Origin of the sequence: Streptomyces tatrensis (assembly GCF_049310065.1) — a bacterium.
GTDB lineage: Bacteria > Actinomycetota > Actinomycetes > Streptomycetales > Streptomycetaceae > Streptomyces.
This window is the reverse complement of record NZ_JBMDLB010000011.1, coordinates 3255821-3313269: the sequence shown is the minus strand read 5'-3', so window position 1 is coordinate 3313269 and position 57449 is coordinate 3255821. Positions and strand designations below refer to the sequence as shown.

At 71.5% G+C, this 57449-nt stretch carries 49 protein-coding genes (2 of these 49 running past the window's edge); 29 read left to right on the top strand and 20 right to left on the bottom strand.

The window, feature by feature from the left end:
- Positions 1–590, top strand: the 3' portion of a protein-coding gene (locus ACODT5_RS30845) for a TetR/AcrR family transcriptional regulator (protein ID WP_422522423.1). Its footprint begins 25 nt before the window's first position; the window shows 590 of its 615 coding nt (coding positions 26–615); its start codon lies beyond the left edge, outside the window; it ends in the stop codon at positions 588–590.
- A 1339-nt stretch (positions 591–1929) separates the two neighbouring features.
- On the opposite strand, the gene rpsT is transcribed toward ACODT5_RS30845, so the two are convergent.
- Positions 1930–2196 (bottom strand): 30S ribosomal protein S20, encoded by a 267-nt coding sequence (gene rpsT / locus ACODT5_RS30840; RefSeq protein ID WP_243334768.1) that lies wholly within the window; start codon positions 2194–2196, stop codon positions 1930–1932.
- Between the two features lie 234 nt (positions 2197–2430).
- On the opposite strand from rpsT, the gene lepA reads away from it, so the two are divergent.
- The 5 genes from lepA (at position 2431) to ACODT5_RS30815 (ending at position 14220) form a co-directional block, all read left to right on the top strand.
- The gene (gene lepA / locus ACODT5_RS30835) at positions 2431–4296 is read left to right on the top strand and encodes a translation elongation factor 4 (protein WP_422522422.1); all 1866 of its coding nucleotides are present in this window, start codon (positions 2431–2433) and stop codon (positions 4294–4296) included.
- 328 nt (positions 4297–4624) lie between these two features.
- Positions 4625–6517 carry an AMP-dependent synthetase/ligase gene (locus ACODT5_RS30830; protein ID WP_422522421.1) on the top strand — a complete coding sequence of 631 codons (1893 nt, stop codon included), beginning with the start codon at positions 4625–4627 and terminating at the stop codon, positions 6515–6517.
- A 96-nt stretch (positions 6518–6613) separates the two neighbouring features.
- Entirely contained in the window at positions 6614–12256 is a 5643-nt protein-coding gene (locus ACODT5_RS30825) for an AAA domain-containing protein (protein WP_422522420.1), read from the top strand.
- A gap of 40 nt (positions 12257–12296) precedes the next feature.
- A complete protein-coding gene (gene hemW / locus ACODT5_RS30820; RefSeq protein ID WP_422522419.1) occupies positions 12297–13529 on the top strand; it encodes a radical SAM family heme chaperone HemW in 1233 nt (410 codons plus the stop codon).
- Between the two features lie 103 nt (positions 13530–13632).
- Complete coding sequence (locus tag ACODT5_RS30815; RefSeq protein WP_422522418.1) at positions 13633–14220, top strand: Uma2 family endonuclease; 588 nt, start codon at positions 13633–13635, stop codon at positions 14218–14220.
- Here ACODT5_RS30815 and ACODT5_RS30810 read toward each other — a convergent pair.
- Positions 14198–15007 (bottom strand): DUF3097 domain-containing protein, encoded by an 810-nt coding sequence (locus ACODT5_RS30810; RefSeq protein WP_422522417.1) that lies wholly within the window; start codon positions 15005–15007, stop codon positions 14198–14200. The two genes, ACODT5_RS30815 and ACODT5_RS30810, sit on opposite strands and share 23 nt — an antisense overlap.
- 28 nt (positions 15008–15035) lie before the next feature.
- Positions 15036–15761 carry an MBL fold metallo-hydrolase gene (locus tag ACODT5_RS30805; protein ID WP_422522416.1) on the bottom strand — a complete coding sequence of 242 codons (726 nt, stop codon included), beginning with the start codon at positions 15759–15761 and terminating at the stop codon, positions 15036–15038.
- Positions 15762–15912: 151 nt separating this feature from the next.
- On the opposite strand from ACODT5_RS30805, the gene hrcA reads away from it, so the two are divergent.
- The 6 genes from hrcA to ACODT5_RS30775 all read left to right on the top strand — a co-directional run bounded on the left by hrcA (position 15913) and on the right by ACODT5_RS30775 (position 21497).
- Positions 15913–16929 carry a heat-inducible transcriptional repressor HrcA gene (gene hrcA, locus ACODT5_RS30800; RefSeq protein WP_422522415.1) on the top strand — a complete coding sequence of 339 codons (1017 nt, stop codon included), beginning with the start codon at positions 15913–15915 and terminating at the stop codon, positions 16927–16929.
- The gene (dnaJ, locus tag ACODT5_RS30795; RefSeq protein WP_388500559.1) at positions 16930–18066 is read left to right on the top strand and encodes a molecular chaperone DnaJ; all 1137 of its coding nucleotides are present in this window, start codon (positions 16930–16932) and stop codon (positions 18064–18066) included.
- A gap of 191 nt (positions 18067–18257) precedes the next feature.
- Positions 18258–19349, top strand: a complete 1092-nt coding sequence (locus ACODT5_RS30790) for a nitronate monooxygenase (RefSeq protein ID WP_422522414.1) — start codon at positions 18258–18260, stop codon at positions 19347–19349.
- Positions 19346–20092, top strand: a complete 747-nt coding sequence (locus tag ACODT5_RS30785) for a 16S rRNA (uracil(1498)-N(3))-methyltransferase (RefSeq protein ID WP_422522413.1) — start codon at positions 19346–19348, stop codon at positions 20090–20092. The genes ACODT5_RS30790 and ACODT5_RS30785 overlap by 4 nt, the downstream gene beginning before the upstream one ends.
- Before the next feature lie 133 nt (positions 20093–20225).
- Complete coding sequence (locus tag ACODT5_RS30780; protein ID WP_422522412.1) at positions 20226–20585, top strand: histidine triad nucleotide-binding protein; 360 nt, start codon at positions 20226–20228, stop codon at positions 20583–20585.
- A gap of 3 nt (positions 20586–20588) precedes the next feature.
- Positions 20589–21497 (top strand): ribonuclease Z, encoded by a 909-nt coding sequence (locus ACODT5_RS30775; protein WP_422522411.1) that lies wholly within the window; start codon positions 20589–20591, stop codon positions 21495–21497.
- 530 nt (positions 21498–22027) lie between these two features.
- On the opposite strand, the gene ACODT5_RS30770 is transcribed toward ACODT5_RS30775, so the two are convergent.
- Positions 22028–23413 (bottom strand): MFS transporter, encoded by a 1386-nt coding sequence (locus ACODT5_RS30770; protein WP_422522410.1) that lies wholly within the window; start codon positions 23411–23413, stop codon positions 22028–22030.
- A gap of 258 nt (positions 23414–23671) precedes the next feature.
- Between ACODT5_RS30770 and ACODT5_RS30765 the strand changes: the two genes are divergently transcribed.
- From ACODT5_RS30765 to ACODT5_RS30740, 6 genes are all read left to right on the top strand, one after another.
- The gene (locus ACODT5_RS30765; RefSeq protein ID WP_422525093.1) at positions 23672–24772 is read left to right on the top strand and encodes a carbohydrate kinase family protein; all 1101 of its coding nucleotides are present in this window, start codon (positions 23672–23674) and stop codon (positions 24770–24772) included.
- Between the two features lie 456 nt (positions 24773–25228).
- The gene (locus ACODT5_RS30760; RefSeq protein ID WP_422522409.1) at positions 25229–27346 is read left to right on the top strand and encodes a PhoH family protein; all 2118 of its coding nucleotides are present in this window, start codon (positions 25229–25231) and stop codon (positions 27344–27346) included.
- Positions 27347–27359: 13 nt separating this feature from the next.
- Complete coding sequence (gene ybeY, locus ACODT5_RS30755; RefSeq protein WP_243334740.1) at positions 27360–27857, top strand: rRNA maturation RNase YbeY; 498 nt, start codon at positions 27360–27362, stop codon at positions 27855–27857.
- Entirely contained in the window at positions 27854–29161 is a 1308-nt protein-coding gene (locus tag ACODT5_RS30750) for a hemolysin family protein (RefSeq protein WP_422522408.1), read from the top strand. The genes ybeY and ACODT5_RS30750 overlap by 4 nt, the downstream gene beginning before the upstream one ends.
- Positions 29158–29520: an MmcQ/YjbR family DNA-binding protein gene (locus tag ACODT5_RS30745; protein WP_422522407.1), complete on the top strand. Its 363-nt coding sequence runs from the start codon at positions 29158–29160 to the stop codon at positions 29518–29520. The genes ACODT5_RS30750 and ACODT5_RS30745 overlap by 4 nt, the downstream gene beginning before the upstream one ends.
- A 195-nt stretch (positions 29521–29715) precedes the next feature.
- Positions 29716–30072 (top strand): cytidine deaminase, encoded by a 357-nt coding sequence (locus ACODT5_RS30740; RefSeq protein ID WP_243334727.1) that lies wholly within the window; start codon positions 29716–29718, stop codon positions 30070–30072.
- Here the strand turns inward: ACODT5_RS30740 and ACODT5_RS30735 are convergent.
- Together ACODT5_RS30735 and ACODT5_RS30730 are read right to left on the bottom strand one after the other, a co-directional pair.
- A complete protein-coding gene (locus ACODT5_RS30735; RefSeq protein WP_422522406.1) occupies positions 30069–30596 on the bottom strand; it encodes an ankyrin repeat domain-containing protein in 528 nt (175 codons plus the stop codon). The genes ACODT5_RS30740 and ACODT5_RS30735 overlap by 4 nt on opposite strands.
- A 34-nt stretch (positions 30597–30630) precedes the next feature.
- Positions 30631–31998 carry an MFS transporter gene (locus tag ACODT5_RS30730; protein ID WP_422522405.1) on the bottom strand — a complete coding sequence of 456 codons (1368 nt, stop codon included), beginning with the start codon at positions 31996–31998 and terminating at the stop codon, positions 30631–30633.
- A 71-nt stretch (positions 31999–32069) separates the two neighbouring features.
- Here ACODT5_RS30730 and ACODT5_RS30725 point away from each other — a divergent pair, with 71 nt between their 5' ends.
- The 3 genes from ACODT5_RS30725 to era all read left to right on the top strand — a co-directional run bounded on the left by ACODT5_RS30725 (position 32070) and on the right by era (position 36988).
- The gene (locus ACODT5_RS30725; RefSeq protein ID WP_422522404.1) at positions 32070–33113 is read left to right on the top strand and encodes a GlxA family transcriptional regulator; all 1044 of its coding nucleotides are present in this window, start codon (positions 32070–32072) and stop codon (positions 33111–33113) included.
- A gap of 168 nt (positions 33114–33281) precedes the next feature.
- Positions 33282–34721, top strand: a complete 1440-nt coding sequence (locus tag ACODT5_RS30720) for a WxL domain-containing protein (protein ID WP_422522403.1) — start codon at positions 33282–33284, stop codon at positions 34719–34721.
- A 1316-nt stretch (positions 34722–36037) separates the two neighbouring features.
- Positions 36038–36988 carry a GTPase Era gene (gene era, locus ACODT5_RS30710; RefSeq protein WP_374213701.1) on the top strand — a complete coding sequence of 317 codons (951 nt, stop codon included), beginning with the start codon at positions 36038–36040 and terminating at the stop codon, positions 36986–36988.
- A gap of 108 nt (positions 36989–37096) precedes the next feature.
- Here era and ACODT5_RS30705 read toward each other — a convergent pair whose 3' ends face one another.
- From ACODT5_RS30705 to ACODT5_RS30680, 6 genes are all read right to left on the bottom strand, one after another.
- Entirely contained in the window at positions 37097–37786 is a 690-nt protein-coding gene (locus ACODT5_RS30705) for a class I SAM-dependent methyltransferase (RefSeq protein WP_422522402.1), read from the bottom strand.
- Between the two features lie 107 nt (positions 37787–37893).
- Complete coding sequence (locus ACODT5_RS30700) at positions 37894–38019, bottom strand: hypothetical protein (protein WP_422522401.1); 126 nt, start codon at positions 38017–38019, stop codon at positions 37894–37896.
- 134 nt (positions 38020–38153) lie between these two features.
- Entirely contained in the window at positions 38154–38993 is an 840-nt protein-coding gene (locus tag ACODT5_RS30695) for a GNAT family N-acetyltransferase (RefSeq protein ID WP_422522400.1), read from the bottom strand.
- Between the two features lie 42 nt (positions 38994–39035).
- Positions 39036–39305 (bottom strand): protealysin inhibitor emfourin, encoded by a 270-nt coding sequence (locus ACODT5_RS30690; RefSeq protein ID WP_422522399.1) that lies wholly within the window; start codon positions 39303–39305, stop codon positions 39036–39038.
- 52 nt (positions 39306–39357) lie between these two features.
- Positions 39358–40413, bottom strand: a complete 1056-nt coding sequence (locus ACODT5_RS30685) for a M4 family metallopeptidase (protein ID WP_422522398.1) — start codon at positions 40411–40413, stop codon at positions 39358–39360.
- Between the two features lie 65 nt (positions 40414–40478).
- On the bottom strand, positions 40479–41561 hold the full coding sequence (locus tag ACODT5_RS30680) for an RNA-guided endonuclease InsQ/TnpB family protein (protein WP_422522397.1): 1083 nt from the start codon (positions 41559–41561) through the stop codon (positions 40479–40481).
- Between the two features lie 317 nt (positions 41562–41878).
- Here ACODT5_RS30680 and leuA point away from each other — a divergent pair, with 317 nt between their 5' ends.
- A complete protein-coding gene (gene leuA, locus ACODT5_RS30675; RefSeq protein ID WP_422522396.1) occupies positions 41879–43642 on the top strand; it encodes a 2-isopropylmalate synthase in 1764 nt (587 codons plus the stop codon).
- Between the two features lie 399 nt (positions 43643–44041).
- Positions 44042–44737, top strand: coding sequence for a TerB family tellurite resistance protein (locus ACODT5_RS30670; RefSeq protein ID WP_422522395.1), 696 nt, complete (start codon positions 44042–44044; stop codon positions 44735–44737).
- Between the two features lie 58 nt (positions 44738–44795).
- On the opposite strand, the gene ACODT5_RS30665 is transcribed toward ACODT5_RS30670, so the two are convergent.
- Positions 44796–45710 carry an alpha/beta fold hydrolase gene (locus tag ACODT5_RS30665; protein ID WP_422522394.1) on the bottom strand — a complete coding sequence of 305 codons (915 nt, stop codon included), beginning with the start codon at positions 45708–45710 and terminating at the stop codon, positions 44796–44798.
- A gap of 57 nt (positions 45711–45767) precedes the next feature.
- On the opposite strand from ACODT5_RS30665, the gene ACODT5_RS30660 reads away from it, so the two are divergent.
- The 5 genes from ACODT5_RS30660 (at position 45768) to ACODT5_RS30640 (ending at position 50675) form a co-directional block, all read left to right on the top strand.
- Positions 45768–46400: a TetR/AcrR family transcriptional regulator gene (locus ACODT5_RS30660; RefSeq protein ID WP_422522393.1), complete on the top strand. Its 633-nt coding sequence runs from the start codon at positions 45768–45770 to the stop codon at positions 46398–46400.
- A gap of 502 nt (positions 46401–46902) precedes the next feature.
- The gene (locus ACODT5_RS30655; protein ID WP_422522392.1) at positions 46903–48399 is read left to right on the top strand and encodes a nucleobase:cation symporter-2 family protein; all 1497 of its coding nucleotides are present in this window, start codon (positions 46903–46905) and stop codon (positions 48397–48399) included.
- Between the two features lie 134 nt (positions 48400–48533).
- The gene (gene recO / locus ACODT5_RS30650; RefSeq protein ID WP_250754311.1) at positions 48534–49280 is read left to right on the top strand and encodes a DNA repair protein RecO; all 747 of its coding nucleotides are present in this window, start codon (positions 48534–48536) and stop codon (positions 49278–49280) included.
- Between the two features lie 11 nt (positions 49281–49291).
- Entirely contained in the window at positions 49292–50116 is an 825-nt protein-coding gene (locus tag ACODT5_RS30645; RefSeq protein ID WP_356515452.1) for an isoprenyl transferase, read from the top strand.
- 22 nt (positions 50117–50138) lie between these two features.
- Positions 50139–50675 (top strand): YcxB family protein, encoded by a 537-nt coding sequence (locus ACODT5_RS30640; RefSeq protein WP_422522391.1) that lies wholly within the window; start codon positions 50139–50141, stop codon positions 50673–50675.
- 6 nt (positions 50676–50681) lie between these two features.
- On the opposite strand, the gene ACODT5_RS30635 is transcribed toward ACODT5_RS30640, so the two are convergent.
- The 4 genes from ACODT5_RS30635 to ACODT5_RS30620 are packed head-to-tail and all read right to left on the bottom strand — an operon-like array spanning position 50682 to position 53879.
- Complete coding sequence (locus tag ACODT5_RS30635) at positions 50682–51113, bottom strand: Fur family transcriptional regulator (RefSeq protein ID WP_327252681.1); 432 nt, start codon at positions 51111–51113, stop codon at positions 50682–50684.
- Between the two features lie 59 nt (positions 51114–51172).
- Positions 51173–52036, bottom strand: coding sequence for a metal ABC transporter permease (locus ACODT5_RS30630; RefSeq protein ID WP_422522390.1), 864 nt, complete (start codon positions 52034–52036; stop codon positions 51173–51175).
- The gene (locus ACODT5_RS30625) at positions 52036–52827 is read right to left on the bottom strand and encodes a metal ABC transporter ATP-binding protein (RefSeq protein WP_422522389.1); all 792 of its coding nucleotides are present in this window, start codon (positions 52825–52827) and stop codon (positions 52036–52038) included. Before ACODT5_RS30625 ends, ACODT5_RS30630 begins: the two co-directional genes overlap by 1 nt.
- A gap of 35 nt (positions 52828–52862) precedes the next feature.
- Positions 52863–53879, bottom strand: coding sequence for a metal ABC transporter substrate-binding protein (locus tag ACODT5_RS30620; protein WP_422522388.1), 1017 nt, complete (start codon positions 53877–53879; stop codon positions 52863–52865).
- 156 nt (positions 53880–54035) lie between these two features.
- Between ACODT5_RS30620 and ACODT5_RS30615 the strand changes: the two genes are divergently transcribed.
- Complete coding sequence (locus ACODT5_RS30615; protein ID WP_422522387.1) at positions 54036–55418, top strand: glycine--tRNA ligase; 1383 nt, start codon at positions 54036–54038, stop codon at positions 55416–55418.
- 68 nt (positions 55419–55486) lie between these two features.
- Here the strand turns inward: ACODT5_RS30615 and ACODT5_RS30610 are convergent, their stop codons facing one another.
- The 3 genes in view from ACODT5_RS30610 to ACODT5_RS30600 are tightly spaced (at most 27 nt apart) and all read right to left on the bottom strand, a layout consistent with a single transcriptional unit that may run on beyond the window.
- The gene (locus tag ACODT5_RS30610; RefSeq protein WP_422525092.1) at positions 55487–55957 is read right to left on the bottom strand and encodes a VC0807 family protein; all 471 of its coding nucleotides are present in this window, start codon (positions 55955–55957) and stop codon (positions 55487–55489) included.
- Between the two features lie 27 nt (positions 55958–55984).
- Positions 55985–56578 carry a TetR/AcrR family transcriptional regulator gene (locus ACODT5_RS30605; RefSeq protein ID WP_422522386.1) on the bottom strand — a complete coding sequence of 198 codons (594 nt, stop codon included), beginning with the start codon at positions 56576–56578 and terminating at the stop codon, positions 55985–55987.
- A 21-nt stretch (positions 56579–56599) separates the two neighbouring features.
- On the bottom strand, positions 56600–57449 hold the 3' portion of the coding sequence (locus ACODT5_RS30600; protein WP_422522385.1) for an aldo/keto reductase. It continues 191 nt past the right edge of the window; the window shows 850 of its 1041 coding nt (coding positions 192–1041); its start codon lies beyond the right edge, outside the window; it ends in the stop codon at positions 56600–56602.

Below are 57449 nucleotides of genomic sequence, written 5' to 3'. Positions count from 1 at the left end.
GCCGCGCAGACGCCGAGCGGAACTCCGCCGCGATCGTCGACGCGGGCCTGGACTGTTTCCTCGCCGACCCGCAGGCGAGCATGGCCGCCGTCGCCCGCGCCGCCGGAGTCAGCCGCGTCACGCTCTACTCGCACTTCCCGACCCGGGAAGCCCTCCTCGACGCCGCCCTCGACCGGGCCGTCGACGAGGCCGCGGCCGCGCTGGAGGCGCTCGACGGTGAGGAGGGGAGTGCCGAGGAAGCCCTCGGGCTGCTCATCCGCAGCTCGTGGCGGCTCCTCGACCGGCACTCCGCGGTGTTCGCGGCCGTCTCCGCGGCGTTGCCGCCCGAGCGGCTGCGCGAGCGCCATGACCGGATCCTTGCTCCCGTTCGCCGGCTGATCGGCCGCGGCCGGGCGAGCGGCGAGCTGCGTGCCGACCTGTCCGCGGACTGGCTGGTCACGGTCGTCTACAGCCTGGTCCACGCGGCCGCCGCCGAGGTCCAGGCCGGGCGGATGGCGCCTGCCGAGGCGCCGGAGATCCTCACGGCCACCGTCCTCGCCGCCGTCACGGCCCACCCCGCCGCACCCGAAAGGCCCCCGGCGCAGACCTGAGGCGGCCCGCCCCAAGCGGGTTCGGAGCTCCCGTACGCCGCGGGCTCCGTACGGTCGGCAGACCTGGGGAAGTTGAGTGAACCGGACCTCCGAGTCGGGCAGGAACCCCGTGCGGGCCGACTCGGAAGGGGCCGCCCCCGGAGCATCGTGCGGCGGCCCGGAACCCTCACGCCCCCGAGTCCCCGTGCGGCCGGCAGGCCTGGGGCCTGGTTGGTTCGGGGTCTTCTCTGGGCCCTGGGCGGCCGGGGCTGCGAGTGGGCTGGGCCCTGGGCGGGCCGGGCTCCGAGTCCCGTGCGGAGCGGAGCTCCTGTGGGATCCGGCGCTCCGGTCGGCTGGTAGGCCTGGAATCGTGACGACCCGGGGTATTGCCGGGGCTGTTGAGCGGGCCGGAGCCTCGTGCGGGCCGCGTCGTCTGTCCCGTGTGGCCCGGAGTTCTCGTACGGCCCGAGGCTGTGGTCGGCCGGTAGGCCGGGGGCCTTGGTGGTGCCCTGATCGGGTCGGGGCTGCGTGTGGGCCGGGACCCTGGGTGGGGCGCGCCCTGAGGCCTGTGGACCTCGGGGCTCCGGGCGGCCGGTGGGTCGGGGACCTTGACGCTTTGGGGCTTCCCGGAGCCGGCTGAGTGGGACCGGGGCTGCGAACGGGCCGGATGCCTGGGCGGGGCGTCCCTGAGTCCCGTGCGGACCGGGTCTCGCGTGCTGCCCGGCGCTCGGTGCGGCCGGTAAGGCTGGAGTCCTGAGCGGGCCGGGGCTCGGAGCGGGGCGGTCCCGGGGTGGCCCCGGGAGGAGCTCGGTCCCGCAGTGGGCTCGGCCCCGAGCGGGGCGGAGGCCCGTACGGCTCGAGGGTCCCGTATGGCTGGGGCTGGAGGCACATACGGCTCGAGGTCCCGTACGGCTCGAGGTCCCATACGGCCGTGCGGCCCGTGCGGCTCGGGGTTCCGGTACGGCTCGGGGCCCGTGCGGCCTGGGGTTCCCGTGTGTGCCCGAGGGGTGCGCGGGTCAGGGTGCCCGCGTACCCCAGGGCGCCGCGTGTGCCCGGCCCCGGAAGACCACCCGCGTACCCCGGGGCGCCGCGCGTGCCCGGTCCCGGGAGGCCCGGGGGTGCGTGCGGGGCAGGGTGCCCGCGTACCCCGGGGTGCCGATCGCGTCCGGCGGAAGGCCCGGAGGGCCGCATGTCGAAGGCCCCGGCCGCTGCCCTGGGGAAGGGAGGCGGCCGGGGCCTTCGGTTACTTCTGGGGTTGCACCGCACCCGCGTGGCGAACGCTTCGTGTGCGGCGCGGAGTGCCGGTCGGGAGCGGGAGAGAGGGCCCGCTGGTTCCCGGCCCGGCGATCACATCAGGAGCTCAGCCCTGGAGGGAGGCAACCTTGATCGCCAGCGCCGACTTCTTGTTGGCGGCGGCGTTCTTGTGGATGACACCCTTCGAGACGGCCTTGTCGAGCGCGCGGGAAGCGGCGCGGGAAGCCACGGTGGCCTTCTCGACGTCACCGGCGACGACGGCCTCACGGGCCTTGCGGATGGCGGTCTTGAGCGAGGACTTGACGGCCTTGTTGCGAAGGCGAGCCTTCTCGTTCGTCTTGTTGCGCTTGACCTGGGACTTGATGTTCGCCACGAAAGAGCCTTTGCAGGTTCAGAGATTTGATCTTCGGATTGCGTCCCGTAGAGCTAGAGGGCACACGAGACACAGCTGCTCAGGCTACCAGCTGCCGTCCGACCGGCCCAAACCGAGCGCACTCCCCGGTTCATGGGACCATGGGAGTCTGCGTATAGAGCCGAGCAGATCCGACTTCGCGCAGACCGACGCCCACACTTCGTTCCGACTGCGACCCGAGAATCAGGACACTGCGTGCCCGCGATCCCCAGCCACGTGCCCGAGCCGAGCCGTACCGACCCGGCGCTGATCCGCAATTTCTGCATCATCGCGCACATCGACCACGGCAAGTCGACCCTTGCCGACCGGATGCTCCAGCTCACCGGTGTGGTGGACTCGCGGCAGATGCGCGCCCAGTACCTCGACCGCATGGACATCGAGCGTGAGCGCGGCATCACGATCAAGTCCCAGGCGGTCCGGCTGCCCTGGGCGCCGAACACGGGCGAGGACCAGGGCAAGACCCACATCCTCAACATGATCGACACCCCCGGGCACGTCGACTTCACCTATGAGGTCTCGCGCTCCCTGGCGGCGTGCGAGGGCACGGTCCTCCTGGTGGACGCGGCCCAGGGCATCGAGGCGCAGACCCTCGCCAACCTGTACCTGGCGATGGAGAAGGACCTGGCGATCGTCCCGGTCCTGAACAAGATCGACCTGCCGGCCGCCCAGCCGGAGAAGTTCGCCGAGGAGCTCGCGAACCTGGTCGGCTGCCAGCCGGAGGACGTCCTGCGCGTCTCGGCGAAGACCGGTCTCGGCGTGGACGTGCTGCTCGACAAGATCGTCGCCACGGTCCCGGCCCCGGTCGGTCCCAAGGACGCCCCGGCCCGCGCGATGATCTTCGACTCCGTCTACGACTCGTACCGCGGTGTCGTGACGTACGTCCGTGTCATCGACGGCCAGCTCAACAAGCGCGAGCGCATCCGGATGATGTCGACCGGCGCCACGCACGAGCTGCTGGAGATCGGCGTCTCCTCCCCGGAGATGACCCCGGCCGACGGCATCGGCGTCGGCGAGGTGGGCTACATCATCACCGGCGTGAAGGACGTCCGTCAGTCCAAGGTCGGTGACACCATCACCAGCCTGCACAACGGCGCGACCGAGGCCCTCGGCGGCTACAAGGACCCGCGTCCGATGGTCTTCTCGGGCCTGTACCCGCTCGACGGCTCGGACTACCCCGACCTGCGCGAGGCCCTGGACAAGCTCCAGCTCAACGATGCCGCGCTGGTCTACGAGCCGGAGACCTCGGCGGCGCTCGGCTTCGGCTTCCGCGTCGGCTTCCTCGGCCTGCTCCACCTGGACGTGGTGCGCGAGCGCCTGGAGCGCGAGTTCGGGCTCGACCTGATCGCCACCGCGCCGAACGTGGTCTACCGCGTCGTCATGGAGGACGGCAAGGAAGTCTCCGTCACCAACCCGAGCGAGTTCCCCGAGGGCAAGATCTCGGACGTGTTCGAGCCGGTCGTACGGGCCACCCTGCTCGCGCCCTCCGAGTTCATCGGCGCGATCATGGAGCTCTGCCAGCAGCGCCGCGGCACCCTTCTCGGGATGGACTACCTCTCCGAGGACCGGGTCGAGATCCGCTACACGCTGCCGCTCGCGGAGATCGTCTTCGACTTCTTCGACCAGCTGAAGTCGAAGACGCGCGGCTACGCCTCCCTCGACTACGAGCCCACCGGCGAGCAGTCCGGCAGCCTGGTCAAGGTCGACATCCTGCTGCACGGCGACAAGGTCGACGCCTTCTCCGCCGTCTGCCACAAGGACGCCGCCTACGCCTACGGCGTGCGCCTGGTCGCCAAGCTGCGCGAGCTCATCCCGCGGCAGGCCTTCGAGATCCCGATCCAGGCGGCCGTCGGCTCCCGCGTCATCGCCCGCGAGACCATCCGCGCCATCCGCAAGGACGTCCTCGCCAAGTGCTACGGCGGTGACATCTCCCGCAAGCGGAAGCTGCTGGAGAAGCAGAAGGAAGGCAAGAAGCGCATGAAGATGGTCGGCTCCGTGGAGGTCCCGCAGGAGGCCTTCATCGCCGTCCTCTCCAGCGACGAGTCCGGCGGCAAGAAGAAGTAGAAGCAGTAGAAACAGTAGAAGAAGTAGTAGTCGCAGTGTGATGAGAACGCGATGAAGAGGCAGGCCCCCGTGCTCCGGCGCGGGGGCCTGCTCCGTCCCCGTGCGCGGGCACCGTGGAGCGCGGGCTCCGCTTCGTTATGAATCGGCGCCCCAAGGGCTCTTACGCGCCAGGCGGAGGGCCCCTAGTCTGATCACTGCTCGTTGGTTACTCGCCAGTTTTCTTGGTCGGATGCGGCCAAGCCCTGACTCAGCCACCCACCCCGACTCGTCACCCCGTCAGTCCCGCCTTGTGACGAGACAGGCCTGCCGCGTGGTCCGGAGGATGTCCGTGAGCGACACACAGACCTTGATCGAGAACCGCCCGCCCACTGTGGCGACCCTCTTCCTGGAGCGTGTCGCCGCCACGCCCAACGGCGAGGCCTACCGCTATCCCGTACCCGCCGCGGACGGGCAGGGCGGCCCCGACGACTGGAAGTCGCTCAGCTGGGGCCAGGCCGCCGAGCGGGTCTTCGCCATCGCGGCCGGGATCATCGACCTCGGGATCCAGTCGGAGCAGCGCGTCGCGCTCGCCTCCAACACCCGGGTGGAGTGGATCCTCGCGGACCTCGGCGTGATGTGCGCCGGCGGCGCCGTGACCACCATCTACCCGAGCACGAACGCCGAGGAGTCGGCGTTCATCCTGTCCGACTCCGAGAGCCGGATACTGATCGCCGAGGACGCAACCCAGCTGGCCAAGGCCCGCGAGCGGCGCGCCGACCTGCCCCACCTCGCCCACGTGGTGGTCCTCGAGGCCGCCGACGCGGTCGCCGTCGACGGCGACCCCGAGGGCTGGGTGCTGTCCCTCGCCGACCTGGAGGCGCGCGGCCGCGAGTACCTGGCCAAGCACCCCGAGGCGGTCAAGGAGCGGATCGCGGCCATCACCGCGGACCAGCTCGCCACGCTCATCTACACCTCCGGCACCACCGGGCGTCCCAAGGGCGTGCGGCTGCCGCACGACAACTGGTCGTACATGGCCAAGGCCACCGTCGCCACCGGCCTGATCACCAAGGACGACGTCCAGTACCTCTGGCTGCCGCTCGCGCACGTCTTCGGCAAGGTGCTCACCTCCGGCCAGATCGAGGTCGGTCACGTCACCGCCGTCGACGGCCGGATCGACAAGATCATCGAGAACCTGCCGATCGTGCAGCCGACCTACATGGCGGCCGTCCCGCGCATCTTCGAGAAGGTCTACAACGGCGTGGCCGCCAAGGCCCGGGCCGCCGGCGGAGCCAAGTACAAGATCTTCCAGTGGTCGGTCGGCGTGGCCCGCGAGTACGCCAAGGTCACCCAGGACAACTTCCGCCGCACCGGCAACGCCACCGCCCCGCTCGGCCTCTCCACCAAGCACAAGATCGCCGACGCGCTCGTCTACTCCAAGCTCCGCGAGGCCTTCGGCGGCAACCTGCGCGCCGCCGTCTCCGGCGCCTCCGCCCTCGCCCCCGACATCGGCTACTTCTTCTCCGGCGCGGGCATCCACATCCTGGAGGGCTACGGGCTCACCGAGTCCAGCGCCGCCTCCTTCGTCAACCCCGGCGAGGCCTACCGCACCGGCACCGTCGGCAAGCCGCTCCCCGGCACCGAGGTCCGCATCGCCGACGACGGCGAGGTGCTGCTGCGCGGCCCCGGCATCATGCAGGGCTACCACGGGCAGCCCGAGAAGACCGCCGAGGTGCTGGAGGCCGACGGCTGGCTGCACACGGGCGACATCGGCGAACTCTCCGCCGACGGCTACCTGCGCATCACCGACCGCAAGAAGGACCTGATCAAGACCTCGGGCGGCAAGTACGTCGCCCCGGCGGAGATCGAGGGCCGGTTCAAGGCGCTCTGCCCCTACGTCTCCAGCATCGTCGTCCACGGGGCCGACCGGAACTTCTGCTCCGCCCTCATCGCCCTCGACGAGCCCTCCATCCTGGTCTGGGCCGCCGAGAACGGCCTGGAGGGCAAGACGTACTCCCAGGTCCTGGCCGCCCCCGAGACGAACCGGCTCATCGAGACGTACGTCCAGACCCTCAACGAGGGCCTCCAGCGCTGGCAGACGGTCAAGAAGTTCCGCCTCCTGCCGCGCGACCTCGACGTGGAGCACGGGGACCTCACCCCGAGCCTCAAGCTGAAGCGGCCGGTCGTCGAGCGCGAGTTCAAGCACCTCATCGAGGAGATGTACGAGGGCTCGCGCGAGGCGTGAGCGTCCGGGGGGCGGACATATCTGATCCACGATCACGGCAGGCGCGTAGGATTCGCCCACTCTTTCCGCGACTGCCGTGTGATCAGCGAGGTACCTGTGTCCGTCCCCGCCGGTGTCCCTGAGGACATGGCCCGCGTAAGGCAGATTTTCCGCTATCTCGCGGAGGTGGGTGAGAGCCGGACCAAGCCGGTGCGCCATCACGACGGCGCCCGTCATCTTCTTTGGTTCAGCGATCTACCCCAGCAGTTCGCCTCGTTCCTGGTGGAAGCGGTGCCGGGAGGCACGCCTCTGTGGCTCGCGGCCCAGCGCCCGGTTCGGCCGGACGCACCTGCTCCGTCGAGCCTCCTCGCCCCCTGGCTGAACCCTGCCGAGGTGCGGGACTCGGACCGGACCACTGCTCCCGCCCTGCGCGAGCAGGCGGATCTCAGGGTCGTGACGGTCCCCGTCGGCGGCGACGCACAGTCCGACCGCACGCCTGTCGCTCTTGATGCCTTCCATAGGCGGGACGAGTTGCTTCCCGAACACCGGGCCTGGACGGCTCGCTGGCTGCGCTGGGCGGAACACGACCGTGCGGTAAAGCCGGCCGCGCGAGTGTACGACCGGCTCTACCGCATTCACGAGGACGTCACCGATCTCGGAGAGAGCTACGAACTCGTTGTCGGGATCGGCTACCTGACCTGGAGCTCCAGTGGGGAGGCCGTCCGGCGTCATCTGATCACCTGCCGCGCGGTGATCGCCCTCGACCCCGAGACGGGCACCATCTCGGTCGGCCCTGACCCGGAGCACGGCGCGCCCACGCTCGAGGAATCCATGCTCGACGCCGAGCAGAAGGCTCGCGCCCAGACCAGGGAAAGCATCCGCGAGGACTTGGAGGCGGTGGACACCACCGATCCGGATCAACAGGAGGTCCTGCACCAGGCACTCAGGACCTGGGTCATCGCCGCCCACGAGGCGGGACGGTACGAGAGCGGCGCGGCCCAGCACAGTGCGGCAGGCGGCAGGTCGGTGCCCGTGGTCAGCTTCGCGCCGGCGCTCGTCCTCCGTGAACGCACCCGCCGCAGCATGCTCGAAGCGCTTCAGGGCGTGGCGACCCGCATCGAGCAGGGGGCCGAACCGACCCGGCTGCTACGGGCCATCGCGGGATCTGGGGCTTCGGCACCGTTCGAGGCGGGCCACGACGCAGGGCCGGGCCCCGGCGCTGACAGAGCCGGGCCGCAAGAGCTCTACTTCGCTCTGCCCTCCAACGACGAACAGCGGACGATCGCCGAACGGATGCGCGACAGGGACCTGGTGGTCGTGCAGGGGCCTCCCGGTACTGGCAAGACCCACACGATTGCCAATCTCGTCACCGATCTACTCGCGCACGGCCAGCGCGTGCTGATTACCAGCCACACGGCAAGGGCGTTGAAGGTACTCAAGGACAAACTGCCGGAATCGGTACGCGAACTCTGCGTCAGCCGCACGGACGATCTCACCGCCCAGCAGGAACTCGAGCAGTCGATCAGGGCGATCCTGCACCGGCAAGGCGAGTTCTCCGCACACACGTACACGCGCGCGATCCAGAACCACGAGGCGAAACTCCACTCTGCCCGATCGAGCCAGGCATCCGCGCTGAAGAACCTCCGCGCCCTGCGGGAGCGGGAGACCTACCAGCACAGTGCTGATATCGGCGACTACCAGGGCACCCTGGCTCGCATTGCCCAGCGACTCAACGAGGAACGGCCGCGCTTCGAGTGGATCGGAGCTGTCCCTGGCACCGAACCGCTCGTCGATGGTCCGTTGCTGACGGATCTACGCAGGGCGTCCCTCGCGTTCACCGCGCACCACCGGCGTCTCGCGGCCTCCGTGACCGCCCGGCTGCCCGAACCGGCGATGCTGCTCTCCGGGGCGGAATTCGCGGCTGCGGTCGAGTCGGTGCGGGCGGCCGAGGCCGATCTGGGGCTCTTGCGGCAAGACCCGCTCTCCGCCCGCCTCGACGACGCGATCTCGGGGCTCACTCTGGCCGCACAGGAGCGACTGGCTACTGCATTGGAAGCTTTCGCGGCTGCGGTGGCTACCACGGCCGACGAGCCGACACCGTGGCTCGCCGCCCTGCGTGACGAGGTACTGGCAGGCCGCGACCTGCAGCTGAGGGACCGGCTCGAACGGGAGGCCGCAGCGCTGGACGAGGCGCAGGCTTCGGCCTCCGCGCTGGGCTCCGTACTCGTCAGTGGGCTGGAGGAGTACGACGTACCCGGCGCTCTCGGCCTGGCCACGGTCCTGCGGGACTCCTTTGCCGCGGGCGAGAAGCTCCGGGGACCGCTGGGGATGAAGACCAGGCTCCGCAAGGCGGTGGGGGACTTCCCCGAGACGGCGCGGGTCGACGGCCAGCCCCTGCAGACGGCGGCCGCCGCCGAGATCGTGCTCCATCGGATCCGGTTGGAGCGGAACCTGCAGGACACCGAGAACGAAAGCGGTGCACCCGACTCCGCATGGCAGCCGCACGCCCGGCGTCTTACCCTGCTGCGCCAGAATGTTGTCACGCTCACCCGTTTCGGCGACCTGGCCGACCGCCGCAGCGAGGTGGTCCAGGCTGCAGTTGCAGCGCCCGGACTGGCCGGGATGGCCTGGCAGGACGGGATGCGCCTCGGCACGGCCAGGAGCCTCCTGAGGGCCCACTCGACACGGCGAGCAGCACAGGTCCCGCGCGAAAGGCTTGCGGACACCCTCGCGGCCTTGCGTGACGCGGCACATCGCAGAGGTGCGGCGGCCGCGCTGGACCGGGCCCGCGAGGCTGCCGAAGCCCGCGACACCAAGGCGTACGCCGAGGCGATCGACGAGGTCGACGAGCTGCGCAACGCCCTGGCGCGCAAGCGTGACTGCGACGACGCCTACTCGGCCGTCGCGGAACACTTGCCGGAACTCGCCGACAGGATCGAGTCAGATGCCGAGTCCGCCCACTGGGACACCAGGCTGCCGGACTACGAGGCGGCGTGGGCCTGGGCGGCGTGGGACGCCCGGATGCGCGAACTCACCGACCCGGCGGCAGAGGCGAAGGAACTCGCCCTGCTTGCCCAGGCCGATGCCGACATCCGTATCAGCCTCGAGCGACTCGCCGCGGACAAGGCCTGGTACAGCTGCCTGTCCCGTCTTACCGATGACCAGGCTGTCGCCCTCACCTCCTACCAGCAGAGCGTCAAAAGGCTGGGCAAGGGCACCGGCAAATACGCGCCCCGATACCGTCGGCAGGCCCGGGAGAGCTTGCAGGCCAGTCAGTCGGCGGTCCCTGCCTGGATCATGCCGCTCCATCAGGTGACCGACACCGTTCCGATGGACCGGGCCGGGCGCTTCGACGTCGTCATCATCGACGAGGCGAGCCAGTCGGGGCCGGAGGCCCTGTTGCTGGCCTGGCTCGGCGCAAAGATCATCGTGGTGGGCGATGACAAACAGGTCAGCCCCGCCAATGTCGGTATCGACCACGAAGAGTTGTTCCTGCTGCAGAGCAGGCTGCTCAGCGGACTGCCGGATTTCCGCCGGAACCTGTTCACACCGACCGCCAGTTTCTTTGACATCGCCTCCGGCCTTGCGGGCGGCCGTGGCCGCCTGATGCTGCGCGAGCACTTCCGCTGCATGCCGGAGATCATCGGCTTCTCCAACGAGCTCTGCTACGGAGGACGGCTGCAGCCGTTGCGTCAGTACGGCGCCGAGAGGCTGACACCCCTGCGAGCCGTCCACGTGGCCGAGGGATATGTGGAAGGCAGCGGCCAGAAGCAGATCAACCGGGCAGAGGCGGAGCAGCTGGTCGAGACGGTGTTCCGGTGCGTCGGGGATCCGGCGTACGAGGGGCGCACGATGGGCGTCATCACGCTGCTCGGCGCCGCGCAGAAATTCCTGATCGAGGATCTGCTGAGCGACCTCCCGCTGGACGAGCGTCAGCGGCGTCGGCTGCGCGTGGGCAATGCCGAGGAGTTCCAGGGCGACGAGCGGGATGTCGTCTTCATCAGCGCAGTGACTTCACTGACCGGCCCGGAAGGGCCCCGCCGCGTCGGCCCGTACAGCAACACACTGGCACAGCAGCACATCAATGTGGCGGCCTCCCGCGCCCGTGACCAGGTGTGGCTCTTTCACAGCTTCGGGCTCTCCGAGCTCGGGGAATCCGATCTGCGGCGGGCCTACCTGGACTGGTTCTCGCGGCCTGCCGAGGTTCAGGACGGTGCGGGTCTCGGAGAGGTGTCGCCCGACCAGCCGCATGACGCGTTCGACAGCCTCTTCGAGCAGCGTGTGTTCCTCGCGCTGCGGGCCAGGGGTTACCGGGTCCGGCCGCAGTATCCGGCCGGCCGTTACCGGATCGACCTGGTGGTGGAGGGCGGCACCCGCCGAATGGCGGTGGAGTGCGACGGCGACGCGTTCCACACGGAAGAGAACGCAGACGCCGATGCCGCACGGCAGCGCGAGTTGGAGCGGGTCGGCTGGACCTTCGTACGGATCAGAGGCAGCCGGTTCTTCCTCGACCCGGAAAAGGCGCTCGAGCCCCTGTGGGCGGAGCTGGACCGGCTCGGCATTGAGACTGCGGCCCGGAGCGACGCACGTGTGCCGACGGACTCTGCAGCCGCGCGAGTCGTCGTACCGGCGCCGTCCGTAGCTCCTTCCCGGCAGGAAGCCGTACGGGCTCCGGAGCGTGTCCGCACCGCTGCGTCGGCGAACGCCGAGGCTGATGGACCCGTACCCGCCGGGCGGGGGACGGCCGCAGCGGGTGCCCGGACTGGGCAGCCCCGGGAAGCGGCCGGGCAGGAGACTGGTGCACCGGTCGCCTGGACGCTGGATCCACATGGCTTCCGGACGGTGGCCTGGCTCCAGCGCTCCGAGGTCAACACCGCTCAGCACGCACTCAGCATGCGCCGTACCGTCCCCAACACCGAGGAGCCGACCGGCAGGGCCCGATTCCTCGGGGACACGGGACCTGAAGGCGAGGATGCCGTGGAGGTGATCCGGGACCGCGTGTCCCTCATCCGTCTCACCCGGCACGAGGTGCAGGCCGCAGTCAGGGCCAGCATCGCGAGGACTGACATTCCCGTACTGGTGTCCGGCCGGCAGACGGCCATCATCCGATATCACAACGGTCGATCGGCCGAGGGGTTCCGCCAGGGAGCCCCGATAGAGCTCTTGCGCCCCGCGCATTCTGAAGCCGGGCCGGCCGAGCGCACGATGAAGACTGTCCCGCCGCAACCGCGGAGCACACAACGCCCGGCCGCGCAGGCCGCGCCCGCCGTTTCTCCCGTGCCGGCCGTGAGCCGAGACCGGCGGATCAAGGCCCACGGGATCTCCCTGGCCGCCTATCGCCGGGTCCAGAAGGAGCTCGACAGGATCCGGGACGAGCTTGAGAAGCCGCCGCCGGAGGTCGTAGCTGTCGACAGCTCGTCATGGCACGCTCAACAAGGAGCCCGGGAGAAGCGCGAGAGCCTGCTGGAGGACCGCAAGGACTTCCTCCGTACCGTTCTGGACCAGGCAGAGGTCGACACGGCGGCCGACGAGGGCGGCCTCGTCACCCCAGGCTGCCTCGTGGGTCTGGAGGACACGGACCAAGAAGACGGCATTACGATCTATGAGATTGCCCTCAACCCGAGCGGCGAAGTCGAGCGGCTGAGTCCGTACTCGGCCCTCGGCCTGGCGCTGATGTGGCGAGAGGTCGGTGACACCGTTGAATGCGTCACCGAAGAAGGAGTACGGCTGAGAGTGATCATCCGTTTCGTCGACGGGTGACGTGACCGGGCCGCCTCGTGCGGTGCGGGATGATGGCGGTATGCCTTCCGCACTGCCCGACGGTGAACCCATGCCCGAAGACGGCTCGCTGCCGCTCCACGCCCTTGCGGGAGCCGGGGAGCGGCCGCTCGGGTTCTACCTGCACGTTCCGTACTGCGCCACGCGCTGCGGGTACTGCGACTTCAACACCTACACGGCCACCGAGCTGCGGGGCACCGGCGGTGTGCTCGCCTCCCGGGAGAACTACGCCGACACCCTGATCGACGAGGTCAGGCTGGCGCGCAAGGTCCTCGGGGACGACCCCAGGGCCGTACGGACCGTCTTCGTGGGCGGCGGCACGCCCACGCTGCTGCCCGCCGGCGACCTCGTACGGATGCTCGCGGCGATCCGCGAGGAATTCGGGCTGGCCGAGGACGCCGAGGTCACCACCGAGGCCAATCCGGAGTCGGTGAACCCGGAGTACCTGGCGGAGCTGCGCGCGGGCGGTTTCAACCGGATCTCCTTCGGCATGCAGAGCGCCAAGCAGCACGTCCTGAAGGTGCTCGACCGTACGCACACCCCCGGGCGGCCCGAGGCCTGCGTCGCGGAGGCGCGGGCGGCGGGCTTCGAGCACGTGAACCTGGACCTGATCTACGGGACGCCGGGGGAATCGGACGAGGACTGGCGCGCGTCGCTGTCGGCGGCGCTCGGCGCCGGGCCCGATCACATCAGCGCCTACGCGCTGATCGTGGAGGAGGGCACCCAGCTCGCGCGGCGGATCCGGCGGGGCGAGGTCCCGATGACGGACGACGACGTCCACGCGGACCGGTACCTGATCCTGGACTCGGTGATGGCCGACGCGGGGTACTCCTGGTACGAGGTCTCGAACTGGGCCACCTCCGAGGCCGGGCGCTGCCTGCACAACGAGCTGTACTGGCGCGGGGCCGACTGGTGGGGGGCCGGGCCCGGAGCGCACTCGCACGTGGGCGGGGTGCGGTGGTGGAACGTGAAGCACCCCGGTGCGTATGCCGCCGCGCTGGCGGAGGGGCGCTCGCCCGGGGCGGGGCGTGAGCTCCTCTCGGAGGAGGACCGGCGGGTGGAGCGGATCCTGCTGGAGCTCCGGCTCGTGGACGGCGTCCCGCTGTCCCTGCTGGCCCCGGCGGGCCTCGCGGCGGCCGGGCGGGCCCTGGGGGACGGGCTGCTGGAGCCGGACCCGTACGAGGCCGGACGGGCCGTCCTGACCCTGCGGGGGCGGCTGCTGGCCGACGCCGTCGTCCGCGACCTCGTGGACTGACCACTCGGGGGAGTGAATCCGGGCGGAATCGGGACGCGCCTGCCTATCCTGTTCCTAGGCTGCCACCGTAAGCGACGGCGGCAGGATGCGGAGGACCACGGAGATGACCGCTGTGGATGACCGGCTGATCACGGATGCCGCGCAAGTCTTCGAGGACTTCGAGGTCCCGGAGGGCTTCAAGGCCGAACTCCTCAGGGGGGACATCGTGATGATGGCCGGGCCGGACCGGGTCCACAACAGGATCGTGCTGTCCGTGCTGTACCAGATTCCGCGCGACCGGTGGGAGTCGCTCCAGACCCAGGACATCGCGATCCCCGGCGAAACCAGCGAACCCCAGCCGGACCTCGTGGTGCTGGAGAACGGCAGTGAGCCGGGTCCCGGGCGCCTCATCCCCGCCCCGGCCGTGGCGATGCTGGTCGAGGTCGTGTCCAAGAACAGCGGGGTTGCCGACTACGGCATCAAGCGCTCGATGTACGCGGCCGGTCGGGTCCCCGCCTACCTGATCATCGATCCCTTCGAGGCGGAATGCCTGCTCCTCACGGAGCCGGCCGGGACCGGTGAGGAAGCGGACTACAAGGTCGAGCGAAGGGTGGGGTTCGGAGACCCCGTCCCCCTGGAGATCCTGGACGTCAAGCTGGACACCAGTGAGTTCGGCACCCTCCCGAAGTTCAAGCGGTACCACCGGCAGTAACGAAGTCGATCAGCTCCTCGACGCGGCCCAGCAGGGTGGGCTCCAGGTCCTTGTACGAGGTCACGCGGGACAGGATGTGCTGCCAGGCGGCTCCGGTGTTCTCCGGCCAGCCCAGGGCCCGGCAGATGCCCGTCTTCCAGTCCTGGCCGGGCGGGATCACCGGCCAGGCGCGGATGCCGAGGGCCGAGGGCTTCACCGCCTGCCAGACGTCCACGTACGGGTGTCCCACGATCAGGACGTGCGGGGAGGTCACGGAGGCGGCGATGCGGGACTCCTTGGAGCCCGGGACCAGGTGGTCCACCAGGATGCCCAGGCGGGCGTCGGCCGCGGGGGCGAAGTCGGCGACCACGGACGGGAGGTCGTCGATGCCTTCCAGGTACTCCACCACGACGCCCTCGATCCGCAGGTCGTCGCCCCAGACCCGTTCGACCAGTTCGGCGTCGTGGCGGCCCTCCACGTAGATCCGGCCCGCCCTGGCCACCCGCGCGCGGGCACCTGGGACGGCGAGGGAGCCCGAGGCCGTACGGGCCGGGGCGGCCGGCCCCCGGGCCGGGCGGGTCAGGGTCACCACCGCGCCGTCCAGGAGGAAGGCGCGGGGTTCGAGGGGGAAGACGCGCCGCTTGCCGAAGCGGTCCTCCAGGGTGACCGTGCCCGCCTCGCAGGCCACCACCGCGCCGCAGAAGTCCGTACCCGCCACCTCGACCACCAGATCGGGATCGGCCGGCACCTCCGGTACGGGCTTGGCGCGCTTCCACTGCGGGGTCAGGTCGGGGGAGTACTCACGCATCCGGCCGAGGGTAGGAGAGCGGGCCGCCTCAGGTGTCCGACACGCCGAAACGGGCGGCCAGTGTGTCGCGTTGGGCACGTACGAAGGCCGCGTCGACCACCGCTCCGTGACCCGGTACGTACAGAGCGTCGTCCCCGCCCAGGGAGAGGAGCCGGTCCAGGGCCGCCGGCCACTGCCCGGTCACCGCGTCCGGACCGGCCTGCGGCTCGCCCGATTCCTCGACCAGGTCGCCGCAGAAGACCACCTCGCGGGCACCGGGCACGAAGACGGCCAGATCGTGCCCGGAGTGCCCGGGCCCCACGTTCGCCAGCAGTACCTGCAGCCCGCCGAGGTCGAGGGTCCACTCGCCCGACACCAGGTGCCGGGGGACCACCAGCAGGTCCGCCGCCTCGGCCGCCTCGGCCTCCGGCAGGCCTTGGCGGACCGCGTCCTCGCGCAGCTCCTCCCGGCCCGTCGAGAGCACGGCGTCCAGCCCGACCGCGCCGTAGACCTCCGCCCCCGCGAAGGCCGCGCCGCCCAGTACGTGGTCGAAATGTCCGTGTGTGAATGCGAGATGGGTCACGCGCCGCCCCGCCAGCCCCTCCGCCTCGGCCCGCACCAGCGAGCCCTCCCGCAGGGAGGACCCGGGGTCGATCAGGAGGGCGGAATCCTCGCCCAGCACCAGTCCCACGGTGCAGTCCCACACCGGCAGCCGCTTGCGGCCGGTCCGTTCTGTGAGCTGTTCCCAGCCCGCCTCTTCCCAACGCACGTCCATGCCGCGACGCTACCTTGGCGGGCCGCCCTTGCTACGGGTGTACCAGCCCGCCGTACACTGACCGGGGGATCTCTGGCACTCGAACGCTCAGAGTGCCAGCAGGCAGAGCCTGCCGAAGCCGCGAACGACGGAAACGATGGAGGTGTGCGCGATGCTCAGCGAACGCAGACTCGAAGTGCTGCGCGCCATCGTCCAGGACTACGTCGGGACGGAGGAGCCGGTCGGCTCCAAGGCGCTCACCGAGCGGCACCGGCTCGGCGTCTCGCCCGCCACCGTGCGCAACGACATGGCCGTGCTGGAGGACGAGGGCTACATCGCCCAGCCCCACACCAGCGCCGGCCGGATCCCCACCGACAAGGGCTACCGCCTCTTCGTCGACAAGCTGGCGGGGGTCAAACCGCTGTCGACGCCCGAGCGCCGGGCCATCCAGAACTTCCTCGACGGGGCCGTGGACCTCGACGACGTCGTCGGCCGCACGGTACGGCTGCTCGCGCAGCTCACCCGGCAGGTCGCCGTCGTCCAGTACCCGTCGCTGACCCGCTCCACCGTCCGGCACGTCGAGCTGCTCGCGCTGGCCCCGGCCCGCCTGATGCTCGTCCTGATCACGGACACCGGACGGGTCGAGCAGCGGCTCGTCGACTGCCAGACCCCCTTCGGGGAGGCCTCGCTCGCGGACCTGCGGGCCCGCCTCAACAGCCGTGTCGTCGGCCGCCGGTTCACCGACGTGCCGCCGCTGGTGCAGGACCTTCCGGAATCCTTCGAGAGCGAGGACCGGGTGACGGTGAAGGCCGTCCTCGACACCCTCCTCGAAACGCTGGTCGAGGAGGCGGAGGAGCGGCTGATGATCGGCGGCACCGCCAACCTCACCCGCTTCGGACACGATTTTCCCCTGACGATCAGGCCGGTGCTCGAAGCGCTGGAGGAGCAGGTCGTGCTCCTCAAGCTGCTGGGCGAGGCCAGTGAGTCGGGAATGGCCGTAAAGATCGGGCATGAGAACGCCTACGAGGGACTGAACTCCACGTCCGTCGTCTCGGTCGGCTACGGTTCGGGCGGCGAAGCAGTCGCCAAACTCGGCGTGGTCGGACCGACCCGCATGGACTACCCCGGAACGATGGGAGCGGTACGCGCAGTGGCACGTTACGTCGGACAGATCCTGGCGGAGTCGTAAGTGGCCACGGACTACTACGCCGTTCTCGGCGTGCGCCGCGACGCATCGCAGGACGAGATCAAGAAGGCATTCCGGCGGCTCGCGCGCGAGCTGCACCCGGATGTGAATCCCGATCCCAAGACGCAAGAGCGTTTCAAGGAGATCAACGCCGCCTACGAGGTCCTCTCGGACCCGCAGAAGAAGCAGGTCTTCGACCTCGGTGGCGACCCCCTGTCCTCCTCGGGCGGCGGCGGAGCCGGCGGCTTCGGAGCGGGTGGCTTCGGCAACTTCTCCGACATCATGGACGCCTTCTTCGGCCAGTCCTCGCAGCGCGGACCGCGCTCGCGGACCCGCCGCGGCCAGGACGCCATGATCCGCCTCGATCTGGAACTGGACGAGGCCGCCTTCGGCACGACCAAGGACATCCAGGTCGACACGGCCATCGTCTGCACCACCTGCTCCGGCGAAGGCGCCGCCCCCGGCACCTCGGCGCAGACCTGCGACATGTGCCGCGGCCGCGGTGAGGTCTCGCAGGTCACCCGGTCCTTCCTGGGCCAGGTCATGACCTCGCGCCCCTGCCCGCAGTGCCAGGGCTTCGGCACCGTGGTCCCGACCCCGTGCCCCGAGTGCGCGGGCGACGGCCGGGTCCGCTCCCGCCGCAGCCTCACCGTCAAGATCCCGGCGGGCGTCGAGAACGGCACCCGCATCCAGCTCGCGGGCGAGGGCGAGGTCGGTCCCGGCGGCGGCCCCGCCGGCGACCTGTACGTGGAGATCCACGAGCTGCCGCACCCGACCTTCCAGCGGCGCGGGGACGACCTGCACTGCACGGTCACCATCCCGATGACCGCGGCCTCCCTGGGCACCAAGTGCCCGCTGGAGACGCTGGACGGCCTGGAGGAGATCGACATCCGGCCCGGCACCCAGTCCGGCCAGGCGATCCCCCTGCACGGCCGGGGCGTCACGCACCTGCGCGGCGGCGGTCGCGGCGACCTGATCGTCCACGTCGAGGTCACCACCCCCAGCAAGCTGGACCCGGCGCAGGAGGACCTGCTGCGCCAGCTGGCGAAGCTGCGCGGCGAGGAGCGGCCGCTCGGCCAGTTCGCGCCGGGCCAGCAAGGCCTGTTCAGCCGCCTGAAGGACGCCTTCAACGGGCGCTGAGCCGCGCGCGGAGCAGCGTACGGGCAGCGTACGAGAACACCTGCGAGCCCGGTCCGGGGATGCCCCGGACCGGGCTCGCGGCATGCGGGACGGCAGGGCGGCGGCGGTATTCGGGCACCCCGGTGAAGGGGACTATGCCAGGCGAATGCCGTGATTCGGTCCCATGAGCGGGACATGGCACGATGCAGCTCATGTCCTCCGCACCGAACGGTCTCTTCGCGTACCCGATCGTGCAGGCGCCCATGGCGGGCGGCGCGTCCTGCCCGCCGCTCGCGGCCGCCGTGTGCGAAGCGGGCGGACTGGGCTTCCTCGCCGGCGGCTACAAGACCGCCGACGGCATGTACCAGGAGATCAAGCGGCTGCGCGCGCTCACCCGCCGCCCCTTCGGCGTCAACCTCTTCCTGCCGCAGGCCTCCCACGCGGACCCGGCGGTCGTGGAGGCCTACCGGGGGCACCTCGCCAGTGAAGCCTCCTGGTACGAGATCTCCCTCGCCGACGAGGACATCATCGGCAACAGCGACGACGGCTACGACGCCAAACTGGCCATTCTCATCGAAGACCCGGTACCCGTGGTCTCGTTCACCTTCGGCGTGCCCTCGCCCGCGGCCTTCACCTGCCTGCGCAAGGTCGGTACGTACACGATCGTCACCGTCACCTCCGTCGAGGAGGCCCGCGCCGCGCAGGCGGCCGGCGCCGACGCCGTCTGCGTCCAGGGCGTGGAGGCGGGCGGCCACCAGGGCACCCACCGCGATGACCCGCAGGGCGACGGCACGGCCGGAGTCGGCCTGCTCGCCCTCGTCGCGCAGGTGCGCGAGGCCGTGGCCCTCCCGATCATCGCGGCGGGCGGCCTGATGCGCGGCTCGCAGATCGCCGCCCTGCTCGCCGCGGGCGCGGAGGCCGCGCAGCTCGGCACGGCCTTCCTGGCCTGCCCGGAGTCCGGCGCGCACGCCCTGCACAAGAAGGCGCTGACCGACCCGCTGTTCGTCCGGACGGAGCTGACCCGGGCCTTCTCGGGGCGGCCGGCCCGCGGGCTGGTCAACCGGTTCATGCGCGAGCACGGCCCGTACGCCCCGGCCGCGTACCCGCAGGTGCACCACCTGACCGCGCCGCTGCGCAAGGCCGCCGCCGCGGCCGGGGACCCGCAGGGCATGGCCCTGTGGGCGGGCCAGGGGCACCGGCTGGCGCGGGCCCTGCCGGCCGGCGAACTGGTGGAGGTGCTCGCGGCGGAACTCGGCGCGGCACAGGACGTGTTGAAGGCAATGCAGATGAGGAGTGCGTCATGACCGCCCCGGTGTTCGTGGTCGAAAAGGTTCCCGAGGGGCCGGAGTTCGTCCTGGACGGCCCCGAGGGCCGCCACGCGGTCTCCGTGAAGCGGCTGGCCCCCGGCGAGGACGTGGTGCTGACCGACGGCCGGGGCCGGTGGATCGAGGGAGTGGTCAAGGCGGCGGAGGGCAAGGACCGTCTGGTGATCATGGACCTGGAGTCCGTCATGGAGGAGCCGGAGCCCACCGTCCGGATCACCGTCGTCCAGGCCCTGCCCAAGGGCGACCGGGGCGAGGTCGCCGTCGAGACCATGACGGAGACCGGCGTCGACGCGATCGTGCCCTGGCAGGCCTCGCGCTGCATCACCCAGTGGCGCGGCGACCGGGGCGCCAAATCCCTCGCGAAGTGGCGGGCCACCGCCCGGGAATCGGGGAAGCAGTCCCGCCGGGTCCGCTTCCCCGAGGTGGAGGAGGCGCTGTCGACCAAGCAGGTCGCGACGCTGCTCGCCGGTGCCGACCTCGCCGTGGTCCTGCACGAGGACCGGGACGCCCCCTCGGGCGCGCTGGCCACCGCGGAACTGCCCGCCGCCGGCTCCATCGTCCTGGTCGTCGGACCCGAGGGCGGGGTCTCCCCGGACGAGCTCGCCGCCTTCGCCGCGGCCGGGGCGCACCCGTACCGGCTGGGGTCCTCGGTGCTGCGCACCTCCACGGCGGGCACGGCCGCCGCGGCGGTCCTGCTGGCGAGGACGGGTCGCTGGTCCTGACGGGCCGCCGGCCTTGACGGGTAGCCGGTCTTGACGGGCAGCTGGTCCTGACGGACAGCTGGTCCTGAGCGGTCCGGCCGACGGCGCTGGATACGATGCCGGAACCGATCACCCGTCACGAAGGGCTCAGCACATGGCCGGGGAACCGCAGGCCGACTGCCTGTTCTGCAAGATCGTTGCGGGGAACATCCCCGCGACGGTCGTCCGGGAGACGGACACCACCGTCGCCTTCCGCGACATCAACCCGCAGGCGCCCACCCACGTCCTCGTCATCCCGAAGGCGCACTACCCCGACGCCGCCTCCCTCGCGGCCGCGGAGCCCGGGATCGCCGCCGACGTCCTGAGCGAGGCCGGCCGCGTCGCGGCCGACGAGGGGCTCGCCGACCGCGGCTACCGCCTCGTCTTCAACACCGGCGCCGGCGCCGGCCAGGTCGTCTTCCACGCCCACGCGCACGTCCTCGGCGGCCGCGGCTTCGAATGGCCCCCGGGATAAACCGTGTCCGTACGAGAACTCGTGGTCCTCGGCACCGCCAGCCAGGTGCCCACCCGCCACCGGAACCACAACGGCTACCTGCTGCGCTGGGACGGCGAGGGCATCCTCTTCGATCCCGGCGAGGGCACCCAGCGCCAGATGCTCCGCGCCGGGGTGGCCGCGCACGACATCAACCGGATCTGCGTCACCCACTTCCACGGTGACCACAGCCTCGGCCTCGCCGGGGTGATCCAGCGGATCAACCTCGACCGGGTCCCGCACCCCGTCACCGCCCACTACCCGGCCTCCGGACAGAAGTTCTTCGACCGGCTGCGGTACGCCACGGCCTACCGCGAGACCGTCCAGCTCGCCGAGGAGCCGGTGGCCGAGGACGGGATCCTGGCGCGCGGGGACGCGTACACCCTGGACGCCGTACGGCTCTCGCACCCGGTGGAGTCCTTCGGGTACCGGGTCACCGAGCCCGACGGGCGCCGGATACGGCCCGAACTGCTCGCGTTCCACGGGATCAAGGGGCCGGACGTGGGCCGGATCCAGCGCGAGGGCAGCCTCGGTGGGGTCACCCTCGACGAGGTCAGCGAGGCGCGCGCCGGACAGCGGTTTGCCTTCGTCATGGACACCCGGCTCTGCGAGGGCGTCGAGGTGCTCGCCGCTGGCTGCGACATGCTGGTCATCGAGTCGACCTTCCTCGACGCGGACGTCCAGCTGGCCACCGACCACGGGCACCTCACCGCCGGGCAGGCGGCCCGGGTGGCGCGGGACGGGGGCGTGCGGCACCTCGTGCTGACGCACTTCTCGCAGCGCTACGGCGACCCGTCCGAGTTCGAACGGCAGGCCCGGGCGGCCGGCTTCGAGGGCGAGCTGACGATCGCCGCGGATCTCGTACGGGTTCCCGTGCCGAAGCGGGCCGGATAGCGGGGCCGCCTGCGGCGGCTCGTGCGGAGCCGGTCCCCGGCTGCCGATGCGCTGCTCCGCGGGGCGGAGTTCCGCGCGGCGACCCTTGCCGCTGCGCGGGGCCGAGGTCCGCGCAGTGACCCTTGCCGCTGCGCGGGTCGAAGCCCCCGCAGCACCCCCTTGCCGCTGCGCGGGGCGAAGTCCCCGACCCGCCCTTCCACCGTTCCCCGGGCGCTGCCCGGACCCCGCTGGGGCTCCGCCCCGGCCCCCCGCGCCTCAAACGCCGGCGGGGCTGGAATTGCCCTGCGGGCAATCCAGCCCCGCCGAGCGGAAATCCAGCCCCTCCGGCGTTTGAGGCGCGGGGGGCCGGGGGCTGGCCCCCGGGAACGGCGCCGCACGCGGCAGGGGTCCGGGCAGCGCCCGGGGAACGGTGGAAGGGCGGGTAGGGGAGCTCTGCCCCGCAGGGCAGTCCCCGGGCGGGGGCGGTCGCCAGGTCGCGGACCACCGCGTCGGGCGGCAGCCGCCCGGGCGGCCGTCCCGGCTCCGGGAGCCTAGGCGCCGGTGCGGATGCGCCTGCGGGGGCGTTCCCGGGCTCGGCGGGCCGCCGCCGGGGAGAGCAGCAGCACCCGGAGCGGGGGCAGACGCAGCGGGCGGGCGCGGAGCTGCGCGAGCTCCACGACCTCCAGCTCCTGCGCGCCGACCCTCGGCACCGAGCCGGCCGGCGTCCCGGCCCCGGCGGCGAGCACGGCCGCCGGGGCCCCGCCACGCCGACGCACCGAGCCGGGGGTCAGCGGGCGTCCGCCGACGTGCAGGGCGACCGCGGCCATCGGCCCGGCCACCGCCAGCAGCAGCCCCCCGAGGGCCAGGCCCATGCCGGGGAACCCCGCGCGCTCGGCGAGCAGGCTCCCGGTGACGGGCCCGCAGGCCACGCCGAGCGAGGATGCGGAGCCGACCAGGACGGCCCAGCGCCCGCGCGGGTCGAGGGCGGCGGCAAGGCCGATGGCGTAGGAGAGCACGACGGGGTAGACCGCGTTCCACAGGATCTCCCCGGCGGCGAAGGACCCCAGGTCCCGCGCGTGCGAGGCCAGCACCACGCAGCAGGCGATGACCGCCGTGCCCACGCCCACCGGGACCGCCCGCCCGAGCCGGGCCCCGAGCGCGGAGGCGGCCGTGACCCCGAGCAGCCCGGCGCCGAGCGCGGCCGCGAAGACGATCCCGAGAGTGACCTCGGAGAGGCCCGCCTGCTGCGCGCCGATGCGGCCGCTGACGCCCCACAGGGCGTTCTGGGCCAGCGACCACAGCATCAGGGCCCCGGCGAGCACCACCCCGGCGCGGGGGTACGGCAGCCGCCCGGAGACCCGTACGGCGGCGTGGCCGGTGCCGTCGGCGCGGTCCGCACCGGCCAGGCGGCCCGTCGCCGGCCAGCACGCCAGCGCGACCAGGGCGATCGCCGCGAAGGGCAGCCCGTGCCCGCCGCCGAGCCGGGGCAGGGTCAGGTACAGGGCCCCGGCCGTCGCCGACACCGACAGCAGCCCCAGCGAGGAGGTCCGGTGCGGGTCGCGCTGCGCCGCGATCCCGGAGGCGGCCACGGCGGTGGCCGTGCCCGAGCCGAAGCCGCCGAGGACGGCGCCCGCGATGACGAGGGGGAGCTGCGCGGTGGCGGCCGCCGTGCCGTACCCGAGGACGGCGAGCAGCAGCCCGAGCCGGGCCAGCGGACGCGGCCCGTGGCGCGGGATGCGCGAGGCGAGGGTGAAACCGGCGGCGGCCGAGCCGAGCAGCAGGACCGAGCCGATCAGTCCGGCCTGCGCGGGGCTCAGCGGGAGGTTCGCGTCGAGCCGGCCGACGACGGTCGGCAACAGGTACGGGGCGACGTAACCGGAGGTGAAGAGTGCGACGAGCGGCCAGGCGGCGGGCGGCGCGGGGGTGCGGTCGGGCACGGTTGATCCAGGTGACACAGGTGGAGCGTGAGATTCCGCAAGTGCGCGGGGCTCATATTTATCAAGTGGCAGGATCTTCCGAGAAGGGCGTTCGGGCGGTGATCTGCGTCACACTGTAGAGCGGGTCCTCCCTGGCGGGAGAGCCCGACGGCGGACGTGGGTTGAACCTCGTGGAGAGACGTGGATCGAGCCCGGTGAAGACCAGTGAAGAAACGACCCGCCAAGATCAGAACGAGCGCCGACCCGAACGGGGAGTACATCGTGACCAGTCGCAGCAGCCGGGACAGCCTCGACTCCGCCGTGGACCCGCTCGGTCCGCTGCGCGACCCCCAAGAACCCGGCTGCGACGTCTTCCTGACGGGCACGGTCTTCCTCGACATCATCTTCACCGGCCTCGACTCGGCCCCCGTGCGCGGCACTGAGTCCTGGGCGCGCGGCATGGGGTCCAGCCCCGGCGGCGTCGCCAACATGGCCACCGCCCTCGCCCGGCTCGGCCTGCGCACCTCCCTGGCCGCCGCCTTCGGGGACGACCACTACGGGGAGTACTGCTGGGACGCCCTCGAACAGGGCGAGGGCATCGACCTGTCGATGTCGCGGACCGTGCCCGGCTGGCACAGCCCCGTCACCGTCTCGATGGCGTACGAGGGCGAGCGCACGATGGTCTCCCACGGCCACGAGGCCCCGCCCCCGGCGGGCCCCGGACCGTTCCCCCAGTGCCCGCCCCGCGCCCGCGCGGCCGTGGCCTCGCTGGGCCCGGGCGGCGGCGAGGCCTGGGTCGCCGAGGCGGCCCGGCGCGGGGCCCGGGTCTTCGCCGACGTCGGCTGGGACGACAGCGGGCGGTGGGACCTGGGGGCGCTGGCCGACCTGGAGCACTGCGAGGCCTTCCTGCCCAACGCGGGGGAGGCGATGGCCTACACGCGCACCGACTGCCCGCGGGCGGCGGCCCGGGCGCTGGCCGAGAAGGTGCCGATCGCGGTGGTGACGATGGGCTCCGAGGGCTCGTACGCGGTGGACGGGCGGACCGGGGAGACGGCCGAGGTCCCCGCGATCGCGGTCGACGCGCTGGATCCGACCGGCGCGGGCGACGTGTACGTGGCGGGCTTCCTGACCGGCACCCTCGCCGAGTGGCCCCTCGCGGACCGGCTCGCCTTCGCGGGCCTGACGGCCGCCCTGTCGGTGCAGGAGTTCGGCGGCTCCCTGTCCGCCCCGGGCTGGCCGGAGGTGGCCCACTGGTGGCGCACCGCCCCGGAGGCCCTGCGCGGCCGGTACGGCTTCCTGGACGACCTGGTCCCGCGGGCCGCGGAGCCGGCGAGCAGGCGCCGTGCGGTCCCGACGATCGGCTTCCGGCAGTCGGCTTAGGCCTGGCCGGCCGGGGAACGCGGCGGGGCCGTGCCCCGACCCCGACGCGTGTGTCCTCCCCCCGTGGTGGGTCGGCAACGTGCGGCGCCGTTGCCGGGGGCCGGCCCCCGGACCCCTGCTCCTCAAGCGCCGGAGGGGCTGATCTGGGCCGGTGGTCGGGTGCGGCGCCTATCCGGGGGCCAGCCCCCGGACCCCTGCTCCTCAAACGCCGGAGGGGCTGATATCGGCCGGTGGTCGGGTGCGGCGCCGTGCCCGGGGGCCAGCCCCCGGACCCCCGCTCCTCAAACGCCGGAGGGGCTGATATCGGCCGGTGGGTCGGGTGTGGGGCCGGCCCCCCAGGAGACCCCGTAAAACCCCTCGGGGATGCCGGGGCGGCGACGTAGGCTTGGAAGTCCGGCGGCCGTCGATCGGCGCGGCCCCTCAGTGGGAGGTATGCGCAGGCCACAGTGCCGGCCCATGACTCAGACACCGACAGCCAAGACCCCCGCGTCGGGGCAGGCGCGAGCCCACTTCACCGTTCCGGCCACCCATCCGATGGTGTCCGTCCTAGGCTCGGGCGACGCCCTGCTGCGCGTGATCGAGAAGGCCTTCCCGAGGGCCGACATCCATGTTCGGGGCAATCAGGTCAGCGCGGTCGGCACGGCGGCGGAAGTCGCTCTGATCCAGCGCCTGTTCGACGAGATGATGCTGGTGCTCCGCACCGGGCAGCCGATGACGGAGGACGCAGTGGAACGCTCGATCGCCATGCTCAGGTCGAGCGGCAACGGCGAGGGCCCGGACGAGACGCCCGCCGAGGTGCTCACCCAGAACATCCTCTCCAGCCGCGGCCGCACCATCCGCCCCAAGACCCTCAACCAGAAGCGGTACGTCGACGCGATCGACAAGCACACGATCGTCTTCGGCATCGGCCCCGCCGGTACCGGCAAGACCTACCTCGCCATGGCCAAGGCGGTCCAGGCCCTGCAGTCCAAGCAGGTCAGCCGGATCATCCTGACCCGCCCGGCGGTCGAGGCCGGCGAGCGCCTGGGATTCCTCCCCGGCACCCTCTTCGACAAGATCGACCCGTACCTGCGCCCGCTCTACGACGCGCTGCACGACATGATCGACCCGGAGTCGATCCCGCGGCTGATGGCGGCGGGCACGATCGAGGTGGCGCCGCTGGCGTACATGAGGGGTCGAGCGCATCCGATTTTCACACAAGTGCTGACCCCGGACGGTTGGCGTGCCATCGGCGACCTCCAGGTGGGTGACCTGGTCGTCGGATCGAACGGCGAACCGACCCCGGTTCTCGGCGTCTACCCGCAGGGCGAGAAGGACATCTACCGCCTCACGGCCCAGGACGGCGCCTGGACCCTGTGCTGCGGTGAGCACCTGTGGACGGTCCGCACGGCCTCGGACAAGCGCCGCGACAAGCCGTGGCGGGTCCTGGAGACCAAGGAGATGATCGGCAACCTCCATGCGGCGCACGCACGCCGCTACGAGCTGCCGCTGCTGACTGCGCCCGTTGCCTTCCCCGAGCGTGCGGTCCCCATGGACGCGTACGCGCTGGGTCTGCTGCTCGGTGACGGGTGCCTTACCGGTTCGACCACGCCTTCCTTCGCCACGGAGGACGAGGAACTCGTCCACGCCCTGGAGGCGGCTCTTCCCGGAGTCACCGCACGACACAAGGGCGGTCCTGACTATGTTTTGAACAGGGTGAAGTCGCCCGGCGACGTGGTCACCCTGGAGAACCCTGTTACCCGGGTCATGCGAGAGCTGGATCTGCTGGGCAGCCGTTCGCACTCCAAGTTCGTCCCGGACGACTACCTGTTCAACACAGATGAGATCCGTCTCGCGGTCCTCCAGGGTCTGCTCGACTCCGACGGTGGTCCCGTCACGCAGCAGGACCGCACCTGCCGGATCCAGTACTCCACCACTTCGATCGTCCTGCGGGACGACGTGATCGCCCTCGTTCAGTCCCTCGGCGGGGTGGCTTACACCAGGCGTCGTGCAGCCGAGGGCCGCAAGCAGGGCACTGCCCTGGCCGCTCACGTGCGTGACTCGCACGTCGTCGAAATCCGCCTCCCCGAGGGCATCGAGCCCTTCCGCCTCACCCGCAAGCGGGAGGCCTACCACGCGGCCGGCGGCGGCGGGCGCCCGATGCGCTTCATCGACTCCATCGAGCCCGCGGGCCGCGAAGAGGCGGTGTGCATCCAGGTGGCCGCCGAGGACTCGCTGTACGTCACGCAGGACTACCTGCTGACGCACAACACCCTCAACGAGGCCTTCGTCGTCCTCGACGAGGCGCAGAACACCACCCCCGAGCAGATGAAGATGTTCCTGACCCGGCTCGGGTTCGACTCGAAGATCGTCGTCACCGGCGACGTGACCCAGGTCGACCTCCCGGGCGGTGCCAAGAGCGGTCTGCGGCAGGTGCAGGACATCCTCGAAGGCGTTCCGGACATCGCCTTCTCGCGGCTCACGTCCGAGGATGTCGTCCGGCACAAGCTGGTCGGCCGTATCGTCGACGCGTACGAGAAGTACGACGACAGCCAGGACGCGAAGCAGTCGCGGAACGGCTTCCAGCGGAAGTAGAAATCAGCGCACCATGTCGATCGACGTCAACAACGAGTCCGGAACCGATGTCGACGAGCGGGCGATCCTCGACATCGCCCGCTACGCACTCGCCCGGATGCGGATCCACCCGCTCTCGGAGCTCTCCGTCATCGTCGTCGACGAGGACGCGATGGAGCAGCTCCACATCCAGTGGATGGACCTGCCCGGACCCACCGACGTCATGTCCTTCCCGATGGACGAGCTGCGTCCGCCGAAGAAGGACGAGGAGGAGCCCCCGCAGGGGCTCCTCGGTGACATCGTGCTCTGCCCCGAGGTCGCCAAGAAGCAGGGCGAGGACGCGCCGACGCAGCACTCCATGGACGAGGAGCTCCAGCTCCTGACCGTCCACGGGGTGCTGCACCTGCTCGGGTACGACCACGAGGAGCCGGACGAGAAGGCCGAGATGTTCGGCCTCCAGGCGGCCATCGTCGACGGCTGGCGCGGCGAGAACGGCGTGACCGGCCCGTCCCCGGCGCCGACCGTCTCATGACCGGTGATCTCCAGCTGATCACCGGGGCCGTCCTGCTGGTCGTGGTGGCCTGGTTCGCCGCGTGCGCGGAGTCCGGGATCGCCCGGATCTCCGCCTTCCGCGCCGAACAGGCCGTACGGGAGGGCCGGCGCGGCAGCGCGAAGCTGGCCCAGGTCGCCGGCGACCCCACCCGCTACGTCAATGTCGCGCTGCTGGTCCGGGTCACCTGCGAGATGGCGGCGGGCGTGTTCGTCACGTACGTCTGCCTGGACGAGTTCGGGGAGAACTGGACCGCGCTGCTCGTGGCCATCGCCGTGATGGTGCTCGTCTCCTACGTGGCGGTCGGCGTGTCCCCGCGCACCATCGGCCGGCAGCACCCGCTGAACACGGCGACGGCGGCGTCCTACGTCCTCGTACCGCTCGCCCGGATCATGGGGCCCATCCCGCAACTGCTGATCCTCCTCGGCAACGCGCTCACGCCCGGGAAGGGCTTCCGCAAGGGGCCCTTCGCCTCCGAGGCGGAGCTGCGCGCGATGGTCGACCTCGCGGAGAAGGAATCGCTGATCGAGGACGACGAGCGCCGCATGGTGCACCAGGTCTTCGAGCTGGGCGACACCCTCGTGCGCGAGGTCATGGTGCCGCGCACCGACCTGGTCTGCATCGAGCGGTACAAGACGGTCCGTCAGGCGACCACGCTCGCGCTGCGGTCCGGCTTCTCGCGGATCCCGGTGACCGGGGAGAACGAGGACGACATCGTCGGCATCGTGTACCTGAAGGACCTGGTCCGCAAGACGCACATCAGCCGGGACGCGGAGAGCGACCTGGTCTCCACGGCGATAAGGCCCGCGGTGTTCGTGCCGGACACCAAGAACGCGGGCGACCTGCTGCGCGAGATGCAGTCGGTGCGCAACCACGTGGCGGTGGTCATCGACGAGTACGGCGGCACCGCCGGGATCGTCACCATCGAGGACATCCTCGAGGAGATCGTCGGCGAGATCACCGACGAGTACGACCGGGAGATCGCGCCGGTCGAGGACCTGGGCGCGGACCGCTACCGGGTCACGGCGCGGCTGGACATCACCGACCTCGGCGAACTGTTCAAGGTGGACTCCTTCGACGACGAGGACGTGGAGACGGTCGGCGGACTGCTCGCCAAGGCGCTGGGCCGGGTGCCGATCGCCGGCGCCTCGGCCGTGGTGGACCTGCCGGACGGGCGGCCGCTGCGGCTGACCGCGGAATCCCCGGCGGGACGGCGGAACAAGATCGTGACCGTGCTGGTGGAGCCGGTGGTACCGGTGGGGGGCCAGGAAGGGGAGACGGAGTGACGCCTGCGGAGCTGCGCGCCTTCTGTCTGGGGTTCAACGCGGCGGTGGAGGAGTTCCCCTTCACCCCGGAAACCTCGGTGTTCAAGGTGCTGGGGAAGATGTTCGCGCTGAGCGCGCTGGACGCCGACCCGCTGAAGGTCAACCTCAAGTGCGACCCGGAGCGGGCGGTGGCGCTGCGGGCGGAGCACGAGGCGGTCGTGCCGGGCTGGCACATGAACAAGCGGCACTGGAACACGGTGACCGCGGGCGGGGCGGGCGCGCTGCCCGACGCGCTGGTCCGGGAGCTGGTGGAGGACTCGTACGACCTGGTCGTCGCGGGCCTCCCACGGGCGGAGCGTCTGCGGCTCGACCGGCCGTAGCGTTCCCCGGCGTGGAATCGGGGAAGGGTCGAAGGTCACGGATCACGGGACCTTCGGGGCCGTGGATCCCCTTACGCAGCGCTTAGTTTTATCCCTGCGCCACCAAGATCCTGGGGGGACACCGGGGGTGGAGGGGAGAGCGCGTCGGCGGGGTCGTCGTGCGGCCCCGCCGACGCGCTCCATATGCTTCGGGCCATGACCGACAGCACCGGGATCGACCCCGAAGACACCAAGATCATCACGTTGGCGCGCAGCGCCCGGGCCCGCAACGGCGTGCCCGAGGGGGCGGCGGTCCGGGACGAGACCGGCCGTACGTACGTCGCCGGGACCGTGGCGCTGGACTCCCTGAAGCTGAGCGCGCTCCAGACGGCCGTCGCGATGGCCGTGGCCAGCGGCGCCCAGTCCCTGGAGGCGGCGGCCGTCGTCAGCGCCGCCGAGGCCCCCTCCGACGCCGACCGCGCGGCGGTCCGCGACCTCGGCGGCCCGGACACCCCGGTCCTCCTGGCGGGCCCGGACGGCACCCTGAAGTCGACGACTCCGGCCGGCGCCTAAGCCGTCGCCGCCGGGCCGCCCGGCCCGGCGGCCCAGGTGCGCAGGAACTCCGCCGTCTCGGTGCGGCCGAGGCGGGTCGCCCACTCGGCGGGGGTCAGGGCCTTCCAGAGGACGTGCGGATCCGCTCCGTGCTCCAGCAGGACCCGGGCCGTTTCCGTGTGGCCCTCGGCCCCCGCACGGCCCAGAGCGGTGGCGCGCAGTCCATTGGCGCGGTCGGGGTCGGCGCCTGCGGCGAGCAGCTGCCGCACGATGCCGGCGTGGCCCCTGGTGGCCGCCTGCACCAGCGGCAGTTCCTCGTTGTACGGGCCCGTGATCTGCTCGGGGTCGGCGCCGGCGGCGAGCAGGACGCGCACCACGCCGTCCCGGCCCTCGCGCACGGCGAGGTCCAGCCCCGTGCGCCCTTCGGCATCCCTCGCGTCCACGGCGGCGCCCCGGCTCAGCAGCCGGGAGACGGTCGCCCCGTCCCCGGCCTCCGCAGCCCGTACCAGCTCGTCCGCCGCCGCTGCCCCGCCCCTGTCGTTCACGGGGACATCCTGGCAGTCCGGACCGGGCGGGCCGTCAGACCGCGACGGCCTTGGCCGGGGTCCGGCGGCGGATGACCATGGCCATCAGGGCGGCCATGGCGCACAGGGCGCCCGAGGCGTACCAGACGGGGTCGTACGAGCCGAAGGCGTCGCGGGCCAGGCCGCCGAGGAAGGCCACCAGGGCCGCGCCGATCTGGTGCGAGGCCAGGACCCAGCCGAAGACGATGGCGCCGTCCTCGCCGTAGTGCTCGCGGCACAGGGCGATCGTCGGCGGGACCGTGGCGACCCAGTCCAGGCCGTAGAAGACGATGAAGAAGATCATCGGCGGGTGCACGGTCGGGGCCAGCAGCATCGGGAGGAAGAGCAGCGAGATCCCGCGCAGGGAGTAGTAGACGGCGAGGAGGCGGCGCGATTCGAAGCGGTCCGTCAGCCAGCCGGAGAACACTGTGCCGATCACGTCGAACACGCCGATCACGGCGAGGAGCCCGGCGGCCGCCGTCACCGGCATGCCGTGGTCGTGGGCCGACGGGACGAAGTGGGTCTTCACCAGCCCGTTGGTCGAGGCCCCGCAGATCGCGAAGGTGCCCGCCAGCAGCCAGAAGGGGCCGGTGCGGGCCGCCTTGAGCAGTACGCCCACGGCCCGGCGGGCGGCGCCGGGGACGGGCGCGGGCTTGGGCGTGTACGCGCCCCCGTACGGGGTGGTCCCGATGTCCGCCGGGTGGTCGCGCAGCAGCAGCCAGACGAAGGGCACGACGGCCAGCGCCGCCAGCGAGACGGTGACGGCCGCCGGGCGCCAGCCGTGGTTCTCGACCAGCCAGGCCAGCAGCGGCAGGAAGACCAGCTGGCCGGAGGCCCCGGCGGCGGTCAGGATGCCGGTGACCAGGCCGCGCCGGGCGGTGAACCAGCGGTTGGTCACCGTCGCGGCGAAGGCCAGGGCCATCGAGCCGCTGCCCAGGCCGACCAGGACGCCCCAGTACAGGATCAGTTGCCAGGAGCTGGTCATCCACACCGTGGCCATCGAGCCGCCGGCTATGACGGTCAGCGCGAGGGCGACGACCCGGCGGATGCCGAAGCGGTCCATCAGCGCGGCGGCGAACGGCGCGGTGATCCCGTACAGCGCGAGGTTCACCGAGACGGCGAGGCCGATCGTGCCGCGCGACCAGTCGAACTCCTCGTGCAGAGGCTCGATGAGCAGGCCGGGGAGCGAGGCGAAGCCGGCGGCGCCGATGATCGTCACGAAGGCGACGGCGGCGACGAACCAGGCGCGGTGGATGCGGTGCGGAGGCCGGGACGGCGCGGGCGCGTCGGCGGGGGAGTCGATGGGGGCGCCGACGAGTGAGCCGGTCCCGGAGGCGGGCGTCGGTGCGGGGGAGGGGCCGGGGCCCGGGTCTGTCTGCGTCACGTCGACAGTTTCCGGCCGCCGGGGACCCGTACGACAGTGGCCTGACCGACACCCTTCGCTATGATCGGGCCATGGAGGCTCGTGCGCACCGTGCCCACCGCGTCGTCGTACTCGCCCTCGCCGGCCTGCTGCCCTTCGAGCTCGGGATCCCGCACCGGATCTTCGGGCGGGCGAAGGATCCCGTCGACGGGCGGCCGCTGTACGAGATCCTCACCTGCGGGCTCGCCCCCGGCCGGGTCCCCACGGACGCCGACTTCGACGTCCACGTCGAGCACGGCCCCGAACTGCTGGCCACGGCCGACACCGTGGTCGTCCCCGCCTCCTACGAGCTGGGCCCGGTCCACGCGGAGGGCCGGCTCACCCCCGAACTGGCCGTCGCCCTCGCGCACATCAGGCCCGGCACCCGGCTCGTCTCCATCTGCACCGGCGGCTACGTCCTGGCCGCCGCGGGATACCTGGACGGCCGCCGGGCCACCACCCACTGGTCCGCCGCCGCGCACTTCCAGCAGACCTTCCCGGCCGTCCTGGTCGACCCGGACGTGCTCTACACCGACGACGGGGACGTGCTCACCTCCGCCGGAGTCGCCGCCGGGATCGACCTGTGCCTGCACATCGTGCGCCGCGACCACGGCTCGGCCGTCGCCAACGACGTGGCCCGGCGCACCGTCGTACCGCCGCACCGCGAGGGCGGGCAGGCCCAGTTCATCGAGCGCCCGGTGCCGCAGCCGCAGCGGTCGGCCACCACCGCGGCCCGCGCCTGGGTGCTGGACCGGCTGCACGAACCGCTGCGGCTGACCGACCTGGCCCGGCAGGAGGCGATGTCGGTACGGACCTTCACGCGCAGGTTCCGCGAGGAGTCCGGGCTCAGCCCGGGCGAATGGATCACCGGGCAGCGGGTGGAGCGGGCCCGGGCGCTGCTGGAGCAGACGGACCTGCCGATGGAACACGTGGCCCGGGAGGCGGGCTTCGGTACCGCGCAGTCGTTGCGCAAACACGTCCAGGCGACGCTCGGCGTGAGCCCGACGGCCTACCGGCGTACCTTCCGGGAAGCCGCACCGGGCGCCACCCTGCCATCTCCTGATGGGCCATCAGTTGTTGCCGGGTCCGTGCATTGACTTCTTCCCCCGCCCGCTCGTGAATGGCCCCCTGGCGGGGTACGGGATCCCAGGGGGCGGTCAGTGCGGACTTCGGCGCGAACGACGGCGCGGACAACGGCGCGAGCGACGGCGCGGACAACGGCGCGAGCGACGGCGCGGCACAGAGGGTGGTCGGCCGCCGTCGGCATGGCGGTCCTGGCCGCCGCGACCGGGGGAGCGCTGAGCGCGCCCGCCGCCGCGGAGGGGGAGACGCCCCCAGGGCAGGTCGAGTTCCCCACGCACTGCCTGCCGCCGCAGGAAGCCGGACTGCCCCCGGCCGACGGGCCCACCACCGCCCGGGTCACCGTCGACGACCTCACGCCGCGCGTGGGCGACACCGTCACCGTCACCTACCAGGTCATCCGGACCCCCGCCGTGAACCCGCTCTCCGCCGGCCTGCCCGCCGACGTCCTCACCCCGACCGGGCGGATCGTGCTCGGGGGCGTGCAGCAGGGCGAGGTCACGGTCGTCGGGGCCAAGCGCAACGATCCCGTCGAGGCGGGCGGGGCGCTGCCCGCCGTCACCATGACCGGCACCTTCACCGTCACCGCCCCCGGCGAGATCACCCTGGCCCCGGGCGGCTACACCCTCCACACCGGCCACCTGCTCGAACTGGACACCGTCTGCGCCGCCGCCCCCGGGAGCGTGCCGCCCGGAGCGGACCCGACGCCGTCCGCGCAGCCCTCCGCGTCCGTCTCCGGGTCCGCGCCCGCCGCGCCGTCGCCGGAGTCCCCGTCTCCGTCCACGTCTCCGTCCCCGTCCGCGTCCCCGTCCGAGCCGCTGTTGCCGGCCGGGCCGCCGGTCGCGCAGCGGATCACCGCGAGCCCGCTGCCGACGGCCAACCTGCGCGCCGTCGCGCTCGGTACGGCGGCGGGAGCCCCCGGGGCCGGGGTCAAGGTCACCGGAGCCGGCTTCGTCCCCGGCGCGGAGGTCACCGTGGCCGGCCGGGCGGGCACGGCGGAGACCGCCGACCGGGTCACGGCGAAGGCCGACGAGCTCGGCGTGGTCCTCGCGGAGCTGCCGGTAACGGACCGGGCGACCACCGCCGTCGTGGCGTACGAGGGCGCCGCCTGGACTCCGGAGCGGGGCTCCGGCCCGTCCGCGTACACCGTGATCGCCGCCGCCCCGCTGCCGCCGGGGAGCCAGACGGTGACGGCGGTCGTGGAGCCGGGCGAGCTCGGCATGACCCAGGCGGGCGACGCCGTGACCCTGGCCGCGGTCCCGTACGGGGACGGCGGCGCGGCGGCCGGCCGGATCGGCACCGTCACCGTGAAGGACGCCCGCGGCGGGCCGGCCGGATGGTCCCTGATCGGCAAGGTCACCGATTTCACCGGCTCCGGCGGGGTCCGCATCCCGGGCGCCTCCCTGAGCTGGACCCCGACGTGCGCGGCCGCGCCCGGCAGCCCCAGCGCGTGTACGCCGGGCAGCGCGGGCACCGTCGGGCCCGACGGGGCGGTCCTGGCCTCCACCGGTGACGCCGCGCTCGTCGGCGGAACCTTCACCGTCGACGCGGCCGTCACCCTCCAGGTGCCCCCGTACACCGCGCCGGGCGCCTACACGGCGGTGCTGACCCTGACGTTGTCGTGACCCGGCCCGGTCTCCCCGCCGCCGCTGTGCCGCTGCGCGGGGCGGAGTCCCCGACCCGCCCTTCGCCCGTTCCCCGGGGCTCCGCCCCGGACCCGTTGCCGGGTGCGGCGCCGTTGCCGGGGGCCAGCCCCCGGACCCCCGCTCCTCAAACGCCGGAGGGGCTGAATTTCCCGGCCCACGGGTGTTCACGTGCGGGCCGAGGCGGGCCACATCCAGCCTCGCCGGCGTTTGAGGCGCGGGGTCTGGGGCGGAGCCCCAGGGGGGTCCGGGCGCAGCCCGGGGAACGGTGGAAGGGCGGGGCGGGGAGAAGAGTCCCGCGGGACCGCCCCGCGCGTGCGCGCCACCGGCGTGCCGCAGGCGCGGCCCCGGCTCCTGCTCCGGCTCCGCGGGCCTGGAGGCGCCTGGCCGGGGCGACGGCCGTCGCCGTGCTCATGGGGCTCGGCATCCTTCTGCTCGGCGGAGCCGGGGCGGCCACGGCCGCCGACAACGGGCAGTGGTCCGTCCTGCCCGCCGCCAACAAGCTCGGGCAGCGCCCGTACTTCTACCTCGCCGCCGCCCCCGGCCAGGCCGTCACCGACTCCGTCACCATCGCCAACCGCACCGACCGGCCCCGCACCTTCCGCCTCTACGCCGCCGACGCCTACAACACCGCCCGCGACGGCGGCTTCGCCCTGCGCGGGCCCGGGGAGCCCCGCACCGCCACGGGCGCCTGGACGGAGCTGGCGCGCGATCGGATCACCGTCCCGGCGAAGACCGCGGTCGACGTCGGCTTCACCCTCACCGTCCCCGACCGGGCCGAGCCCGGGGACCACCCCGGAGCCGTCGTCGCCCTGGAGGACCGGCCGGCCGGCACGGCGGTGCGGGGGATGGGCGTGCAGCAGGCCGTCGCCGCCCGCCTCTACCTCCGGGTCACCGGCCCCACCGCCCCCGCCCTGGCCGTCGAGGACCTCCGCACCGACCGTCGCGGCGCCGCCGGCGCGGAGATCTCGTACACGCTCCACAACCTCGGCAACGTCACCCTGCGCCCCCGCGCCACCCTGACCGCCTCCGGGGCCCTCGGCCGGGCCCTCCTCTCCCGCCCCCTCACCGGCCTGCCCGCCGAGCTGCTGCCCGGGCAGCGGGTCCGGCTCACCGCAGCCTGGGCGGACCCGCCCGCCCTGGAATGGGCCGAGGTCGCGGTGGTGGCGCGGGCCGACACCGCGGCCGCCCGGGCCACCGCCGAACACGCCGCACACCCCGCCCTGAACGGCCTGCTGGCGGCCGCTCTGGCCCTCCTGGCGGCGGCCTGGTCGGCGCTGGGAGCCGCATCGGGGAGAATGGCCCGTATGAGCGATCGTTCCCCCGAGACCACCAGCCCGCACCGTGCGGGCTTCGCATGCTTCGTCGGCCGTCCCAACGCGGGGAAGTCGACCCTGACCAACGCGCTCGTGGGTACCAAGGTCGCGATCACCTCCAACCGGCCGCAGACCACCCGCCACACGGTCCGCGGCATCGTGCACCGCCCCGACGCCCAGCTCGTCCTGGTGGACACGCCCGGCCTCCACAAGCCGCGCACGCTGCTCGGCGAGCGGCTGAACGACGTCGTGCGCGCGACCTGGTCCGAGGTCGACGTGATCGGCTTCTGCCTGCCCGCGGACCAGAAGCTCGGCCCCGGTGACAAGTTCATCGTCAAGGAGCTCGCGGGGATCAAGAAGACCCCCAAGATCGCCATCATCACCAAGACTGACCTCGTCGAGTCGAAGGTGGTGGGCGAGCAGCTCATCGCGGTGCACCAGCTCGCCGAGGAGCTGGGCTTCGAGTGGGCCGAGATCGTCCCCGTCTCGGCGGTCGGCGACACCCAGGTCCAGCTGCTGGCGGACCTGATCGCGCCGATGCTGCCGAAGAGCCCGCCGCTGTACCCGGAGGGCGACCTCACCGACGAGCCCGAGATGGTCATGGTCGCGGAGCTGATCCGCGAGGCCGCGCTGGAAGGCGTACGGGACGAGCTCCCGCACTCCATCGCCGTGGTCGTCGAGGAGATGATCCCCCGGGAGAACCGCCCGGCGGACCGTCCGCTGCTGGACATCCACGCCAACCTCTACATCGAGCGGCCCAGCCAGAAGGGCATCATCATCGGCCCGAAGGGCGCCCGCCTGAAGGAGGTCGGGATGAAGTCGCGCAAGCACATCGAGGCGCTGCTCGGCACCCCGGTCTTCCTCGACCTGCACGTGAAGGTCGCCAAGGACTGGCAGCGCGACCCCAAGCAGCTCCGCAAGCTCGGCTTCTGATTCTTGATGCGCCCCTCGCACCGGTCGGCCCTGGCGGGCCTCCCGGGCTTCGGGGCGCTGCGCCGGACTCCGTCCGGCGTGGGCCGGGGCTGATCCGGGAGGTACGGGTCAGGCGCGCCGGCGCACCTTCACCGCGTTGTCCGTACGGGTCCCGGGCCGGCCGTCAGGCTGGTTCTGGGCCCGTACGTGTTCCTCCGCCAGCAGGACCTCCCAGGCGCCGGCCTCCAGTTCCAGCTGGGCGAGGACGTCGTCCGGGGTCGGGAAGTCCACCTCCGGGCGGTCCTCCTGCCAGGACGCCCAGCCCGCGTGGCCGACGACGAGCAGGATCCCGCCGGGGGCCACGGCCGCGGCGGCCCGGCGCAGGATGCGGTCGCGCGGGAACTCCCCGAAGGTGTGCAGGAAGCACGCGGAGACCAGGTCGTACTCGCCCGCCGGGAAGGACTCCGCGAGGTCGTGCCGCTCCCACGCGGTGCGGTCCGCGACCCCGGCCTGGGCGGCGTGGGCCGCCGCCCGCTCCAGGGCGACCCCGGAGATGTCCGTCCCGGTGACGTACCAGCCCTGCCGCGCGAGCCACACGGCGTCGCCGCCCTCTCCGCAGCCGAGGTCCAGGGCCCGGCCGGGAGCGAGCGGGGCGACCTCCCCGGCCAGCACGGCATTGGCCTCGCCGCTCCAGATCCTGTCGCTCTCGCGGTAGCGGGAGTCCCAGAACTCCTCGCCCGCGAAATCGCCCTCGAAGTCGCTCCCGGGGGAGTGCGGGGAGCGCGGGGAGGGGGCGGCGTGGTCGTGCGCGTGTGCCATGGGGGCCTCTTTCCGGTCGGTACGGGTACGGGTGCCCGCGCCTCCGATGCTCCGCCCGGACCGCGGCCCCGGCCAAGCGATCTTGCCGTTCCCGCAAAACAACGGGCTCAGAGTTGCGCGGGACGCCCCCGGTCCGGCGGCAGCACGTCCGAGAGGTCGCCCAGGCCGAGCTCCCGCCACTGCCCGAAGGCCGGCGGGGGCGCGCCGCCCGGGTGGTCGAGCGACAGCGGCACGATCAGCCCGCAGGCGGCCCGGCCGTCCCACCAGACGGTCCCGGCCAGCGGCCCGGTGAGCCCCGCGGCCGCGTGAGGACGCGGCCCAGCGGCCGGCCGATCACAGCAGGCGGACGATCACAGCTGGCGGACGATCACAGCGGCCGGTCGGCGATCAGGGCCGTGCCCGCGGAGCGGAAGCCGAGGCGGGCGTAGAGGCGGGCCACGTCCTCGTCGCCCGCGGACAGGAAGACCGTGCGGGTTCCGCGGGCCAGGGCGTCGGTGACCAGGGCCGCCGTCACCGCGAGGGCCAGGCCCTGGCGGCGGGCCGAGGGGAGCGTGCCGACACCGACGACCTCGGCGATGTCGCCGACCGGGACGTACTGGCCGGAGCACAGGACCACGCCGTCGCGTACGGCCGCGGCCAGGGCGGTGCGGCCCGACTCGATCATCCCCGCGACCCGGACCCGGCGGCCCTCCGATGCCGGGTCCTGCTCCGCGACCGCGAGCTCGGCGGGGCCCGCCTCGCCCACCGCCGTGCCCGGAGCGGCGAAGGCCAGCATCGGCACGGTCACCGCCGGGCGCAGCAGCGGGTCGGCCGCGCCGAAGACGCGTACGTCCGGATGTGCGGGGAGCCGTGCCTCCGAGGGGTCGAGCACCATCAGCGGATGCGCGTGCACGGTCAGCCCGGCGCCCTCCGCGGCGGCCCGCAGGGAGGGGGTGGTTTCGGCCACCCACTCGAAGGCCTCGGGGACCTTCAGCTCCTGCTGCCGGGCCAGCACCCGCTCGACGTCGGCCACGGAGACGTCATCGGCCACGGAGACGCCATCGGCCGAGGCGGCGCCGAGCGCGGGCCGCGCGTAGTACGGCCAGCCGTCGCTCTCCTGGACGAACAGGGTCAGCGGGCCGAAGTCCTCGGCCCGCGCACCGCCGGCCCGGGGCGCCGCGTCGTAGTAGCGCTCGAGCTCGGGCAGACAGTCGGAAGGTGTGATCATCCGGCCATCCAATCAAGCGGACCCCTGGTCGGGCACCTTCTTTCAGGCACCTTCTTTGAGGACGCGGGAGATCAGCGAGCGCTGCGCCTCCGAGAGGTTCGGGTCCTGGCAGAGCACCGTCCGCCCGTCCACGGTGATCCGGTACGAGAAACCGTCCCGGACCCCGTCCGCCGGATGCCCCGGCGGGCCGGGCCGCAGGGCCAGCTGCGCCAGTGCCTGCCACTCGTCCTCGTCGGGCAGGTCCGAGGTGTCCACCTCGCCCCGCCGCTCGATCCCCGCGAAGCCGCCCGTCCGCACCACCTGAATCCGCATGACCGCCCTTCTACCCGACGCCTCGCACCCCACGCCTTGCGCCCCGCGCCCGTTACCCCAGGCCGACCGTCGACCATGCCTTCTGCAGCGCCTGGTGCTCCGCGCCGCCGTCGCCGTACCGGGTGACGGCCGCGGCGGTCGTCAGTGCGGCGAACCGGGCGAAGTCCGCCTTCGGACCCAGCTCCCCGCCGGTCAGGGTGTCGTACCAGATCCGTCCGGCCCGCTCCCAGGCCTTGCCGCCCAGCTCGGTCGCCACGAGGTAGAAGGCGTGGTTGGGGATGCCGGAGTTGATGTGCACCCCGCCGTTGTCGCGGGAGGTGCGGACGTAGTCGTCCATCGTCGCGGGCTGCGGGTCCTTGCCGAGCTCGTCGTCCTCGTACGCCGTCCCGGGCGCCTTCATCGACCGCAGGGCGAAGCCGCTGTCCACCGAGGGCCCGAGCAGTCCGGCACCGATCAGCCAGTCGGCTTCCTCGGCCGTCTGGTCCAGGGAGTACTGCTTGATGAGGGAGCCGAAGACATCGGACACGGACTCGTTGAGCGCGCCGGACTGGCCGTAGTACTCCAGGTCGGCGGTGTGCTGGGTGACCCCGTGGGCCAGCTCGTGCCCGATGACGTCCACGGACACGGTGAAGTCGAGGAAGAGGTCCCCGTCGCCGTCGCCGAAGACCATCCGGCTGCCGTCCCAGAAGGCGTTGTTGTACAGCCGGTCGTAGTGGACGGTGGCGTCCAGCGGCAGCCCGGCGTCGTCGATGGAGTGGCGGCCGAAGCCCTTGAAGAAGAGCTCGAAGGTGGCCCCGAGCCCGGCGTAGGCGCGGTTGACGCTGGCGTCCTGGCCGGCGTCCTCGCCCTCGCCGCGGACCTTCTTCCCGGGCAGCCGGGTCTGGTGCTGCGCGTCGTAGATGGTCCGCTCGGGGGTCTCGGACGGAGTGTCCCCGGCGGGCGGGAGCACGGCCATCAGCCGGCGGACCCGGTGGGAGGCGTCCAATTCGAGGGTCCGCCGCGCGGCGGCGGCCCGGGCGGGGTCCTGCGACCGGGCGATCTTGTCCAGGAGGTGCGGCGGCACCACGGTGCAGAAGACGGGGTGGCGGGGGGCGAGGAAGGCATCCATGTCCGGCAATGTGGCAGTGGGTCACACCGTTGTCACTAGGTGCAACCATGATTCATTCGGTTGTGTCACATGTCCGTCGCGGGGGCGACGAGACTTGCGTTGCGGCGCATCACCGGCTGCGATGCGACCGTCCGCGTCCGGCCGTCTCGCTGGTGCGGGACGGCTGGGGCCGGTGACGGGGCCCCGCTTCGCCACAACGCCAACGCGCGTGCGCGGATGTTGCGGGAGCCGTTGCGGTCTGCGTGATCAACGAATCCGCAGGACCGGCATGCGAAGCGGGCCTGTGAGGCCCGGTTCGCCTTGTCGGCGTGGCCGCACTGGGAGCAGGTGCGGGAGGTGTGTGCCGGGTCGACGTACACCACCGGCAATCCGGCCCGGCGGGCCTTGTACGTGATGAACGCGCCGAGCTGGGCGAAGGCCCAGCTGTGCACCATGGCCCGTTGGGGCTTCCTCAGCCGTACCCGTTCGCGGATCCCGGTCAGGTTCTCCAGACCGATTCCGCGCCCGGTGCGTTCAGCCTCGGCCACGATGTGTTTGGCGATCTTGTGGTTGATGTCCCGGGTGCGCCGCGCTTCCTTGCGGCGCCTGCGCTGGATGCGTCGCTTGGCGGACCTGGTGCCCTTGCGCTGCAGCTTGGCTCGCAGCCTGAGGTCCCGGCTCCGGAGGTGGTTCAGCCTTCGTCCGGCCATGATCTCGCCGTCCGAGGTGGTGGCGATGTTGACGATCCCCAGATCCACACCCAGGAAGTCCACCGGAGTTGCGTTCAGCTCCGCCTCGGGAACCTCGCACGTCGCAAGCAGGAACCAGGCCCCGTCACGCTGCAGCAGGTCGGACTCGCCTCGGCGGTGGGTGGCCAGCATGACGAGTTGTTCGGCGCCGGCTGTGATGCCCACCGACTTGAGGCGCCCGCTCGTCGTCCAGATCGAGATCGTGCCGGCTTCGACCTGCCACGACAGCATGCGGTCGTCATATGGCTGGGCCGCGTCCGACCGAAAGGATGGCGGCTTGTTTCCGGCCGGGCGCCGTCTCGAAATCGACCCGCCGGGCCTTCTGGCCTGCGGTTTCGCCTGCAGGGTCGTGCAGGCGTCGGCCGCTTTCCTGATTGCGTGCTGTGCGGCTTGCGCACCCAGCCCCCAACGCGCCTTCACAGCGATGATGCGATCGTACGTACGAATCGAATGTCGATTGAGGGATCGGCCTGACTCGATGCATTAAAAGAGGCTTAGCTCACAAAGGGTGCAAAACGGACCTGCGGGTCTTGCATACTGAAACAGGTCCCGCATTACGGGGCGGCTCGGTTAGGCTCGGCCCATCATGCGTTTCGGGCTGCTCCTCCTTAGCTGCCGCGGCGAGGGCCTGTAGTCGTAGGCCGACCCCCTCCCCGCGGAGTTTGGTGTTGCGGTTTTGCGACCGTCCGTCGGCCGTCCCAGCGAACTACACGCGGACACGCGAGGAGCCCTACGCCATGAGCCAGCACACTTTTGTCGGTCGCCCCACGCCCATCACGAACGCGACCCACACCCAGAAGCCCTCCGGGATGCCCATCCACAAGTACGGCTCGTACGAGCAGGTGGCCATCCCCGACCGCACCTGGCCCGAGGCCCGCGTCACCAAGGCGCCCCGCTGGCTCTCCACGGACCTGCGCGACGGCAACCAGTCGCTGATCGACCCGATGACCCCCGCCCGCAAGCGCGAGATGTTCGACCTGCTGGTGCGCATGGGCTACAAGGAGATCGAGGTCGGCTTCCCGTCCTCCGGTGAGACCGACTTCAACTTCGTGCGCTCCATCATCGAAGAGGGCGCGATCCCGGACGACGTGACCATCTCCGTCCTGACCCAGGCCCGCGAGGACCTGATCGAGCGGACCGTGGAGTCGCTGGTCGGCGCCAAGCGCGCCACCGTGCACCTGTACAACGCGACCGCGCCCACCTTCCGCCGGGTCGTCTTCCGCGGCTCCAAGGAGCAGATCAAGCAGATCGCCGTCGACGGCACCCGCCTGGTCATGGAGTACGCGGACAAGCTGCTGGGCGCCGACACCGTCTTCGGCTACCAGTACAGCCCGGAGATCTTCACCGACACCGAGCTGGACTTCGCCCTGGAGGTCTGCGAGGCCGTCTGCGACGTCTGGCAGCCGTCCGAGGGCCGCGAGATCATCCTGAACCTGCCCGCCACCGTGGAGCGCTCCACGCCCTCCACCCACGCGGACCGCTTCGAGTGGATGGCCCGCAACCTGACCCGCCGCGCGCACATCTGCATCTCCGTGCACCCGCACAACGACCGCGGCACCGCCGTGGCGGCCGCCGAGCTGGCCCTGATGGCCGGCGCCGACCGCATCGAGGGCTGCCTGTTCGGGCAGGGCGAGCGCACCGGCAACGTCGACCTGATCACGCTGGGCATGAACCTGTTCTCCCAGGGCATCGACCCGCAGATCGACTTCTCGCAGATCGACGAGATCCGTCGCACCAGCGAGTACTGCAACCAGATGGAAGTCCACCCGCGCCACCCCTACGCGGGCGACCTCGTCTACACCGCCTTCTCCGGCTCCCACCAGGACGCCATCAAGAAGGGCTTCGACGCCATGGAGGCCGACGCGGCCGCCCAGGGCAAGACCGTCGACGACCTCGAGTGGGCCGTCCCGTACCTGCCGATCGACCCGAAGGACGTCGGCCGCTCCTACGAGGCGGTCATCCGGGTCAACTCGCAGTCCGGCAAGGGCGGCATCGCGTACGTCCTGAAGAACGACCACAAGCTGGACCTGCCGCGCCGCATGCAGATCGAGTTCTCGCGGATCATCCAGGCCAAGACCGACTCCGAGGGCGGAGAGGTCACCCCGGCCGCGATCTGGAACGTCTTCCAGGACGAGTACCTGCCCAACCCCGAGAACCCGTGGGGCCGCATCCAGCTGCGCTCCGGCTCGACCGCCACCGACAAGGACGGCACCGACACGCTGACCGTCGAGGCGGTCGTGGACGGCGTCGAGGCCGTACTGAACGGCACCGGCAACGGCCCGATCTCGGCCTTCTTCGACGCGCTGGCCGCCATCGGCATCGACGCCCGCCTGCTGGACTACACCGAGCACACGATGAGCGAGGGCGCCTCCGCCGTCGCCGCCTCGTACATCGAGTGCGCGATCGACGGCCGTGTCCTGTGGGGCATCGGCATCGACGCGAACACCACCCGCGCCTCCCTGAAGGCGGTCATCTCCGCCGTCAACCGCGCGGGCCGCTGAACCCGTTCGGACAGGAACCCCGCTCGGCCGTGAACCCCGCCCCTCCCTTCCGGAGGGGCGGGGTTCCGCCGTTCCCGCTCCGTACGGATGGTTCCGGGGGCCACCGCGTTGACCCGGGTCCCCCGCGCCCCTCACCGCAAGGCGTCCGGGCCGCTCGCGGCGCCGGTCACCGGACAGGACTTCTCGTTCATGCGGCCGAGCGCAGGGAAGCCGGGGGCGGCCCTGGAGCACGGGCGCGCAGGTGGGACCCGGTGCGGCGCCCGGTGCGGGCAGGGGCGCAGATCGGCCAAGTACGGCGGCGGGGCGATGTTGTCTTGTCACACGACTGACGCAGCCTCACCGATGTGGCTAACATCACGCCAACCCGGCGATGTTGCCGGAAGGTTACGGAGGTGCGACGTGCTGCCAGTTCGGGGTGGGGACGGCCGGAAGCTGACGGTCTGGGGTATCCGCACCACCTGGAGCACCGTGGGTGACGGGGAGTTCTTCTGCCCCGACTGCGGTGGCGACCGCAATTACCGCCGGCGCACGGGGCGCCGCCGGTTCACCGTCCTCGGTGTGCCGCTGCTGCCCCGCGGGCAGGCGGGTCCCGTCGTCGAGTGCCAGGGCTGCCGCGAACGGTTCGGCACCGAGGTCCTTGACCACCTCACCACCACCCGTTTCTCCACGCTGCTGCGCGACGCCGTGCACACCGTGATCCTGGCCGTGCTGGCCGCCGGCGGGACGGCCTCGCGCAGCGCGCTGGAGGCCGCCGCGGGAGCCGTACGGTCCGCCGGGTTCCAGGACTGCTCCGAGGAGCAGCTGGAGTCCCTCGTCGACGGGCTGGCCGCCGAGGAGGGCAGGCTCGGGCTCTACAACGGCCCCGACTGCTACGGCGCCGCGCTCTCGATCGAGCTGCACGAGGCCCTGGAGCCGCTGGCCCCGCACCTGGCCGGCCCGGGCCGCGAATCGATCCTGCTGCAGGGCGCGCGCGTCGCGCTGGCGGACGGTCCGTACATCCCCGCGGAGCGCGAGGTGCTGGCGACCGTGGGCGCGGCGCTGCGGATCGACGCGGACGAGGTCGCGCGGCTGCTGTCGGCGGTCCGGGCGCCGTAGGGGCCCCGACCGCGCCCGCAGGGGACCGTACGGGGTCTCGTACGGTCCCCTGCGGGCCTCAGGCGGCGCCCCGTGCCACCGGGGCGGGGTGCGCCGCGATGAAGCGGCGCAGGGCCAGGGACAGCCCCCGGGGGTTGTCGAAGGGGATCAGCGTCCGGGCGTCCGGGACCTCCTCGTACCGGCCGTACGGCAGCAGTTCGGCGAGCCGGCGCCCGGTCCGCGGCGGCATCATCCGGTCCTCCGCGCCCCAGAGGACGAGGGCCGGGCGGTCGAAGGAGCGCAGCCGCTCGGCGGCCTCGACATAGGTGTCCTTGCGGGTGCTGCGCAGGAACGCGCCGAGGTCGCGGCGGATGTCCGGGTCGGTGAGCAGCGGGCCGTACCAGCGCAGGACCAGATCGTGCGGGATCGGCCGCTTCGCCATGCCGCCGAGGGAGGTCCGCATCCCGGCGAGGAAGGGCGAGCGGAAGGACCGCAGGAGCAGGTGGAGCGCTCCGGGGATCTTGCTCGCGGTGTGCAGGGCCTTGCCCTGGAGGCCCGGCGGGTAGTTGTCGAGGGCCTCGCAGGAGGCGAGGACGAGGCGTGCGATCCGCTCGTCGTGCACGCCCACGAGGAGTTGGGCGATGCCGGCGTCGTTCTGGACGAGGGTGACGCCGCGCAGGTCGAGGCGGTCGAGGAACTCGGCCAGGAGGGCCGCGATCCCGTGGGCGGAGAGGTCGGCGCCGGGGTTCATGGGGAGGCGGTGGCCGCCGAGGGGGAGGACCGGGACGAGGACGCGGAAGTCGTCGCGCAGGTCGTCGACGACGGGCTGCCAGACGGACGCGTCGAAGCCGAGGCCGGGGACGAGGACGAGCGTCTCGCGGGCGGGCCCGTCCGCCGCCGCCCCGGGGCCGGTATCCGTTCCCGTGTCGGCGCCGGCGCCGGCGTCGGTGTCGGTGTACTCGATGGTGCCGGAGCCGAGTGCGATGGAGTGCATGCGATTCCCCCTGGTCGAATCCACTAGATAGACCGATCTAGTGAGAGACTAGCCCCGATGACGACGACAGGCGATACGCGAGCACGCATCCTGGGCGCGGCGACCGAACTCTTCCGCCGCCAGGGGTACGCGGCCACGGGGATGAAGCAGATCGTGGCGACGGCGCAGGCGCCCTACGGGTCCGCCTACCACTTCTTCCCCGGAGGCAAGGCCCAGCTGGGGGAGGAGGTCCTGCGCAGCACCGGCGCGACCTATCTGGAGCTGATCGGCGACCTCTTCGGGCCGGGCTCGGGCCATGCCCACGACCCCGTCCTGGCGACGCGGGAGGCCTTCACGGGTGCGGCCGTGACGCTGGAGGAGCTCGACTTCGCCGATCCCTGTCCCGTCGCGACGGTCGCGCTGGAGGTGGCGAGCACCCACGAGGGGCTGCGCCGGGCCACCTCCGAGATCTTCACTTCCTGGACCGACGCGCTGGCCGCGTACTACGCCGGCCACGGCATCGGAGCCGCCCACGACACGGCGGTCTCGGTGATCGCGCTGCTGGAAGGCGCCTTCATGCTGGGCCGCGCCCACCGCCGTACGGATCCGGTGCTCGCCGCGGCGACGGCGGCGCAGGCGATCGTTTCTGCGGCGCTGGCGGTTTCGGCCGCGGCCGCGTCTCACGGTGTGGTCGAAAACGGCACAATCTGAGATAACGATCGGGCCTCGCATCCCCGATTCGGAGATCCTTCCGCGTGCCGTGAACCGCGGAGGCGTGCCATCCGTACGGGGTGTTTCCACCAGGTGGACGGACGGAGCGGAGCCTTCTTCTTTGCGTGGCCGAACGACCTGTGGGGTGTTAACCCGCACGTCACCGCGCACGCGGTTCGCGTTCGCGCAGCGGGAAGCGGCGATTTCGCGAAGCGTTGGCCATAGACGACACCAGGGGTCTCCGCCACTGGAGAAATCTCCAGATCCTGCACGCCGGTGGGTCAACATTTTGTAGAAGTCGACGATATCTGTGAGCGGCCCCACAGGCGTTCAATTCCGGTCACACGAGGAGACGTCGCCGGTAACACCGCGGCGCTTCGATTCACGTGGACGCAATGACAACCCTGACGGATCAACGGGCTAACGACCCACTTCGGCCAGGGACAACCAGCTTCCTATCGCTTCTTCTCAGTTACCTACCTCATTGAAGGGCAAGGCAGAGATGGCACGTGTCGCCGCACCGCTTTCCGCCACCGGAAAGCAGAGCACGCACCCGGTCGACGAGGTGCTCCCCCTCCCCAAGCTCGCGCTGTACGGCTTCCAGCACGTACTCGCGTTCTACGCCGGTGCGGTGATCGTTCCGATCATCGTCGGTGGTGCCCTCGGGCTCTCCGCCGAGCAGCTGGTCTACCTGATCAATGCCGACCTCCTCACCTGCGGTATCGCCTCGATCATCCAGGCGTGGGGCATCGGCAGGATCGGGGCGCGGCTGCCCCTGATCCAGGGCGTCACCTTCACCGCGGTGTCCCCGATGATCGCCATAGGTCTCGGAGCGGGTGGCGGGACGGCGGGCCTCCTCGTCATCTACGGCGCGGTCATCACGGCCGGCATCGCCACCTTCGCCTTCGCCTGGCTGCCTCCCAAGGCCTTCCGCTTGATCATGCGGCTCTTCCCGCCGGTCGTCACCGGCACGGTGATCACCGTCCTCGGCATCGTGCTGATCCCGGTCGGCCTGAACGACGCCGCGGGCGGCCTCGGCAGCCCCGACTTCGGCGACCCGAAGCACTTCGCCTACGCCGGCGGCACGATGCTCTTCATCCTCATCCTGATGAAGCTCGGCCGGCCGTTCCTCAACAGCATCTCCATCCTGCTCGGCCTGGTCGGCGGCACCGCCGTCGCCTTCCTGCTCGGCGACGCCAAGTTCGGCAACGTGAGCAACTCGGACTGGATCGGCATCACCACGCCGTTCTACTACGGTGCCCCGAAGTTCGAGTGGTTCCCGATCGTCCTGATGCTCATCGTCATGCTGATCACCATGGTCGAGACCACCGGCGACACCTACGCCGTCGGCGACATCGTCGGCAAGGAGATCGACAGCGAGACCGTGGCCCGCGCCCTGCGTGCCGACGGCGCCGCGACCGCCCTCGGCGGTGTCCTCAACTCCTTCCCGTACGTGGCCTTCGCGGAGAACGTCGGCCTGGTCCGCATGACCAAGGTCAAGAGCCGCTTCGTCGTGGTCGCCGCGGGTGTCTTCATGATCGTGCTCGGCCTGCTCCCCAAGGCCGCCGCGATCGTCGCCGCGGTCCCGCACGGAGTGCTCGGCGGCGCCGCGACCGTGATGTTCGCGATGGTCGCCCTGGCGGGCATCCAGACCCTGGCCAAGGTCGACCTCAAGGAGGAGAAGAACGCGCTCATCGTGGGTGTCTCCCTGGCCTTCGCGCTGCTTCCCGCCACCGTCCCGGTCCTCTTCAAGGACCACATGGACGCGGACCTCTCCTCGCTCCTCAACAGCGGTGTGACCCTCGGTGCCACGGCCGCCATCGTCCTGAACCTGATCTTCAACGGTCTGGGCAAGGACGATGCGCACGGCGCCCCGCAGGCCGACGCGTCGAAGACCGACGCTCCGAAGGCCGGCGCAGCGGCGTCGGACGACGAGCCCACGGCAGCCATTCCGGCCCAGTCGGGCGAGGGCGAGCCCGCCCCGGCACCGACCGCCTGATCCTCCCAAGGGGTGTCCCCGCCGGGCCTCGTGCCCGGCGGGGGACGCTGCCGTTCCGGGGAGTCCGCCTTGTCGGGGAGTCCGCTTCGCCGGGGGAGTCCGCCCTGTCGGTGGGGTACAGGACAATGGACTCCATGAGTCTGTTCCGCGACGACGGCATCGTGCTGCGCACCCAGAAGCTGGGTGAGGCGGACCGCATCATCACGCTCCTGACCCGGGGCCACGGCCGGGTCCGGGCCGTCGCCCGCGGTGTCCGGCGCACCAAGTCCAAGTTCGGCGCCGGGCTGGAACCCTTCTCCCACGCCGACGTGCAGTTCTTCTCGCGCAGCGGCGAACTGATCGGCCGCAGCCTGCCGCTCTGCACGCAGACCCAGATCATCGCCCCGTACGGCAACGGCATCGTCACCGACTACGCCCGCTACACCGCCGGCACCGCGATGCTGGAGACCGCCGAGCGGTTCACCGACCACGAGGGCGAGCCCGCCGTACAGCAGTACCTGCTGCTCGTCGGCGCCCTGCGCACGCTCTCGCGCGGCGAACACGCCCCGAACCTCATCCTCGACGCCTTCCTGCTGCGCTCCCTCGCCGTGAACGGCTACGCGCCCAGCTTCGACGACTGCGCGAAGTGCGGACTCCACGGCCCCAACCGGCACTTCTCCGTCGCCGCGGGCGGGGTCATATGCGGCGACTGCCGCGTTCCCGGCAGCGTCGTACCCTCGTCGGAGGCCATCGCCCTGCTCAGCGCACTGCTGACGGGCGACTGGGGGCATGCCGACGCGTGCGAGGCGCGTCACGTGCGGGAGGGAAGCGGGCTGGTTTCCGCCTACTTGCACTGGCATCTGGAGCGCGGGCTACGCTCCCTTCGATACGTCGAGAAATAGGAGCTGGGCACATGGCACGACGCGGGATTCTGGGGCGCTCTCGCCGCGAGTACAAGGTTCCCGAGCCGCACCCCTCCGGTGAGCGCCCGCCGAAGATCCCCGGTGAGCTCGTCCCGAACCACGTCGCGATCGTCATGGACGGCAACGGCCGCTGGGCCAAGGAGCGCGGGCTGCCGCGCACCGAGGGCCACAAGGTGGGCGAGGGCGTCGTGCTCGACGTGCTCAAGGGCTGCCTGGAGATGGGCGTCAAGAACCTCTCCCTGTACGCCTTCTCGACGGAGAACTGGAAGCGCTCGCCCGACGAGGTGCGCTTCCTCATGAACTTCAACCGCGACGTGATCCGCCGCCGCCGCGACGAGATGAACGAGCTGGGCATCCGCATCCGCTGGACCGGCCGCATGCCGAAGATGTGGAAGTCGGTCGTCCAGGAGCTCCAGGTCGCCCAGGAGCAGACCGTCGACAACGACGCGATGACCCTCTACTTCTGCGTCAACTACGGCGGCCGCGCGGAGATCGCGGACGCGGCGCAGGCCATCGCGCGCGATGTGGCGGCGGGGAAGCTGGACCCGTCGAAGGTCAACGAGAAGACCTTCGCGAAGTACATGTACTACCCGGACATGCCGGACGTGGACCTCTTCCTGCGCCCGAGCGGCGAGCAGCGCACCTCCAACTACCTGCTCTGGCAGAGCGCGTACGCCGAGATGGTGTTCCAGGACGTCCTGTGGCCCGACTTCGACCGCCGCAACCTCTGGCAGGCCTGCTACGAGTACGCCCAGCGCGACCGCCGCTTCGGCGGGGCCGTCCCGAACCAGGGGGAGCCGGGCACCTCGGCCTGAGCCTCGTCTACCCTCCTGTGTCATGGACATGGGTGGGGATCAGACACAGCAGACGCAGCAGGTCGTATTCGTGTACCGGCCGACGCTCGCGGACTCCCTCGGGGCCGTACGGGCCCGCGCCCGGCGGACGGGAGCGGGCCGGGCGGAGACGGCCGCGATCCCGCTGATGACGGCCGTCCTGGTGACGATGTTCGGGCTGATCCGCGGGGTCCTGCCGGTCATCCTGGTGGTCGGCGGGGTGCTGGCGCTGGGCGCCGGGTACTACGGTGCCCTGCGCGTCCGGCGCAGCATGGCCCGCCAGATCCACAGCGTCGTGGGGCAGTACGGGGAGTGCCGCACGACGGCCGACGAGCGGGGTGCCGTGACGACGGGCGAGAGCATGTCCTTCGCGGCCGACTGGAAGGTCTTCCCGCGGTACGTCGAGACCCCCGACCTGTTCGTCCTCATCGGGGGCAAGCGCGCGGCAGCCATCGGAGTGCTGCCGAAGCGCGGAGCCCAGCACCCCGGCGACGTCGACCGGCTGCGGGCGATCCTCGACCGGAACCTGACGCGTCTCTAGGACGGCCTAGGCGGCGGCCGCCGCGCAGTCGGAGCAGGTGCCGAAGATCTCCACGGTGTGGGCGACGTTCACGAAGCCGTGCTCGGCTGCGATCGCCTCCGCCCACTTCTCCACCGCCGGGCCCTCCACCTCGACGGCCTTGCCGCACTTGCGGCAGACCAGGTGGTGGTGATGGTCCCCGGTGGAGCAGCGCCGGTAGACGGACTCGCCGTCGCTGGTCCGCAGTACGTCCACCTCACCGGCGTCCGCGAGGGACTGCAGGGTGCGGTAGACGGTGGTCAGGCCCACGGAATCACCGCGGTGCTTGAGCATGTCGTGGAGTTCCTGGGCACTGCGGAACTCGTCCACCTCGTCCAGCGCCGCCGCTACGGCGGCCCGCTGTCGGGTGGATCGTCCTCGTACTGGCGCGGTGTTCATCTCGCCAGGCGCAGTCGCCACCGGTTCCTCCTCGTCTCGGGTGCGGCCCATTGTGCCAGGCGGCCGACTGCCCGAGGTCGTCATACCTTTACGTCGTCCCGCGTACAGACTTCTTCGGCGGCGCGGGCGGCCCTGGCGCGGCGCCGGGCCAGGGGGGTGGACAGGGCCGTCAGCACGACGAAGACGGCGATGGCCATCAGCACGATCGAGGCACCCGAAGGGGCGTCGATGTAGTACGTCACCGCCGTGCCGCTGAGGGCGACGGTCGTGCTGATCGCCATGGCGAGGCCGAGGGTCGCGGCGAAGCCGCGGGTCAGCCGCTGAGAGGCCGCGACCGGGATCACCATCATGGCGCTGACCAGGAGAAGGCCGACGATCCGCATGGCGACGGTGACGGTGACCGCCGCGGTGATCGCGAGCAGCAGGTTGAGGGCGCGTACCGGCAGTCCGGTGACCCGGGCGAACTCCTCGTCCTGGCACACGGCGAAGAGCTGGCGGCGCAGACCGATCGTGACGGCGAGGACGAAGACGGCCAGGATGACCATCGCGGTGACGTCCTGGGTGGAGACCGTGGTGATCGAGCCGAACATCGAGCCGAGCAGCATCGAGGTGGATCCGCCACCCAGGTTGATGATCATGACGCCGCCGGCCAGACCCCCGTAGAAGAGCATGGCGAGCGCGACGTCCCCGCTGGTCTTGCCGCGAGAGCGGATCAGCTCCATGCCGACGGCACCGAGGACGGCGACGAGGGTGGCCATCCACACGGGGCTGGTGTTCATCACGAAGCCGAGCGCGACACCCGTCATGGCGACGTGACCCAGGCCGTCCCCCATGACGGCCTGGCGCCGCTGGACGAGGTACGTGCCGATCGCGGGCGCCGTGATGCCCACCAGACCGGCGGCGATCAGCGCTCGCTGCATGAAGGCGTAGTTCAGGAGGTCCATCAGCTCAGCAGTCCCGTCCGGAGGGGCTCGGCGTCGTGCGCGGAGTGGGGGTGTACGTGGTCGTGGCCCGGTAGCGCGTGCTGGCCCAGGGCCTCCGGGGGCGGGCCGTCGTGCGTGACGCAGCCGTCGCGCAGGACGACGGCGCGGTCGATGAGCGGCTCCAGCGGGCCCAGCTCGTGCAGGACCAGCAGCACGGTGGTGCCGGCGGCGACCTGGCTGCGCAGGGCGTTCGCGAGGACCTCCTGGTTGGCCAGGTCCACGCCGGCCATCGGCTCGTCCATGATCAGCAGCTCCGGTTCGCCGGCGAGCGCGCGGGCGATGAGCACCCGCTGGTGCTGGCCGCCGGAGAGGGCGTTCACGGAGGCGTCGGCGTGGGAGCCCATGTCGACCAGGTCCAGCGCGCGCTCCACGGCGGCCTTGTCGGCCTTGCGCAGGAACCCGAAACGGGTGCGGGCGAGCCGGCCGGCGGAGACGACCTCGCGGACGGTGGCGGGGACCCCGCTGGCGGCGGTGGTGCGCTGGGGCACGTACCCGATGCGCGACCAGTCGCGGAAGCGCTTGAACTCGGTGCCGAAGAGGGAGAGAGCGCCGTCGCTCAGCGGAACCTGGCCGACCACGGCGCGGACGGCCGTGGACTTGCCGGAGCCGTTGGCGCCGAGCAGCGCGACGACCTCACCGCTGCGGACGGTGAGGTCGATGCCGCGCAGCACGGGGCGCGAGCCGAGCGAGGCCGTGGCCCCGCGCAGGGATATGACGGGCTGGTCCAGCGCCTGCTCGGGCTTGGACTCCATGGCTCGCGCCTCCGATGCCGCTACTGCTGTTGCCATTACTTGGTGCCGAGTGCCTTCTGGAGGTTCTTCAGGTTGGACCGCATGACCTCGAAGTAGTCAGCGCCCTGGGACTTGTCCGTGATTCCCTCCAGGGGATCCAGGACGTCGGTCTTCAGGCCGGTGTCCGCCGCGAGGGTCTTGGCCGTCTTGTCGCTGGCCAGGGTCTCGAAGAACACCGTCGACACATTGTCCTGCTTCGCGAGGGTCTGCAGCTCCTTCATCCGGGCCGGGCTCGGCTCGGACTCGGGGTCGACGCCGGAGATGCCCTCCTGGTCGAGGCCGTAGCGCTCGGCGAGGTAGCCGAAGGCGGAGTGGGTGGTGATGAAGGTCTTGGAGGCCGTGTTCTTCAGGCCGTCCTTGAACTCGGTGTCGAGCGCGCCCAGTTTGGCGACGAGGTCGTCGGTGTTCTTCTTGTAGTCCGCCGCGTGGTCGGGGTCGGACTTCTCCAGGGCCGCGCCGACGCCCTTGGCGATCTCCGCGTACTTGACCGGGTCGAGCCAGACGTGCGGGTCCTCGCCGGACTCGCCGTGGTTGTGGCCGTCGTCCTTGGCGTGCTCGTCGCCGTCGGTGTGCTCGTGGCCCTCTTCGCCGTGACCCGGCTCGCTGCCGTGCTCGTCGTGGCCCGAGGTGCCGTGCACCTCCAGCTTGGTGAGGGTGCCGGCGTCGACGATGTTCTTCACGCCGGACTGGGCGACGGCCTTGTCGACGGCGGGCTGCAGCGTCTTGAGGTAGAGGACGACATCGGCCTCGCCGAGCTGCGCGGTCTGCTTCGGGGTGATCTCCAGGTCGTGCGGCTCGACCCCGGGCTTGGTGAGGGTGTCGACCTGCACGTGGTCCTTGCCGATCTGCTCGGCGAGGAACTGCATCGGATAGAACGACGCCATCACGTCGAGCTTGCCGTCCTTGGCCCCGGCGGCTCCGGCCGTGCCCGAGCAGGCCGTGAGGGCCGTGGCGGCGAGGGCGACGGTCGCGGCGAGGGCGGCGGTGGGTATGAGGCGTCGTCGTACGTTCATGACATCCATTTTCATCAAAGATGGAAACGATTGTCAAAAACCCAGGTGAGGGGGGTGCGGAGGGCCCGTGGGCGGGGGTCCCGATTTGAAAGGGGGGGTGCGGGCGCCGGTAACCTTGAGGCTTCGCCGTTCGTCCTCGTAAATGAAGAGAGCACCGTGGCCGCCGACAAGATCGAAACCATCGTCAGCCTGAGCAAGCGCCGTGGCTTCGTTTTCCCGTGCAGTGACATTTACGGCGGCTCTCGGGCTGCCTGGGATTACGGTCCGCTCGGTGTCGAGCTCAAGGAGAACATCAAGCGCCAGTGGTGGAAGGCGATGGTCACCGGGCGTGAGGACATCGTCGGCCTCGACTCGTCCGTGATCCTGGCTCCCGAGGTCTGGGTGGCCTCCGGCCACGTCGGTACCTTCTCGGACCCGCTGACCGAGTGCACCTCCTGTCACAAGCGCCACCGCGCCGACCACCTGGAAGAGGCGTACGAGGCCAAGCACGGCCGCGTGCCCGCGGGCGGTCTCGCGGACATCAACTGCCCCAACTGTGGTGTGAAGGGCCAGTTCACCGAGCCCAAGCAGTTCTCCGGCATGCTGGAGACCCACCTCGGCCCGACCCAGGACACCGGCTCCAAGGCGTACCTGCGCCCCGAGACCGCCCAGGGCATCTTCACCAACTTCGCCCACGTGATGACCACCTCGCGCAAGAAGCCCCCCTTCGGCATCGCGCAGATGGGCAAGTCCTTCCGCAACGAGATCACCCCCGGCAACTTCATCTTCCGCACCCGCGAGTTCGAGCAGATGGAGATGGAGTTCTTCGTCAAGCCGGGCGAGGACGAGCAGTGGCAGGAGTACTGGATGCAGGAGCGGTGGAACTGGTACCGCGACCTCGGCATCCGCGAGGAGAACATCCGCTGGTACGACCACCCGAAGGAGAAGCTGTCCCACTACTCGAAGCGCACCGCCGACATCGAGTACCGCTTCAACTTCGGTGGCAATGAGTTCTCCGAGCTCGAAGGCGTGGCCAACCGCACCGACTTCGACCTCAAGGCGCACTCCGCGGCCTCCGGCCAGGACCTGGTGTACTTCGACCAGGAGACCAAGGAGAAGTACACCCCGTACGTCATCGAGCCGGCGGCCGGCGTCAACCGCGCCATGCTCGCCTTCATGCTCGACGCGTACAACGAGGACGAGGCCCCCAACGCCAAGGGCGTCATGGAGAAGCGCACCGTGATGCGCCTCGACCCGCGCCTGGCCCCGGTCAAGGTCGCCGTCCTGCCGCTGTCCCGCAACGCGCAGCTGTCGCCGAAGGCCAAGGGCCTCGCCGCCGACCTGCGCAAGCACTGGAACATCGAGTTCGACGACGCCGGCGCCATCGGCCGCCGCTACCGCCGCCAGGACGAGATCGGTACGCCGTTCTGCGTCACCGTCGACTTCGACACCCTCGACGACAACGCGGTGACCGTGCGCGAGCGCGACACCATGAAGCAGGAGCGCGTGTCCCTGGACCAGATCCAGAGCTACCTCGGCAGCCGCCTGCTCGGCTGCTAGGTTCCGCCGCGGATGCGGCAGTGGCCCGGTGCGCATCGCGCACCGGGCCACTGCCGTCTCACGGGCCGCTACGCCGGCGCCGGACTGCCGGCCTCTGCTGCCGAGGCGGCCCTGGCCCTGGCCCGGGCCTCGCCCTCGGCCCGGGTGCGCTTCGAGAACCGGACGGTCCAGAAGATCAGCGAGACCAGGAAGCCGTAGATCAGGACGGGGCTGACCCAGACCATCGTGTCGACGCTCAGCGTGTACGCCAGCGCCACCCGCAGCGCGGCCTCCACCAGGTACGCGACGCCCCAGACGGTGGTCATCCGTCGCATCGCCCCGCGGAAGTCCGGGTATTGCCAGAGCCCGTTGAAGTACGCCACGCCCTCCTTGGTCCCGTCGGTCCCGAACTTCCGGCCGAAGTAGAACATCAGCGGCCGGGGGGCGAACAGGGTGGCGACGCACAGCGCGCCGAACAGACCCGTCACCCCCGAGTCCTTGACGAGCAGGGCGCGGGCCGAGTGCGCGCCGATCAGCGCGACGAGAGCGGTGATCACCAGGAAGACCAGGGTGTCCGGCTCCGGCCGTCAGGCGCGCAGGCCCCGGATGACCAGGGCGGTGACCGCCTCGAACTCGGCGGTGATGGTCGGCGCCAGCCAGTCCGCCGCGTACTGCGGATCGTGGAAGCGGCCGGTGGCGTCGAAGACGGCGCGCGCGGCGGCCGGTACGTCGGGCGCGCTGAGCGATCCCGCCGTGACCCCCTCGCCGATGATCCGGGACAGCTGCTCGATCAGCTCGGTGATGTGGTGCTCCACCACGCCGCTGCTCTCGGCGAGCAGCACGATGTACGTCGCGAACAGCTCCGGGTCGTCGCCCGCCTTGTGGCGCTTGGCCTCGAACAGCGCCTCCAGCCACGATTCCAGCTTGGAGGGGGCCGGCTCGGCCGGCGCCGAGACGATCTCCTCCAGCATGACCACGCTCTTGGCGAGCCAGCGGTCCGTGACGGCCTCGCGCAGCGCGGCCTTCGAGGGGAAGTGCCGGTACACGCTGCCGTGGCTGACGCCCAGGGCGCGCGCCACGTCCACCACCGTCGCCTTGGTCGGGCCGAAGCGGCGCAGCACCTCCTCGGTGGTTTCGAGGATGCGCTCGGGAGTGAGGGGTTCGGCGGCTGCGGGTGGCATGAGTACGACCGTACAGCCGGATCAGTGCTCGCTGTCCAGATGGGCCATCTGGGCCGCCGGGTACCGATCGCCGGAGGCAGCACCGGCCGGGACCGCGGCCTCGATGGCCGCGAGGTCGCCGGGGGTCAGGGCGACGTGGAGGGCGCCCAGCGCCTCGCCGAGCCGGTCTCGGCTGCGGGCGCCGACCAGCGGCACGATGTCCTCGCCCCGCGAGAGCACCCAGGCGATGGCCGTCTGGGCGACGGTGACGCCCTTCTCGTCGGCGACCTTGCGCAGGGCGTCGACCAGGTCGAGGTTCCGGTCGAGGTTGCCGCCCTGGAAGCGCGGGTTCATCCCGCGGAAGTCGCCCGGAGCCAGCGCCCGGTCGCGGGTGAAGTGGCCGCTGATCAGGCCGCGGGACAGCACTCCGTACGCCGTGACGCCGATGCCGAGCTCGCGGGCGGTCGGCAGGATCTCCTCCTCGATTCCGCGCGATATCAGGGAGTACTCGATCTGGAGGTCGGAGATGGGAGCCACGGCGGCGGCCCGGCGCAGGGTGTCCGCGCCGACCTCGGAGAGCCCGATGTGCCGGACGTGCCCGGCGGCGACGGCCTCGGCGATGGCGCCGACGGTCTCCTCGATCGGCACGTCGGGGTCCACGCGGGCGATGCGGTAGATGTCGATGTGGTCCCGGCCGAGCCGCTGGAGCGAATAGGCCAGGAAGTTCTTGACGGCCTCAGGCCGCCCGTCGTATCCGGTGAAGCCGCCCTCGACCGTGCGCAGGGCGCCGAACTTCACGCTGGTCAGCGCCTGCTCGCGGGCCGCGGCGGGGGCCGTGCGCAGGGCTTCGTTGATGAGGAGCTCGTTGTGCCCCATGCCGTAGAAGTCGCCG

What these genes read in the sequence shown, in the direction of transcription:
- ybeY (WP_243334740.1), top strand. Translation starts at nt 27,360, where the DNA reads ATGTCGATCGACGTCAACAACGAGTCCGGAACCGATGTCGACGAGCGG.
- ACODT5_RS30660 (WP_422522393.1), top strand. Translation starts at nt 45,768, where the DNA reads ATGACGACGACAGGCGATACGCGAGCACGCATCCTGGGCGCGGCGACC.
- hrcA (WP_422522415.1), top strand. Translation starts at nt 15,913, where the DNA reads ATGCTCAGCGAACGCAGACTCGAAGTGCTGCGCGCCATCGTCCAGGAC.
- ACODT5_RS30810 (WP_422522417.1), bottom strand. Translation starts at nt 15,007, where the DNA reads ATGCGTGAGTACTCCCCCGACCTGACCCCGCAGTGGAAGCGCGCCAAG.
- ACODT5_RS30645 (WP_356515452.1), top strand. Translation starts at nt 49,292, where the DNA reads ATGGCACGACGCGGGATTCTGGGGCGCTCTCGCCGCGAGTACAAGGTT.
- ACODT5_RS30705 (WP_422522402.1), bottom strand. Translation starts at nt 37,786, where the DNA reads ATGGCACACGCGCACGACCACGCCGCCCCCTCCCCGCGCTCCCCGCAC.
- ACODT5_RS30685 (WP_422522398.1), bottom strand. Translation starts at nt 40,413, where the DNA reads ATGGATGCCTTCCTCGCCCCCCGCCACCCCGTCTTCTGCACCGTGGTG.
- era (WP_374213701.1), top strand. Translation starts at nt 36,038, where the DNA reads ATGGCCCGTATGAGCGATCGTTCCCCCGAGACCACCAGCCCGCACCGT.
- ACODT5_RS30785 (WP_422522413.1), top strand. Translation starts at nt 19,346, where the DNA reads ATGACCGCCCCGGTGTTCGTGGTCGAAAAGGTTCCCGAGGGGCCGGAG.
- ACODT5_RS30695 (WP_422522400.1), bottom strand. Translation starts at nt 38,993, where the DNA reads ATGATCACACCTTCCGACTGTCTGCCCGAGCTCGAGCGCTACTACGAC.
- ACODT5_RS30720 (WP_422522403.1), top strand. Translation starts at nt 33,282, where the DNA reads ATGGCGGTCCTGGCCGCCGCGACCGGGGGAGCGCTGAGCGCGCCCGCC.
- ACODT5_RS30630 (WP_422522390.1), bottom strand. Translation starts at nt 52,036, where the DNA reads ATGGACCTCCTGAACTACGCCTTCATGCAGCGAGCGCTGATCGCCGCC.
- ACODT5_RS30780 (WP_422522412.1), top strand. Translation starts at nt 20,226, where the DNA reads ATGGCCGGGGAACCGCAGGCCGACTGCCTGTTCTGCAAGATCGTTGCG.
- ACODT5_RS30750 (WP_422522408.1), top strand. Translation starts at nt 27,854, where the DNA reads ATGACCGGTGATCTCCAGCTGATCACCGGGGCCGTCCTGCTGGTCGTG.
- ACODT5_RS30665 (WP_422522394.1), bottom strand. Translation starts at nt 45,710, where the DNA reads ATGCACTCCATCGCACTCGGCTCCGGCACCATCGAGTACACCGACACC.
- ACODT5_RS30690 (WP_422522399.1), bottom strand. Translation starts at nt 39,305, where the DNA reads ATGCGGATTCAGGTGGTGCGGACGGGCGGCTTCGCGGGGATCGAGCGG.
- hemW (WP_422522419.1), top strand. Translation starts at nt 12,297, where the DNA reads ATGCCTTCCGCACTGCCCGACGGTGAACCCATGCCCGAAGACGGCTCG.
- ACODT5_RS30640 (WP_422522391.1), top strand. Translation starts at nt 50,139, where the DNA reads ATGGACATGGGTGGGGATCAGACACAGCAGACGCAGCAGGTCGTATTC.
- ACODT5_RS30725 (WP_422522404.1), top strand. Translation starts at nt 32,070, where the DNA reads ATGGAGGCTCGTGCGCACCGTGCCCACCGCGTCGTCGTACTCGCCCTC.
- ACODT5_RS30625 (WP_422522389.1), bottom strand. Translation starts at nt 52,827, where the DNA reads ATGGAGTCCAAGCCCGAGCAGGCGCTGGACCAGCCCGTCATATCCCTG.
- ACODT5_RS30740 (WP_243334727.1), top strand. Translation starts at nt 29,716, where the DNA reads ATGACCGACAGCACCGGGATCGACCCCGAAGACACCAAGATCATCACG.
- ACODT5_RS30760 (WP_422522409.1), top strand. Translation starts at nt 25,229, where the DNA reads ATGACTCAGACACCGACAGCCAAGACCCCCGCGTCGGGGCAGGCGCGA.
- ACODT5_RS30655 (WP_422522392.1), top strand. Translation starts at nt 46,903, where the DNA reads ATGGCACGTGTCGCCGCACCGCTTTCCGCCACCGGAAAGCAGAGCACG.
- leuA (WP_422522396.1), top strand. Translation starts at nt 41,879, where the DNA reads ATGAGCCAGCACACTTTTGTCGGTCGCCCCACGCCCATCACGAACGCG.
- ACODT5_RS30790 (WP_422522414.1), top strand. Translation starts at nt 18,258, where the DNA reads ATGTCCTCCGCACCGAACGGTCTCTTCGCGTACCCGATCGTGCAGGCG.
- recO (WP_250754311.1), top strand. Translation starts at nt 48,534, where the DNA reads ATGAGTCTGTTCCGCGACGACGGCATCGTGCTGCGCACCCAGAAGCTG.
- ACODT5_RS30805 (WP_422522416.1), bottom strand. Translation starts at nt 15,761, where the DNA reads ATGGACGTGCGTTGGGAAGAGGCGGGCTGGGAACAGCTCACAGAACGG.
- ACODT5_RS30815 (WP_422522418.1), top strand. Translation starts at nt 13,633, where the DNA reads ATGACCGCTGTGGATGACCGGCTGATCACGGATGCCGCGCAAGTCTTC.
- ACODT5_RS30605 (WP_422522386.1), bottom strand. Translation starts at nt 56,578, where the DNA reads ATGCCACCCGCAGCCGCCGAACCCCTCACTCCCGAGCGCATCCTCGAA.
- ACODT5_RS30620 (WP_422522388.1), bottom strand. Translation starts at nt 53,879, where the DNA reads ATGAACGTACGACGACGCCTCATACCCACCGCCGCCCTCGCCGCGACC.